Origin of the sequence: Georgenia sp. SYP-B2076, assembly GCF_003991205.1 — a bacterium.
Lineage (GTDB): Bacteria > Actinomycetota > Actinomycetes > Actinomycetales > Actinomycetaceae > Georgenia.
In genome coordinates this window covers 167,270-222,270 of record NZ_RXOZ01000032.1, presented here as the reverse complement: position 1 = coordinate 222,270, position 55,001 = coordinate 167,270, and the positions used below count along the sequence as shown (strand labels likewise).

Sequence of the window (55,001 nt, the reverse complement as noted above, 5' to 3'; positions counted from 1 at the left end):
TGCCCGGCGGCCGCAGCGGCCGAGGCGAGGAAGCGGTCCAGGTCCGCGCCGTCGAGGGCGAAGACGAGGCCCGGGCTCGTGCACAGCTGGCCGACCCCGGTGGTCACGGAGGCGACGTAGGCGGTGCCGATCTCCTCGGCCCGCCCGGCAAGCGCGCCGGGGAGCAGGAAGACGGGGTTGACGCTGGACATCTCGGCGTAGACCGGGATCGGGACGGGACGCCGCTGGGCCGCCTCGACGAGCGCCAGGCCGCCGGCGCGGGAGCCGGTGAAGCCGACGGCGCGGATGCGCGGGTCCGTGACCAGGGCGGTGCCGAGGCCGCGGCCCGAGCCGAGGAGGAGGGAGAAGGTGCCCTCCGGCAGCCCCGAGGCGGCGACGGCGGCGCGCACGGCCCGCCCGACGAGCTCGGAGACGCCGGGGTGGGCGCTGTGGCCCTTGACGATCACGGGGCACCCGGCGGCCAGCGCCGAGGCGGTGTCACCGCCGGCGACGGAGAACGCGAGGGGAAAGTTGCTCGCGGAGAACACGGCCACCGGCCCCAGCGGCACCTTGCGCTGGCGCAGGTCCGGGCGGGGCAGCGGGGTGCGCGACGGCAGGGCCGGGTCGATCCGGGCACCGAGCCAGCTGCCCTCGCGCACGACGGCGGCGAACAGGCGCAGCTGGTTGGTGGTCCGCGCCAGCTCGCCCTGCGCGCGCGGCGCGGGGATGCCGGTCTCGGCGGTGACCCGGTCCACGATCGCGGAGCCGACGGCGTCGAGCTCGGTGGCGATGCGCTCGAGGAACGCCGCGCGGGTCTCCAGGTCAGTGGCGCGGTAGGCGGGGTAGGCCGCCCAGGCCAGCGCGGCGGCGGCCTCGACGTCCTCGACCCCGCCCAGGCCGTGGGCGGGGTCGAGCGCCTCGCCGGTGCGGGGGTCGACGCCCCGGACCTCGCCGTGGGTGCCGCGGACGTCGCGGGCGCCGATGAGGAGGTCGCCGGTGAGCCCGGTCGTGGTCTGCTGGGTGCTCATGCACTCACCCCTTCGCTCAGGACCTGCGGGGACATGGCCTTCTCGATGAGGGCGGACAGTTCCGCCAGCTCGGCGGGCTCGAGGTCTGTCAGCGGCAGGCGCACCGGCCCGGCGGGCCGGCCCACCGCGGTGAGGCCCGCCTTGACGATGGAGACGGCGTACCCGGCCCGGTGGTTGCGGATGTCGAGGTAGGGCAGGACGAAGTCCCGCAGGCCCGCGTAGACGGTGTCCACGTCGCGGGCGAGCACGGCGCGGTAGAAGCGCTGGGCCCAGACCGGCGCGAAGTTGAAGATCGCCGAGGAGTAGGTGGTCACCCCCATCTCCAGGTAGGGCAACGCGTAGGTCTCGGCGGTGGGCAGGCCGCCGACGTACAGCAGCCGGTCGCCGAGGTTCGCGTAAAGGCGGGTCATGAGGTCGACGTCACCGATGCCGTCCTTGAACCCCACGAAGTTCGGGACGGTCGCGGCGAGCTCCTCGACGGCCGCGGCGCTGAACTGCGCGTTGGCGCGGTGGTAGACGACGACGCCGAGGTCCGTCTCGGCGCACACCGCCCGCACGTGCTCCACCAGGCCGGCCTGGTCGAGCTCCGTGAGGTAGGGCGGGCACAGGAAGATGCCGTCGGCGCCTGCCGCGTCACCGTCGCGGACCATGGCCCGCGCCTGTGCCGTGCCGTAGCCGGCCGGGGCGATGATCGGCACGCCGGCGGGCGCGGCCTCGACCGCGGCGCGCACGACCTCGCCGACCTCGGCCGGGGTGAGGCAGAAGAACTCGCCCGTGCCGCCGGCGGCGAACAGGGCGGAGGGTCCGTGCCCCGCCAGCCAGGAGACGTGCTCCTGGTAGGCCGGCCGGTCGAAGGCGTGGTCGGGGGTGGTGTGGGTGACGGGGAAGGACAGCAGGCCCGATCCCATCGTCAGCTTCAGCTCGTCGGGCGTGTAAGAAGTCATGGTGTGTGGCTCCAGCGTCGGCGGTGGTGACTTAGGACGTTAGGCCCGAGTGTCATACCTGTCCAACACCCGTCTGGCATGGGACGATGCACAACAGGTATCAATGAGGGTGAGGGGTCGGAGATGTACACGCTGGAGCAGGTTCGCGGCTTCGTCGCGGTGGCCGAGGAGGAGCACTTCGGCCGGGCGGCGGACCGGCTGCAGATGACGCAGCCGCCGCTCAGCCGCCAGGTGCAGAAGCTCGAGCGCGAGATCGGGGTGCCCCTCTTCGAGCGGACCCACCGCGGCGTGCGCCTGACCCCCGGCGGCCGGGTCTTCCTCGACGAGGCCCGCCGGCTGCTCGGCCTGGCGGAGGCGGCGCCGCTGCTGGCCCGCAGCGCGTCGACCGGCACGGCGGGGGCGGTGCGGATCGGGTTCACCGCCGTCGCGGCCCTGACGGTGCTGGGGTACTGGGCGCGGGCCGCGGGCAAGCACCTGCCCGACGTGGACCTGATCCTCACCGAGATGGTCACCCGCGAGCAGGTCGACGCCCTGCTCGCCGGTGACATCGACGTCGGCCTGGGCCGGGGCATCCCGCGGGTGGACGTGCTCGCCGCCCGGCGGGTGCACGCCGAGTCCCTGATCCTCGCCGTTCCCAGCGACCACCCGCTCACCGCCCTGGGCCGGATCCCGCTGCTGGCGGACATCGGGACGCACGACGTGGTCACGTACGCCCCGTCCGAGGCGCGCTACCTGCACGAGCTCGTGGTGGCGGCCTTCGCCGGGGCGGGCATCACCCCCCGCTACGTCCAGCACGTCACCCAGGTCAACAGCGTGCTCTCGCTGGTCGACGCCGGCGTGGGCGTGGCCCTGGTGCCCGCCTCCGCCGCCGCCCTACGCCTGCCCGGGCTCACATTCCTGCCCGTGGCCGGGATGCCGCCGAACACCGTCCAGGCGCACTGCGTGTGGCGGCGCGACAACGACAACCCCGCGCTGGCGTCGCTGCTCCAGCTGGTCTGAGTGCCGGCGGCGGGCGGCCCGAGCCGCCCAGAGCCGCGCCGCGACGCCGCGCGCGGTGCTGCCCCCCGCATACCGCCGCGCGGTGCCGCGCCGCGCCGTGCCGTGCCGTGCCGCCCGGGAGGAAGTACCCCCTGAATCGGAGCACCTGGGCACGGAGTCCTTGACAAGGCACGTACGGGTACCCCTAACTTCTGTCTACGGACGCAGACCGCGTTCATCCTCGTAGACACCCATCCTCCTGCGGGACGGCGGGCCGAGAACGACCTTGGCCCCGGCTAGTCCCGTGGAGCTCACCCCCACCGTCGACCGAGAGGCCGGCGCCGATCCCCACCGTCGACCGAGAGGCCGGCGCCGATCCCCACCGTCGACCGAGAGGCCGGCGCCGATCCCCACCAGCGCAGTCAGCCGCCACGCCGACCCCGGCGTCGCCCGAGCCTCAACGGAGAGACCATGACCAGACCAGCGCAGCCCCTCCTCGCCCGGCCTCGCGCCCGGCGCGCCGCCGTCGCGACGCTCGGCACCGCCCTCGCCCTGAGCGCCTGCTCGGTGGCCAACTCCGGTGACGCGGCGACCGGCGGCGCCGGGACCGGCGGCGACTCCGCCAGCACCGTCCGCATCGTCCTGCCGCAGGAGCCGCCGTCGCTGGAGGCCTGCGACTCCTCGCTCACCTCCGTGGGCGTGGTGCTCCGCTCCAACGTCACGCAGCCCCTCGCGGAGCGCAACGCCACCACCGGGGAGCTCGAGCCGCTGCTCGCGACGGAGTGGGCGTCGACGTCGGACACGGAGTGGACCTTCACCCTGCGCGACGACGTCACGTTCTCCGACGGCACCGCGTTCGACGCCGAGGCCGCGAAGCACTCCATCGACCGCATCTTCAGCCCCGACCTGACCTGCGACGTCAACGGCGGCATGTTCGCCGGTACCACGCTGACCACCGAGGCCGTGGACGCGACCACCCTCAAGGTGACGACGGACGTGCCGGACCCGATCCTGCCGCTGCGGCTCTCGTTCGTGGAGATCGTGCCCGCCTCAGCCTCCACGACCGAGGAGGTCCGGGAGTCCGTCGGCACCGGGCCGTACAAGATCGCAGACTGGCAGACCGGCATCAGCGTCACGCTGGAGCGCAACGAGGACTACTGGGGCGAGGCGCCCGCGTACGACTCCGCCGAGTACGTCTGGCGCGACGAGGGCACGGTGCGCGCGGCGATGGTCACGGCCGGCGAGGCCGACCTGGCTACCGGGCTCGGGCCGGACGACGGCGCGGGGGACACCGCCGTGTCCTACCCGAACAACGAGACCACCGCGGTGCGCCTGGACGCCAGCCAGCCGCCCCTCGACGACATCCGGGTGCGACAGGCCGTCAACTACGCCATCGACAGGGACGGCATCGTCGGCTCCCTGTTCAGCGGTCTCGGCGAGCCGGCCGGTCAGCTGATCCCGGAGGGGATCATCGGCTTCGACCCCGCCGTCACGGCGTGGGAGTACGACCCGGAGAAGGCCAAGTCCCTCATCGCCGAGGCCAGGGCCGCCGGTGCGCCCGTCGACAACGAGATCACCCTGATCGGCCGCAACGGCCAGTTCCCGAAGATCGCGGAGACCGTCGAGGTGCTCCAGAGCCAGCTCGCCGAGGTCGGCCTCAACGTCTCCATCCAGATGGTGGACACCGCCGAGGCCCTGCAGTACCAGGTCAAGCCGTTCCCCGAGGACCGCGGCCCCGTCGCCCTGGTGATCCAGCACGGCAACCAGGCCGGTGACGCCAGCTTCACCATGGCGCAGTACATGCGCACGGACTCGCAGGAGTCGACGACCGGCACGCCCGAGCTCGACGCGCTGATCAACGCGGGCAACCAGGCCGAGGGTGACGCCCGGCAGGTCGCGTTCGCCGAGGCGCTGGCGTACGAGCGGGAGAACATCACCCAGTTCGCCGACCTCGCCCACATGACCGGCATCCTCGCCCGCGGGCCGAAGCTGGACTACGAGCCCAACTCCTCGACCGGCGACGAGATGCGTCTGGCCGAGATGCGCCCGGCGAGCTGAGGAGACACCCATGCTGACGTTCCTGCGGCGCCGGGCCGTCTCGAGCGCGATCCCCCTGATCGTCGTGGTGCTGGGAGTCTTCCTCCTCGCACGCCTCTCGGGCGACCCCGCCAAGCTCTACCTGCCGCTCAGCGCCACCGCTGAGATGCGGGAGGAGTTCACGGTCCGCAACGGCTTCGACCGCCCGCTGCTGGTCCAGTTCTGGGACTACGTCACCAACGTGGCCCAGCTGGACTTCGGGCAGTCGTTGCGGACCGGGCAGGACGCCATGGGCATGGCTCTCCAGGCCTTCCCGGCCACGCTCCAGCTCGCCGCGACGACGATGATCCTGGCGGTCGTGGGCGCCGTCGTCGTCGGCAGCTGGGCGGCCTACCGGCCCAACTCCCTCGCGGACCGGGTCGCCAGCTTCACGTCGATGGCGGCGGCCAGCGTCCCCGACTTCTGGGTCGCCATCATGGGCGTGCTCGTCTTCGCCGTCACGCTCGGGTGGCTGCCGACGTCGGGTGTCCAGGGGTCCGCGGCCTGGGTCCTCCCGATCGCCACCCTCCTCATCCGCCCCTTCGGGGTGCTCGTTCAGGTGGTGCGCGGGGCGATGGTCTCGGCGCTGTCGGCGCCCTACGTCAAGGTCGCGCGCAGCAAGGGTGCGGGGGAGCTGCGGGTCGTCCTCGGCCACGCCCTGCGCAACGCCGCGGCGCCGGCCCTGACCGTGGCCGGCGACCTGACGGTCGGCCTCGTCAACGGCGCCGTCGTCGTCGAGACCATCTTCGGGTGGCCCGGGATCGGCAAGCTGATGATCGACTCCATCCTGCAGCGGGACTTCGCCGTGCTGCAGGCGGCGGTGCTGGTGACGGCCCTGACGATCTTCCTCCTCAACATCCTCATCGACATCGGCTACGCCTTGCTGGACGCGCGCGTCCGGGAAGGGGTGCTGACATGACGAAGGAAGGCCTCATGTCCACCAGGACGGACGACGCCCACGCCGAGCCGGTCGACGACGCGGCGGGCGGTGGCGGCGCCGTCGCCACCGCCGTGGCTCCCGAGAGCCGGCCGCCGGCCGGCCGGCCCGCGTGGTGGCGGCTGCTCCTGCGCGACCGGCTGGCCACCGCGGCCGCGCTCGTCCTGGCCGTCATCCTGCTCACCGCGGCCGTCGGCCCCTTCCTCATCGGCGACCTCGCCACCCGGCAGGACCTGACGCACATCAACCGGGCCCCGTTCACCCTCGACTCGGGCTGGGCCTACGTGCTCGGCAGCGACTCCCTCGGCCGCAGCCTCCTGGGCCGGCTGATCGAGGCCGCCGGGACGACGCTCTCGGTGGCGCTGCCGGCGGTGTGCGTCTCCCTGGTGGTCGGCGGGACCTGGGGGATGTGGGCCGGCTACCACCGCGGCTGGCGCGAGAACGTCTCCATGCGCATCGCCGACGTGATCCTCAGCTTTCCCTCGCTGCTGCTCGCCGTCGTCGTCCTCTTCATCTTCGAGCCCTCCGCCGCCAACATCGTCGCGGTGCTGGCGCTGACGCGGATCCCGATCTACCTGCGCACCGCCCGCGCCGAGGCCTCGGAGCTGCAGAGCCGGCTCTTCGTCGACGCCGCCCGCACGTTCGGCACGCGCAGCGGCGCCACGATCCGCCGGCACGTGTTCCCGATCGTGCTGCCGACCCTGCTGACGGTGGCGACGCTTGACTTCGCGTTCGTCATGCTCACCGAGTCCTCGCTCAGCTTCCTCGGCATCGGGATCCAGCCGCCGGAGATGAGCTGGGGCCTCATGGTCGCCCAGGGACGCCAGTACCTGCAGAGCGCCTGGTGGATCTCGTTCTTCCCGGGCCTCGCGATCGTCGTGACCACCGCCTCGGCCACGATCCTCTCGTCGTGGCTCCGTCTCGCCACCGACCCCGGGCAGCGCTGGCGCCTGACGCTGCCCCGCACGCGCCGCGGCCCCCGCGCCGCCGCACTGGAGGTCCAGCCATGAGCAGCACCGGCACCGCCGAGCCCACCACGGCCGCCACCCGGCCCGCGCGCAAGGGCCTCGAGGTCGAGGGCCTCACGGTCGAGCTCCGCACCCCCCGGGGCGAGATGCGCGTCGTCGACGACGTGAGCTTCTCGGTCCGACCGGGCGAGACCCTCGCCCTGCTCGGCGAGTCCGGGTGCGGGAAGTCCATGACCGCGCTCGCGGTCTCGGGCCTGCTCGACCCGGTCGCCCAGGTCGCCGGCGGCCAGGCCCGCCTGGACGGCACCGACGTGCTCGCGCTCAGCCGCAGGGCCCGGCGCAGGCTGGCCGGCCCGGGGATGGCCATCGTCTTCCAGGACGCGCTCACGGCCCTCAACCCGGTCCAGACGGTCGGCGCCCAGCTCTCCGAGCCCTTCCGGATCCACGAGCGCCTGAGCAGGAGGCAGGCGCGTGAACGCGCGGTCGAGCTGATGGAACGCGTGGGCATCCCCGAGCCGCGCACCCGCCTGCGGGCCTACCCCCACCAGTTCTCCGGCGGGATGCGCCAGCGCCTGCTCATCGCGATGGCCGTGGCCCTGAACCCGACCGTGCTCATCGCCGACGAGCCCACCACCGCCCTCGACGTCACCGTGCAGGCCCAGATCATGGCCCTGCTGCGGGACCTGCGCGCCGAGCGTCAGATGGCCCTCATCCTCATCACCCACGACCTCGCCGTCGTGGCCGAGGAGGCCGACCACGTGGCCGTCATGTACGCCGGCAAGGTGGTGGAGACGGGGCCGGTGGCCGAGGTCTTCGCGCACCCGCGCCACCCCTACACCCGCGGCCTGCTGGACTCCGTCCCCGTGCACGTCGAGCGGGGCGCGCAGCTGCGCTCCATCCCCGGCAGCCCGCCGGAGCTGCACGCGATCCCGGCCGGGTGCGCGTTCCAGGCGCGGTGCCCGATGGTCCGGGAGCTGTGCCTCACCACCCGCCCGGCGCTGCGGCCCGCGGCGGCCGGGCACGAGGCCGCCTGCCACTTCTCCGAGGAGCTCGCCCATGTCTGAGCAGGTCCGCCGGCCCGCCGGGACGGGAACCGCAGTCGCCGACCCCGTCCTGGACGTCACCGACGTCGCCAAGGTGTTCCGCGTCGCGAAGGGCCCGTCCGGCAACGACCGCCTGCGGGCGCTCGACGGCGTCAGCCTCACCCTCGGGAGGGGGGAGACCCTCGGCCTCGTCGGGGAGTCGGGGTGCGGGAAGTCGACCCTCGCCCGGGTGCTCATGATGCTGGAGAAGCCCGACGGCGGCACCGTCCGCTTCGACGGCACGGACCCGTTCGGCCTGCGGGGCGCCGCGCTGCTGGCGTTCCGCCGCCGCGTGCAGATGGTCTTCCAGGACCCGTTCGCGTCCCTGAACTCCCGGATGACCGCGGCGGAGATCATCGCCGAGCCCTGGCTGACCCACCGGGACATGTACCCCTCCCGCCGGGACCGGGCCGCCCGCGTGCGTGAGCTGCTCCACCTGGTGGGGCTGCGGCCCTCCGACGGCGAGAAGTACCCGCAGGAGTTCTCCGGCGGCCAGCGCCAGCGCCTCGGCATTGCCCGCGCGCTGGCCCTCGACCCGGACGTCATCGTCCTGGACGAGCCGGTCTCCGCGCTCGACCTCTCCGTCCAGGCGCAGGTGCTCAACCTCCTCAACGACCTCCAGGAACGCCTGGGGGTGAGCTACGTCTTCATCTCCCACGACCTGTCCGTCGTCCGGCACGTCGCGGACCGCGTGGCCGTGATGTACCTGGGCAAGATCGTCGAGACCGGGTCCACCGAGCAGGTCTTCGCGCACCCGCGCCACCCGTACACGGCCGCGCTGATGTCCTCCGCGCCGTCGCTGGACCCCGCCGCGGCCCGGACCAAGATCCTGCTCCAGGGCGAGATCCCCTCGCCGCTCGACCCGCCGTCGGGCTGCCGCTTCCGGACCCGGTGCTGGCAGGCCACGGACCACTGCGCCACCGCCGTGCCGCCGCTGGCGCCCGCACCCCTCGAACCCGACCACCTGGCCGCGTGCCACTACCCGCTGGAGGCCCTCTCGTGAGCACCGATGCAGCAACGAACACCGGGACGACGGCAGAGGGCGCCCGGGGTGGCGCCGCTGCGGAGGCCACGGAGAACGGCGCCGACGCGGCGGCCCGGCTCGGCCTGAGCCGGGCCGCGTACGCGGCGCTCCACCACGTCAGCACCGCGACCCTGACGACCCAGCTGATGGGGCACGGGCTGCGCAACACCTTCCTGGCGGGGCTGACGTTCGCGAACCCCGCCCGGCAGCGGCTCGTGGGACAGGCCTTCACCATGCGGTGCATCCCGGCGCGCGAGGACCTCGACGTCCTGGCCGTCTTCCAGGACTACGACCACCCCCAGCGCAAGGCGGTGGAGTCGGTGGGCCCGGGCGACGTGCTCGTCATCGACGCCCGCGGCCAGCGGCGGGCCGCCTCGCTCGGCCACATCCTCGCGACCCGGCTGCGGGTGCGCGGCGCCGCCGGCATCGTCACCGACGGCACCGTCCGCGACATGGCCGGGATGGAGGAGCTCGACCTGCCGGTCTTCTCGGCGGGTGCCGCCCCGACGACCAACCTCGCGGTGCACCACGTGGTCGACATGCAGCTGCCCGTGGCCTGCGCGGAGGTCGCCGTCTACCCCGGGGACATCCTCGTGGGCGACCGGGACGGCGTGGTGTGCGTCCCGCGCCACCTCGCGGAGACCGTCGCCCTGGCGGCGCTCGAGCAGGAGCGACTCGAGGACTTCGTCCTCGCCCGCGTGGAGGGCGGCAGCCCGCTGCGCGGGACGTACCCGCCCGACGAGGACACCATGCGGGACTACCGCGCACAGACCGACGCGGCGCGCGCCGGAGCGTGACCGACGGGGGACTGCTGGTCATCGCGCTGGCGGTGGTGTTCGCCTCCTGCCTGCAGTCCTCCATCGGCTTCGGCCTGGGCCTGCTGGCGGCGCCGGTGATCGCCCTCGTCGACCCCACGCTCCTGCCCGGCACGCTGGTGCTCCTGGCCACCGGCGTGTGCATCCTCGGCGCGGTGCGTGAGCGCGCCGACATCGACTTCCGCGGCACCGGCTGGGCGCTGCTCGGCCGCCTGCCCGGCACGGCCCTCGGGGCCGTGCTGGTCGTGGTGCTCCCCGCCCGCGGGCTCGCGCTCATGCTCGCCGTCACCGTCCTCGGCGGGGTGCTGCTGAGCGTGCGGGGCTGGCGGCCCACGCCCACCCGCGGCGCCCTCGTGGTCGCCGGGGCGGCCTCCGGCCTGATGGGGACCGCGACGTCGATCGGGGGGCCGCCGATGGCGCTCGTCTGGCAGGACTCCTCGGGCGCCCGGCTGCGCGGGACCATGAGCGCCTTCTTCCTGGCGGGCTCGGTCGCCTCGCTGGTCGCCCTGGTCACGGTCGGGGCGATCGACGCGCGGACGCTGCGGATGGCAGGGGTGCTCGTGCCCGCGATGCTGGGCGGTTACCTGCTCTCCCGGTTCGTCAACCGGCGCCTCGACGCCAGGCGCGTGCGGGGTGTGGCGCTCGTGGTCTCGACGCTCGGGGCGCTGCTCGTCGTCGTCGACCAGGTTCTGTAAGCCGGTCCTGCAGGCGCTCCGGTGCAGGCGCTCCGGTGAGTGCAGGCGCTCCGGTGAGCGGGTCCGGCGAGCGGTCCCGGGAGCGTCCGGACGGGGTCAGACCAGCCCGGCCGCCAGGCTCGCCAGCGGGGCGACCGACCGCTCGATGTGGTCCCGCGCGCGCATGAGCGCGCTGATGATCTCGGTCTCCCGCTCGGGGGTGAGCCGGGCGAGCGGCACGGACGTGCTCAGGGCGTCGACCGCGGGGGCGGAGTACCGCAGCGCCACGGCGAAGCACCGCAGCCCGAGGCTGTTCTCCTGCTCGTCGACGGCGTAGCCCCGCTCGCGCGCCAGCGCCAGGTCGGCCTCGAGCTGCTGCCGGTCGGTGATGGTGTGTGTCGTCAGGGCCGTGAGCTCGGCTGGGATGTGTTCCGACCGGTCGGCTCCCTCGCGCTCGGCCAGGATGGCCTTGCCCAGCGAGGTGGCGTAGGCCGGCAGGCGTCGTCCGACCCGGCTGTAGGGCCGCAGGTACTGACTGGACTCCCGGGTGGCCAGGTAGACGATGTCGAACCCGTCGAGCCGCCCGATGTGGAAGGTCTCGTCGATGCTCTCCCCGAGCTCGTCGATGTAGGGCTGGATGAGGCGCAGGTAGGGGTCGGCGTCCAGGTAGCTCGTGCCGACGAGGAGGGCGTGGATGCCGATGCGGTACAGGGTGCCGGACGCGTCGGTGGCGACCCACCCGCATCTCACGAGCGTCCGCAGCAGCGCGTAGAGGCTGCTTCGGGGGACACCGAGGGCGTCGGCGAGCTCGCGCAGCCGCGCGGGGCGGTTCTGACGCGACGCGAGAAGCTCGAGCAGCTCGACGGTGCGGGCGGCGGACTTCACCTCGCGGACGCCGGACTCCGCGACGCGGCCGAGCTCGGCGTCGTCGAGCGGCTCGACCGGAGATGCAGCCATAGAACCAGCCCCTTTGCTCGTTTCGTCGTGTGGTGAATCCTACCTTCACCGGGCCGAAACAAATCATCATGCTGAGGAACTGTCGCGGGAGCTACAGCTCCTTGGCGTAGCACAGGCTGAGTGTGCTGCCCACGTGCGGGCCGTACGACTCGATCGGCATGTAGCCGAGCTTCTCGTAGAGCGCGACCGACTCCGGCTGGCGGACACCCGTCTCGAGCAGCAGCGTCGCGATCTTCCGCTCGTGGGCGAGGGCCTCGAGACGGGCGAGCAGCGCGGAGGCGACCCCGCGCCCGCGAAACGCCGGGTCGACGAACACCCGCTTGATCTCGGCGGCGCCGGGATCGACCGGCACCAGGGCGACGCAGCCCGCCGCGTGCCCGTCGACGTCGGCGAGGAGGAACTCCGCCCGCGGGTCGAGCGCGTGCTCCGTCGGCTCCTCGGGGTAGCGCACGTTCAGCTCGTCGACGGCGGCGGCGAGGAGGCGGGCGAGCGCGGGGTCGTCGGCCGGGCGAGGGGCGATCTGCATCCGCACATCGTAGGGACGCGTCGCGGTGAGGGGAGCGGTGGGGCCGCCCGAGCCGGTGTGTGCCGATCCACGTGCATCTGCGGCGCGGATGCCGTACGCTCATACCTACAGTTACAGTGCACTCAGAGTTTGTTTGCCCCCGACCTTCGGGCCGGGTTGCTTTTCCTTCATGGAGCAGACGACGAACACCGTGACAAGCGGCGCCGAATCCCCGGCACCGTTTGAGCTTCAGAAGGAGAACACCATGGCAACCGGAACCGTGAAGTGGTTCAACGCCGAAAAGGGCTTTGGCTTCATTGCCCCCGACGACAACACCGCTGACGTCTTCGTGCACTACTCGGCGATCTCCTCGTCCGGGTACCGCTCGCTCGACGAGAACCAGAAGGTCGAGTTCGACGTCACGCAGGGCCCCAAGGGCCCGCAGGCCGAGAACGTCCGCCCGCTCTGATTTGAGCGTGGACTGATCTCCACTTGACGAAGGCCCCGGCACATCGTGCCGGGGCCTTCGTGCACCCCGGGGGGCGACTGCCGGAGCGGGGCCGTTGCCTGCGTGGGGGCCGTTGCCTGCGTGGGGGCGGCTGCCTGCCCCTTCAGGCCGTGGTGGTCTCGCCCTCGGTGCGCAGCCGCGGCTCGGAGCCGAGCTCCGGCCTGATGCCCGTCTTGCCGGCATAAAAGGCCCGGATCCGGTCCATGTCCGCCGCGATGTCGCCGGTGAGCATCATCGTGGGGCCCAGCCCCGTCGTCATCGTGGAGCGGTCCACGTAGCCGAGCGTGACCGGCAGGCCCGCCGCGCGGGCGATGCGATAGAACCCGGACTTCCAGTGCGCGGCACTGCTGCGGGTGCCCTCCGGGGTGATGACGAGGTAGAAGCGCTCGCCGGAACGCACCCGGGCCACCACCTCCTCGACGAGGCCGGCGGGGTCCCGCCGGTCGACGGGGATGCCGCCGAGCGCGCGCATCACCGGCCCGAAGGGGCCGGCGAAGAGCTCGTGCTTCCCGAGGAACTTGATGCGGAGCCCCGCGCGCCAGCTGATCGCGAGCATCAGCACGAAGTCCCAGTTCGACGTGTGCGGCGCCCCGAGGAGGATGCCGGCGCCGTCCCGCGGCACCGTCTCGGACCGGTAGGTCCACCGGCTCACCGCCCAGTAGGCGCTCGCCAGTGCGTGCCGGATCGTCCTCACGAGCGAGACACTACGGCAGCGCGGCGCCCGCCCGTGGGACGAACCGCCCGGTGCCCGGTGCCCGGTGCCCGGTGCCCGCCGATGTGCGGGGGCCCGAGGGCCTCACCGCGCAGCGAGGTCGTCAGGCGAAGGTCTGTGACGCCCCGTCCGGTGCCACAGTCCGTCGTGGTGGATCCCCCGCTCAGGGAGAGAGGTTCCGCCTGACCGACCGGAACTGGTGGACTGCTGCGCGCTCGTGCCGGGAGGGAAGCCTGGCGAGCGCGGTCTGTGGGCGCCGGCGCTAGACGAGACTGACCGGCTCGCCCGCCGGGCCGTCGCCGCTCGGGGCGTCGACGCGGGGGCCGCCGAGGGCGTGGCCCTCCCAGGTCACGGCGTACCACCCCGCGGTGGGGCTGCCCTCGAGGACGACGGCCCCGGTGTTGGTCACCGGGTTCGCGGCGACGTGCTCGGTGGTGATGTTCTCCGTTCGGGCCGCGGTCCAGGACCGGATGGCCGCCCCATGGCTGACCAGGGCCGCCGTGCCCACGCCCGAGCCGGCCACCTCGGCGACCACCTCGTCGAAGCGCGCGTAGAACTCCGCCCCGCTCTCCCCGCCGGGCATCCGCAGGTCCGGATCGCCGTCGGCCCACGTCAGGAAGGTGCCGATGTAGGTGTCCAGCGAGGGGGTGTCCCCGAGCATCTCCAGCGTGCCGGCACCGATCTCCCGGAGGCCTGCCCGCACCTGGACACGCAGGCCCAGGGCCGCGGCGAGCGGCGCGGCGGTCTGCTGGGTGCGCACGAGCGTCGAGGCGTAGATGGCCTCGATCCCTTCGTCGCCCAGCGCGCCGGGCAGGGCCGCGGCCTGCCTGCGGCCGAGGTCGGTCAGGTCGGCCCCGGGCTCAGCCGTGTCAAGGAGGCCGCCGAGGTTCGATGTGGTCTGGCCGTGCCGCACGAGAATCAGTCGCATGGGCACATCCTCTCCCACCGGTGCGGGCGGGGGGTGCCCGGTCCAGCGCGCCAGGCACATCCCACCGGGCTGCGCGGCTGCAGGTACGTTCGTGCCATGAGCGACACGGGCTACGGCGACTTCGAGTTCGAGCGCAAGTTCTTCGTGCGCGAGCTGCCGGCCGCCGCGCTGAGCGAACCGGACCCCGTGCTGATCGTCCAGAGCTACTTCCTCGCGGCCGAGGGGTACGCGCTCCGCATCCGGTTGCAGGCGCCCGCGACCGCCCTGCCGGGCGCGGCGGCGCCCCCGCCCGCCGGGGGAGGCGCACCCGTGGCCGCGGGCCTCGACGAGGTCGCGCTCCTGGGCGCGCTCGCCGACCGGTTCGACTCGTGCTTCCTGACCGCCAAGGGACCGTACATCGGCGGCACCCGGTACGAGGCGGAGCGGGAGCTCGACGTCTCCGTCGGCCTGGCGATGGTGCGCCTGGGCGGGGTGAAGGTCGTGAAGTACCGCTACTCCGTCTGGCTCGGCTCGGACGGGTGGGTGCTGGACGCTTTCCTCGGACGCAACGCGCCGCTGATCGTGGCCGAGTGCGAGCGGGGCGGGCCCGTCACCGACCTGGCGATCCCGGACTTCTGCGTCACCGAGGTCACCGCCGACCCGCGCTTCGCGAACGACACGCTCGCCAACCACCCCTACGCGCTCTGGCGCGCCGACTTCGAGGCGGAGCTCGCCGCAAGCGGGCCCCGCTTCCTCGAGGAGTTCGGCAGCAACGAGCTGGGGACGTCGTCCGACCAGTGACGGCCCGGGTCCGCGGGCCCCTCGATCCCTGACGGGCGTGCGGCCGACGGCGGGCGCGGCGCCGGCCGTCGAGCTCGTGCGCCGTCCGCCAGCTCGCGTGCCGGTGGCCGGAGCGTCGTCGGCCGGCGACGCTCCGTCAGCGAGCGGGTGCGCTGCCGCCCGCGACGTCGAAGCTCCACAGCTCCGCGCTGACGCCCACGGGCCGCTGCCGGGGCGCGTCGCCCGTGCCGTGCGCACCGCCGGATTCGCCCGCGCCGTGCGCACCGGCCCCGCCCGCGTCGCCGCCACCGTGCCCGGCGGCGAAGCTCGCCGAGCCGACCCAGGCGTCGTAGGAGGCCTCGTCGCGCCACCGCGTGACGACGAGCCAGGTGGTGCGACCGTCGGTGGGCTGAAGGAGCTCGAAGCCCTCGAACCCGTCGACGCCGTCCACGACGCCCGCGCGGGCGGCGAAGCGCTTCGCCAGCTCGTCGCCGCTGTCCGCCGGGACGGTGATGGCGTTGATCTTCACGATGCTCATGGCTCCATGATGACCCACGCGACGCCCCGCCCCGGCGAACACCGGCCTCGGCCGTGTGCGTGCGCACCCCGCCGATGGGGCGGCACCGACGGTGGCTGCGGCGCTAACCGTCGGTGCGGCGACGTCGCGCCAGGAACGGCGTGGTGCGCTGGCGCCGGGCCGCCTGACGGCGGGACGAGGCCTCGGCCTCGCGGATGAGGTCCAGCGCACGGTACTCGTGCAGCTCGAGCCACATGTCCATCAGGTTCTCCTTCTCGGGTACTGGTTCTTGGTGGTCGGGAGGCGGTAGGGGGTGGGCGTCTTCTCCGTCGCCGCGCCCCGTCTCGGGCTTGCGAAGGGCGTGTCCTTGTGCGGAGCCATTTCGGTCCTTTCCTCGGTTGGTGAGCCCGGCGCCGGACGGTCGCGGGCAAGCTCGGGCCGCCGCCCGGCGACGGCGCCGTGGGCAGCCGGGCGCGTGGGCGGGCGTGCCCCGGCGGGCCGGGGCGCGGCAGTGAGAGGACGGGAGTCCTCGGGCAATCTGGCTGCGTGGCCGCGGGGCGGGCGTCGGCGACGACGGTCCCGGCCCGATGCGTCAGATGCGCGCGGTGCAGGCCAGACCGGCGGGTGCGAGCACCGGGACGGCGTTGCCGATGGCCGCGCCGCCGGTGTTGCGGCGGTTGTCGGTGAGGCGATCGGTGAGCATGACCTGATTCCAGCACCGGTCACGTCCGAGGCGCAACGGAATATTGGCGGCCCGCTCACGGCCGTCGAGCGGCGGTCACGTCGGCGGCCTGCTCATCTCGGCCGTGACCCGTCGCTGCGAGCCCGCCGCCGTGGCCCTGTCGCGTGGTTGACTGCCCACATGCCCGTACCTCCCGCGTACGACGACGTCCGCTCGGCCGCGGAACGACTCCGCGGCCACGCCCACCGCACCCCTGTCCTGACCTCCCGCCGCGTCGACGCCGAGCTGGGTGCCACGGTGTTCTTCAAGGCCGAGAACTTCCAGCGGGTGGGCGCCTTCAAGTTCCGCGGCGCCTACAACGCGCTGTCCCGCTTCACGTCCGAGCAGGCGCGAGCCGGCGTCGTCGCCTACTCCTCCGGCAACCACGCCCAGGCGGTGGCCCTGGCCGCCCGGCTCCTCGGCATCCCGGCCACCATCGTGATGCCCCTGGACGCCCCGGCCAGCAAGGTCGAGGCCACGAAGGGTTACGGCGCGCGGGTCGTCGCCTACGACCGCTACACGCAGGACCGGGAGGAGATCGGCCGGTCCCTGGCCGCCGAGCACGGACTGACCCTCGTCCCGCCGTACGACCACCCCGACGTCATCGCCGGCCAGGGCACGGCCGCGATGGAGCTCATCGAAGAGGTCGGTGCGCTCGACGCGCTCGTCGTGCCGCTCGGCGGCGGTGGCCTGCTCGCCGGCAGCGCCCTCGCGGCCCGCGCGCTGGCCCCCGGGTGCCGCGTCTACGGCGTCGAGCCCGAGGCCGGCAACGACGGCCAGCGATCCCTCCGCTCCGGGGAGATCGTGCACATCGCCACCCCGCGCACCATCGCCGACGGCGCCCAGACGACGCACCTGGGCGAGCTGACCTTCGCCATCATCCGCCGTGAGGTCACCGACGTGCTTACGGCCACCGACGCCGAGCTGGTCGCCGCCATGCGCACCTTCGCCGCGACCATGAAGGTCGTGGTCGAGCCTACGGGCGCCCTCGGCCTGGCCGGCCTGCGCACGCTCGCGCACCAGCTGCAGGGGCGCCGGGTCGGGGTCGTCGTGACGGGCGGCAACATCGACGTCGACCGGTACGCGGCGCTGCTCGGCACGCCGGCGACCGGCACGCCGGCGACCCGCTGAGGACGTCACCGGCCTTCCGTCGTCGGCGGTGGCCTTCGGCGCGCGAGGAACCTGGGGCTCTGGTACGCCTGAGGCATGTCGATGGCGCAGCCGTTCCAGCCCAACCTTCACCCGGACGACGAGCAGGGCATCCCCGCCGCGGACCCCGGCCAGGGCGCCCCGGAGACCGCCCCGGGCTTCGGGATCGGCGGCGAGGATCCCGACGCCCTGGCCGCCAAGCAGGAGGACGACGAGGACGCCGGGGATGACGCCGGGTCCTGAGTAGGGTCGGGCGGATGAGCGCAGGATCTCACGCCGAGACCCCCCGGCTCCTGGCCGTCACCGGCGCGACAGGTCAGGTAGGTGGACGGGTGGCGCGGCGCCTCGCCGACGCGGGCGCGGCCCAGCGCCTCGTCGTGCGCGATCCGTCCCGCGCGCCGAACCTGACCGGTGCGGAGATCGCCGTCGCCGCCTACGACGACGCCGCCGCGGTCCGTGCGGCGCTCGCGGGCGTCGGCACGGTCTTCATGGTCTCCGGGAAGGAGTCGCCCGACCGGCTGGGCGAGCACAAGACCTTCATCGACGCCGCCGTCGCGGCCGGCGTGGAACGGATCGTCTACCTCTCCTACTTCCACGCCGCGCCCGACGCCACGTTCACCCACGCCCGCCTCCACTGGGCCACCGAGGAGCGCCTGCGCGCCTCCGGCATCGCCTTCGCGGCCCTGCGGGACAACATGTATCTCGACTTCATGCCCGCGCTCGTGGGCGACGACGGGGCGATCCGCGGGCCCGCCGGGGCGGGCCGGGTGGCCGGCGTGGCGCAGGACGACATCGCCGACGCCGTCACGGCCGTCCTCCTCGACCCGGCTCCTCATGACGGCCACGTGTACGAGCTCACCGGTCCCGAGGAGCTCACGATCACCGAGATCGCGACCATCCTGACCGAGCACCTCGGCCGCGAGGTCCGCTACGTCGAGGAGACGGTGGACGAGGCCTACGCCTCACGCGCGCACTACGGCGCTCCCGACTGGGAGGTCGACGCGTGGGTGAGCACCTACACCGCCATCGCCGCGGGCGAGCTGGCCGGCGTCACCGACGCCATCCCGCGGCTCACGGGCCACGACGCCACCCCGCTGACGGAGGTCCTCCGCCGAGGCTGAGGCCGCGACCGCCCGCCCGCTGGGCGGTCATGCCCAGGTGGGCTCGATGGCGATCTCCCAGGGGTGCCGCTCGAAGGTCCGCCACCAGCCCTCGGCGCCCGGCGGCAGCCGGTCCGCCGGCGCCTGCTCGACGAGCGCGCGGAGCCGGAGCTTGAGCGTGACGAGCTCACCGAGGTCCGGCGTCGTGCCATCCGGCGCGGGGGCCAGGAGCTCGGCCTCGGTGTGCCAGATGGTGCGCCGCATCTCGATGAGCTCGCGGGTCAGGCGAGCCTCGTCCTCGCCGGCGCCCTCGACCACCTCGGCCGCCCGGAGGTAGCCGTAGTCCATCGCGATCGAGACCAGGCCGGGGTCGATGGTGAGGGCGTCGTGGATGTCGAGCTCCGGGGTGATCACGACGGCGCCCGCGGCCCGCGCGTACGCGACCTCGTCGCGCAGCCCCTCGTCCGACATGATGCCGGCGGTGCTGCGCAGGACGATCGAGAGCATGTCCTTGTCGGCGTAGCTGCCCTGGTGCGGTACGCCCCGCGGCGAGGCGACCACCGCGTAGCAGCGGTCGACGCCGAGATCCTCGATGGCGACCTCCGCGGGCAGGGCCTCGCGGACCCCGCCGTCGACGTAGTGCTCCTCCCCGAGCCGGACGGGGGAGAAGACCGCGGGGATCGCGCACGAGGCCCTGATCGAGTCGACCAGGTCGACCGTCACGGGACCGGGCAGGGGCACGTTGTGCCGGTCCACCAGCAGGCCGGTCTCGGTGACGTAGCGCAGCTCCCCGGACTCCAAAGCGACGACGGCGATCCGCAGTGTGACGCCGGAGGTCGCCACCCGTTCTGGGACGAACACCGCGGGGTCGAGCAGCTCCTCGACGATCGGGCCGAGCCGGTACATCGAGCGTTCACGCTGCGCCCCCTGCACGACGAGCTCGAGGTCCGGGCGCGCACGGCCGGCCTCTCGCAGGGCGGTGAGGAGCTCGACGACGTTGACCGGGTTCCACGCGCTTCCCGCCGTGGGCCGATCGGCCTTCACCGCGTCGCGGACGGCGGCGCCGCGCGGCGGCCCGCCGGCCGCCGGCACACCCGCCGCCGGCCCGGCGCCGCCGGCACCACGCACCGAACGCCCGTCGCCCGCCCTCCTGGCCGCCAACGCGGCCGTCGCGGTCTCCGCGGCCGTCTCCGCGCCGCCCTGCCCGGGGACGCCGCCCTGCCCGGGGACGCCGTCCGGGTGGGTGCCCGTCGCGGCGAGGGCGGCCGCGCCGTCGAGCTCCGCCGGCGCCACGGCCCGGTGCGTGGTGCGGTTGGCGACGCGGGCGAAGGTGCGTCCGAGGGTGCCTTGGCGCCGCTGGCGCAGGGAGAACGCCTCGACCCACTCCGGGCCGCGCTCGCGCAGCGTCGCGTACCACTCACGCGCGGTGAACATGTCCGAGTCCTGGCGCATGGCGAGCCAGATGCGGGTGAGGTCCTCCAGCCCCGCGCGCTGGCCCTCGTGGTCCCCCGACTGTGCGAGGACGGCCGCGAGGACGGAACCCGCGGACGTGCCCGTGATGACCTGGGGCGTGATGCCGGCACGGTCGTAGAGGTACCGCAGCGCCCCGAGCTGGAAGTCGGAGCGCGAACCGCCCCCGCTGAGGACGAGGCCGACGACCTCCTCGCGGTCGGGCGGTCGCTGCCAGCGGTTCCTCATGACCTCAGGCTAGGGGATGCCCGTGGCGGTCCGGGCTGCCCGGCCCGGCGGTCACGGCGCCCTGCTCTTCGCCTGTTCGCCGACGTCGGCGGAGCGGCTGCCGGCCTCCGTCGTCCTCTCCCGCGGATGGGACGGCCCGCCCCCGTGAGAGAGGTTGCGGGCGGTGTTGATCAGCGGGACGTGGCTGAAGGCCTGCGGGAAGTTGCCCACGAGCCGTCTGGCTCGCGGGTCGTACTCCTCGGCCAGGAGTCCGACGTCGTTGCGCAGGCCGAGCAGTCGCTCGAAGAGCCGGGCGGCCTCGTCGTGGCGGCCCATGAGGGAGTAGTTGTCCGCGAGCCAGAACGTGCAGGCGAGGAACGCGCCCTCGCCGGGGGGCAGCCCGTCGGGGCCGGCGGGGGGCTGGGTGTACCGCTGCACGAAGCCGTCGACGAGGAGCTCGCGCTCGATGGCGGCGACCGTGCCGATCATCCGTTCGTCGTCGGCGGGGAGGAAGCCCACGACCGGGATCATGAGGAGGGCGGCGTCGAGCTCCCGCGAGCCGTAGTACTGCGTGAACGTGCGTCGGCGCTCGTCGTAGCCGTGGAGCAGGACGTCGGCCCGGATGTCGTCACGGAGCTGCCGCCAGTCCTCGAGCGGCCCGTCCAGCCCGAACCTCTCCACGCTGCGCACGGCCCGGTCCGCGGCGACCCACGCCATGAGCTTGGAGTGGGTGAAGTGCCTGGGGCCGCCCCGCACCTCCCAGATCCCGTCGTCGGGATCGCGCCAGCGCTCGGTGACGACGGCCATGAGCGCCTTCTGCAGCGCCCAGGTGCTCTCCCCTGTGCCAAATCCCGTCGACCGCGCCTGGTACAGGGCGTCCATGACCTCGCCGTAGACGTCGAGCTGGAACTGGTCGACCGCCTGGTTGCCGATCCGTACCGGGTTGCCGTCGTAACCGGGCAGCCAGTCCGCCGTGTACTCCGACAGGCGGCGCTCGCCGGCCACGCCGTACATGATCTGGACGTCGGCGGGGTCCCCGGCGATCGCCCGCAGCAGCCAGCGCCGCCAGTCGCGGGCCTCGACCTCGAGACCCGCGTACATGAGCGACTGCAGGGTCATCGTCGCGTCCCGGAGCCAGCAGTAGCGGTAGTCCCAGTTGCGCACGCCGCCGAGCTGCTCGGGCAGCGAGGTGGTCGGCGCGGCGACGATCCCGCCCGTCGGCGCATACGTCAGTGCCTTGAGGGTGATGAGCGAACGGATGACGGCCTCGCGCCACTGCCCGTCGTAGGTGCAAGGCCGGAGCCAGTCGGCCCAGTACTGGCGGGTCTCCCGCAGCGCCCGATCGGCGCGCACTGGCTCGGGGGCGGGGAGGTGCGACTCCCGCCACGTGAGGACGAAGGGCACCCGGTCGCCGGCGTCGACCATGAACTCGGCGACGGTCGTGAAGTCCTCCCCGCGGGTCTGCACCGGGGTGCGCAGCCAGCACGAGTCGGGTCCGGCGACGGCCACCAGCGCACCCTCCGTCCGACGCACCCACGGCACGACACGCCCGTAGTCGAAGCGCATGCGCAGCTCCATCCGCATCGGCACCCGCCCGGCCACGCCCTCGACGATCCGGACCACGTCGGGGGCCTCGCCGCGCGGGGGCATGAAGTCGATGAGGCGGACGGTCCCCTCCGCCGTGTCCATCTCCGTCTCGAGGATCAGGGTCTCGCCCTGGTACCGGCGCCTGGTGGCCCGGACCTCCCCGACGGGGGAGACGAGCCAGCGGCCGTGCTCCTCGGTGCCGAGCAGCGCCGCGAAGACGGCGCCGCTGTCGAACCGGGGCAGGCACAGCCAGTCGATCGATCCGTCGCGGCCCACGAGCGCCGCGCTCTGCGTGTCGCCGAGCAGCGCATAGTCCTCGATCCGCAGAGCCACGACCACGCTCCTCCTCGAGTGCCGGTGGGGTAGACGCTACGCGTCCTCACGGCGCGCGGCCCGCCGCGAGCGGTGGTTGTGTGAACCCGACGCGAGAGGGACGAGATGGCCGACATGCAGCCCGACGGGCGCGCGGGCAGGGAGTACGACGGTCTTGCGCGGGTCCGCGAGCGGACGCCCGGCTGGGTCGAGGGCCGCCGCCCCTCGCGCCGGTTCATGCTCGGCAAGGCCGTGCGCGACTTCTTCGAGGACGAGTGCTGGGACCGGGCCGCGAGCATGACCTTCTTCGGGGTGCTCTCCATCCCGCCGCTGGCGGTGGCTCTCGTCTCGGTGCTTGCCGTCATGGGGGAGGGCAAGCAGAGCACACAGGCGATGCTCGAGATCCTGCGCCTCTTGGCCCCGGACGACCAGGCGCTCGAGACGGTGAGCCAGCCCGCGCTGGCCGTCCTGAACCAGCCGGCCGCGGCCGTCACCCTCCTCGTCGGGCTGGTCACCGCCCTGTGGACGGCGTCGGGCTACGTCGGGGCCTTCGGCCGGGCCATGAACCGGGTCTACGGGGTCCAGGAGGGGCGACCGCTGTGGCGGCTGACGCTGTGGCACCTGCTCACGACCGTCCTGCTGGTCTCGTACGCCGCTCTGGTCACGTTGATGCTTGTGGTCTCCGGGCCTGTGGCGGAGGCCGTCGGGCAGGTCCTGGGTGTCGGCCGGGGCGCCCTGCTGGTGTGGGAGGTCGCGCGGTGGCCAGTGCTGCTGGCCGCCGCCATCCTCGTCGTGGCGGTCCTGTACTACGCCACACCCAACGTGCGGCACCCCCGCATGCGGTGGATCTCCCCGGGGTCGGTCCTCGCCCTCGCGCTCGCCGCGGTGGCCTCGTATGCGTTCAGCTTCTACGTCTACGTCTTCGGACGGTTCGAGGTCACCTACGGCCGGGCGCTCGCGGGCATCGTCGTCTTCTTCATCTGGTTGTGGATCATCAACATGTCGCTCCTCCTGGGCGCCGAGCTCGACGCCGAGATCGAGCGCGCCCGGCAGCTGCAGGCCGGCATCCGGGCCGACCGGGCCGTCCAGGTCCCCGTGCGGGACAGCCGAGCGAGCGAGCGTGCCGGCCGCCGGCGCCGGCAGGACGAGGCTCGCTCGCGCAGCCTGCGCGAGTCGCACGGGTGGGTGGACGACGACGACCTTCCCCACGAGGAGTGAGGCGGAGTCGGCGGGGCGGAGTCGGCGGGGCCGGGCGACGTGCCTTCGTTCGGGCGGGTTCCCCGGGCCCCGCAGCGGGCCCGGGACGTGCCCGGCGTGGAGCGGCGCTCAGCAGGCGGTGGTGGTAGCCGTCCGCCGACGCAGCGCCAGGCCGAGGGCGATCATGCCGATGCCGAGGACGAAGTGCAGCCAGTTGTCCGCGGTGTTGACCGGCACGAAGTTGGCGGCCGAGTTCTGGTCGATGACCAGGCCGTAGAGCCACAGCACTAGATAGATGACGCCGCCGCCGACGAGATACGTGCGAGCTGCGGAAGCCGTTCGGGACATCGCCAAGCCGGCGATGCCGAAAAGCAGGTGCACGATGTTGTGCAGCACGGAGACCTGGAAGATCCCCAGCAGGTGGGCGTCGGACATGTGGCTCGCGGCCTGCAGGTTGCCCGTCGTGATCCCCGGGATGAATCCCAGGATGCCGACGAGCAGGAAGACGATGCCGACGACGCGGGCGGCGGTTTGAATCGGTGAGCGGGTGCCTGTGGCGTGCTGACGGGAGAGAGCAGGATCATTGGTCCTCAGAACCTCCGAGAGGCACAGCGCGAGGGCGGTCACGACGACCGTCCCGCTGCCACACGGCAGGCGCCGCGCGGCGAGGTGGAGAGCCGACAGGGTGGGCGGTGCCGTCACGGCTCCGTGACAGACTCGACCGTTTCACCGACCTTCCGGTCCTTGAGCTCCTGAGCAAGGTTCTGCTCGGAGATGATGCCGACGAGCTTGTGTCCGTCGATGACGGGGAGCCGGCGCACCTGGTACTTCGCCATGGTGCTCATCGCCTCCTCCGCCGAGTCGTCGGCGCCGATGGTCACGGGCTTGCCCTCGGCGAGCGAACCGGCGGTCATGGCGACGACGTCACCACCCTCGGCGATGCATCGCACGACGATGTCCCGGTCGGTGACCATCCCCTTGAGCATGCCGTCGGCACCACAGATCGGCAGCGCACCGACGTCGAGGTCACGCATCCTCCGCGCGGCAACGAGCAGGGTTTCGGTCTCCTGAATACATTCCGGATCCGGGGTCGTGATGTCCCGGGCCTTCTTGCCGATCATGGTGGACCCCCCTTGATCGCTGTGACTTCATCATCACCTGATACTGCTCCGAGGCTGTTCTCAGGCTAGGCAGTGGATCCTCGACCTGCATCCGGAAAAGGGCACACCCGCCATGGGCACGAGGACCAGCAGCCCTGGCAGGGTTCGTCGCTCTCGGATTCTCCCGGGTGGTCCCTCGCAGACCCGATGTCCAACTGAGTCTCTGAGTTGGGAACCAGTTCAAGCGGTCAGGCGGCGAGGGCGGCATCGCCGATGGTGGTGCCGTCCGGGCGGAGGAAGGTCCAGTGGCCGTTGCGGCGTTCGATGGTGATGGCGTGGGCGTGGACCCAGTCGTGGTGGTACCAGCAGAGCAGGACGCCGAGGTTGATGTTGGTGGAGCCGAACTGGGCCCACCAGGCGATGGAGTGGTGGATCTCGCCCTCGCCGGGTGGGGCGTGGCAGTGGGGGTATTGGCAGCGTTTGTCGCGGGCGATGATGGCGCGGGTCTGGGCGGCGGTGAACAGGCGTTGTTCGCGGCCGGCGTCGAGGATCTCGGAGTCGGGGCCGAAGACGACGCGGTGCATCTGGCTGTCGCAGGCGAGCCGGGCTAGGAGGGCGGGGGACAGGATCGTGCCGTCCTCGAGGGTCGCGGTCGGCGTGTCCGCCATGGCGGCAGCGTCGGGGCCGGCCTCGATGAGGGTGCCGGGCTGGCAGGTGCACGTGTCGCCGTCCGCGCACCCGGCCGCGGCGGGCAGACCGGTGAGACCGCCTGAAGCCGCGACGGCGGCGTCGGGGTGGCCTTCACCGCCTGCTCTCGCGGGTCGGCCAGTGGGGGCGGGGGTGAGGCCGAAGGCGGCGCCGGGGCCGGTGGTGGGGCAGCCGGGGCGGTGCGCCCGGATGGCGGCTGCGGCGACGAGGCGCTGCAGCGTGTCGAACGGGACGGTGACGGCCAGGTGGGGGCGGATGCGGGCGCCGGGGCGCAGGGTCCCTGAGTCCAGTGCGAGGTGCGCGAGGCCGATCAGGGCGTTCGCGCGGCGCTGGGCGGGGGTGCGGGTGTCGGTCTTGGCCGGGGTGCCGGTGCGGGCGGTCAGGGCTGTTTGGAGGAGCTGGCCGTTGGTGGGGGAGAGCCAGCCGCGGGCGTGGTACCCGTCGGTGGTCTTGGCCAGGGTGAACTCCTCGCGCAGGGTCTGTTCCTGGTAGGCGCGGTCGGTGGCGTCGGGGTCGGCGCGGGTACCCCAGTCCTGCAGTGCGAGGGTGAAGTCGGCGGCGTCGAGGGTCTTGGCGTGGCCGAGGAGGAAGTCCTCGCCGACGTCGGGATCGGTGAGCCGGTCGCGGCGGCCCTCGGTGTCGGTGGTGTGCTTGACCAGGGCCGCGGCGTGGTCGGTGCTGATCTCACCCTTGGCCAGGGCCTTGGCGGTGGCGGGCAGGTGGTCGCGCAGCGCGCGGGCCTGCCGGACCTCGCGCGCGGCGGCGGCGGGGTGCTTGCCGGTGCGGGCGCGGTACCAGGCGGGCATGGACCGGGCCCCGTCCAGCGCCCACATGCCGTCGGCCTCGATGGTGGCCAGTGCGCGGGCGGCGAGGGACTCGGTCTTGCGGCGGGCCTGCTCGATGCCGTCCAGCGCGGCCAGGACGCCGGAGCCGGGTACCTCGTGAAGGTCGATGGTGTGCAGCAGGGCCAGGGTCTCCTGGAGGGTGGCCAGGCCCGCGGCCAGCGCGGCGCCCGGGCTGGCGGCCGGGAAGGTGGCCTGCTCGGTGGATGACATCCCCAGCCACCTCCCCACGTCGGACGAGCACCTGCAACAAACCTATCGAACACACGTGCGATGGACAAGGTTTGTGGCACTGTGGATTGAATTTGTGGAAACGGTGGCAACAACGCCCCCTGTGGTTACTCATGCCTGTGGAAACAATGCCCCGCGAATGGGGGCGGAATCATAGGAGAGCGGCGCAATATGTGGAGCAGAGCTGGCATGTCAGCGCGTAGCCCTACGCCGAGGCTGCGCCAGCGCGTAGCCCTGCGCCGACGCGCCAGGCCCTACGGGCGACGGTAGATCCGTGCCATGCGCTTACCCTGCACCCCCTAGGTTGTGCACGCCGCGCCCAGGCGGACATGGTGCTGGGGATTTTTCAGCGCCGAGTCAACGTGGCGCCGGCATGAGCCTTCCCGCGAGAACGCGGACCGCACCGTCCTTCAACAAGAATCACCACATCGTCAATCTGCCGCCAAGGCGGATGAATCACCCGTGCAGAACTGAGCGGCCCGCACAACCGCCGGCACGCGACGTTCAGCGAACCGCCATATCCAGTGCGCTCTCATCCACCGCCAGCACGGACCAGCTGCGCCCGTCGTCGGAGCTCAGCTCGTATGAGGGCACGAGCAGCGTGGCCCCGGATGCGGGGGTGTACTGGGCGACGCCCAGCCGGGCGGTGGTGATGGCAACGTCCCCGACGGGCCAGGGCACCGGCGACCCTGGCTCGGCAGGAACCGGTGGAGCGGTGGGCGCCGACGAGGAGGCGGGGGCGTCGGCGGTCGTCCCGCCTGGAGCTGCGAGTGCGGCCGCACCGTCCCGGGCGGCCGCCGGGTCCAGGATCGAGAATCCGCCGAGCATCCCGAAGCGGGGGTCCATCAACCTCGCCACCGCCTCGACGGGGCTCACCACCGGGTAGGTGCCGAGCTCCGTCACGGGGGCGAGGGGCCCGCTCAACGACTGCACTCCGGCACCGCTCAGGGTGACGTACCAGGCCAGGCCGGTCCGCTGGCCGGCGATCACCTGATAGGCGGTCACGGACGTGAGCGTGCTGTCCCCCGAGTCGGCGGACTCGTACTCGAACGCCGCAGGGTCCAGGCCGATGGCGCCCAGGAGTGTCCGCGCCTTGTCCGTCGCGGCAGCGCGGTCGGGAGCGGGCACCCCCGGGTCGCACTGGTCGGGAGCGGGCGCGGGCGCGCCGGCGCCGCCCGACGCGCTGCCGTCAGGCGGGCACGCCAGCGGGTCGTAGTAGTTCACGGTGGTCTGGCCGTCGGCGAAGACCATCAGGGACGGGCCGGTCCCGTCCTGCGGGCCGACCAGGTACATGCCGTCCTGCAGTCGCGGTTCGCCGGTCACCCCGAGGGTCGCGGCGAGGTCTGCGGTCCGCTCGGCGGTGAACGTCGTGCGCGCGTCGAACGTCCAGGCGGTCGCGGTGCCCGTGGCGTGTGACAGGCCGGCGGCGTGGAAGGTGCTCCGCGGCGGCGGCCACGGGGAGGGAAACGTCTCGGGGGCCACGCCGGTCGTCCCCGCGGTGTGGTCCGCCGGGCCTCCGGCTGCCTCACCGCCGGGCGGGGCGAGCGTGATCGCCGGTGCCGCCGTCTCCGTGGCCGGGCTGGTGGTGCGGCCGAGGCCGAAGCCGGCGGACGCGACGACGAGGGCGCCCGCGGCGACCGCGGCGACGGTCCATCGGCTCCGGCCGGTACGGGCCGCCCGGGCACCGTTACTCGCCGCATAGGCACCGTTGCCGGCGGCATGGTCACCGTTACTCGCCGCACGGGCGCCGTTACCGACCGCACGGACATCGGTGCGGGCCGCGCGGGCATCGGCGCGGACCGCACCGGCATCGGCCACGGCGGTGACGGGACCGTCGTCGGCCGGGGCGTCACCGCGCTCACCCCCGCCGATCGCCCCACCCGCGTCGGCCGCCACGGCGGCGGCCGACCGTTCCGCCTCCTGAGCCGCGACACGCGCGGCGACGAGGCCGCGCAGGCGCGCGAGGTCCGTCCGGGCGCCCGCCGCGGGGTCCGCCGCACGTAGCCGGTCCAGAGCGGCGTCCTCGGGCGAGCCCTCGACGCGACCGTCGGGCTGGCCCTCGACGCGATCGTCCTCGTCACGCATGGCAGTTCTCCTTCTTGCCCGCCGGGTGGGTACCGGCGCCTGCACCTCTCATGTGTGGCAGCGGCGGAGCTTCTTGCGCGCCGCGACCGGGCTCGCTCGGCGCCTACCGCGCCTACCGCGCCGCGACCGGGCTCGCTCGGCGCCTACCGCGCCGACCACGCCGCGCCGAGGCGCGCGCGGGCACGGGAGAGGGCGGCGTCCGCGCCGCCGCGCGAGATCCCCAGGACGACGGCGAGCTCCTCACCACCGAGCCCCTCCCACGCGTGGAGCAGCAGGATCTGACGGTCGCGCGGGCTGAGCGCGCGCAGCGCGGCGCGTGCGTCGTCGTCCCCGACCACCAGGTCGGCGGGGTCGGTGTCGTCGGCGCCCAGGGGGAGGTGCTCCACGGGCACGGCCGCCTTCTTGCGCCGGTGGTTGGCGAGCACGTATCCGGCGGTGCGGTACAGCCACGGCAGCTCCGAGCCGGCGGGGACGTCCGCCCGTCGCCGCCATGCGACGGCCATGACATCAGCGGTGAGGTCCTCGGCGTCGTGCGGCGCGCGCCGCACGAAATAGCGGTACACGTGCGTGGCATGGGTCCGGAAAAGGTCGTCGAACCATGAGTCGTCGCGCACCGCCACCGTCGCTCTCTCGCTCGTGGTCCTCACGTCCTGCCTATGTCGTCACGCGCGCTCATCTTGCCGGTCGGCGACGGGACGACCGCCCGGACGGTGGTCCGGGAGAGGCATGCGTCACGGTCCGCCGTGGGCGCTTCGCAGCGCGATCGCCCGCGCCAGGTGCCAAGATGCCAGGAGGACCGGCGCGTGAGGCGCCAGAGATCGACTGAATTCGTACGAGCACTGAAGAGGCCGCGGAACGGGGCAACGGCGCAGGGCATCTCTGCTTTGCTACCGGCTACGAGTCGTGCCTGATGAGAAGGAGCGCAGATGTCTGTTCAGCAAGAGGGTGGAGTTCGGGACCGGAGCAGCCGTCTCCCGCTGCGCCTGCGAGAGCAGATCATCGGCACGTGGGAGCTCGTCTCGTACACGGCCACCGGCAAGGACGGCAAGGTCACGTACCCGATGGGCAAGGACGTCACGGGGGTCATGCTGTACACGCCGGACGGCTACATGTCCGCCCAGCTCATGGCGGGCGACCGCGCCCCGTATGCCTCGGCCGGTGCGTACCAGGGCACGGCCGAGGAGGAGACGGCCGCGGTCGAGGGCTATGTCGCCTACTCCGGGCCGTTCCAGGTGGACGAGGACACGCACGTCCTCAAGCACCGCATGTCCGTCTCCCTCTACCCCAACCGGGTCGCGGAGCTGGAGGACCGCCACGTCGAGCTCGACGGTGACCAGCTGACGCTGTCCTCGCTGCCGGAAATCTCCAAGGCGAAGGCCAAGCAGCCCCGCCTGGTGTGGAAGCGGGCCCAGCCGAGCCTCGGGGTCAAGCCCGCCGTGAACTGACCGGGCGCCCGCGCCGCTGGCCGCCCATTGCCGAAGGTCTGCTGCCCGGCGGTCTCTCGCCAGCCTCCGGGCGCGGCGGCCGCGTCCGTCACGGGTCTTGGTCGCCGCGGCCGGCGGTCACCCGAACCGCGTCGGCGACCACGTCGGCGAGGCTGCCGGTGCGCCGCAGCACGGCGCGCTGGCGACGCGCGCCGTTGCCGCGGGCGAGGACGCGGGTGAGCCGCTCGTCGACGAGGCCCTCGTCACCGTAGGCCCGCAGCGCCGGGCGGACGTGGGTCACGAGGGCTGCCAGCACGGAGCTGGACGGGACGGGACGCGCGGTCAGGGGGTCGAGCAGCACGCCGTCGATCCCCTCGCACGCCGCCTGCCAGGACGCTAGCCGCAGGACGGCGGCCCGTACCGGCGGCGCGGGCTCGCCGGACGCCCACTCCGCTGCTGCCGTCTCCACCAGCGCGCGGCACAGGGCCGCGACGAGGACCGCGTCGGCGGCGCGCAGGCACACGTCCGCCGTCCGGATCTCCACCGTCGGGTAGCGGTAGGACGCGCGGGCATCGAAGTACACCATCCCGGCGTCGTGCAGGACGCGGGAGGCCAGCATGTCCGCCACGAGAGCGTCGTACGCGGCCGCCGACCCGAAGATCTCCGTCGGCCCCGCCGAGGGCCATCGCAGCATGACCGGGGAGCGGTAGCTCGCGTACCCCGTGTCGACGCCCTGCCAGAACGGCGAGTTGGCGCTCAGGGCAAGCAGCGACGGCAGCCAGACCCGGACCCGGTCGAGCACGCCCACGGCCTCGTCGCGGCTGTCCACGGCGACGTGCACGTGGCAGCCGGAGAGGAGGTGCTCGCGGGCCGTGAGCCCGTACCGTCGGGCCATCGCCTCGTACCGGGGCCGGGTCACGACGCGGGTGCGAACCGGCAACGGGGAGGTCGCCAGGGCGGCCACGCCGGCTCCGGCGGCCGCCGCGGCCACCTCGGCGCGGCGGCGCAGCTCGCACAGCTCGTCCTCCAGCTCCGCGAGGCTCGTGTGCGGCCGGGTGCCGGACTCGACCTGTTCCTGGCCCATCTCGTGGACGAGGCGGCCTCCCGGGGTGTCGACAGGACCGGACCCGGTGGCGTCGCGGTAGGGGCTCACCGTCGGGAGCGGCGCGCGTGCCTTCGCCTCGGCCAGCACCTGCGCGGCGACGGCCAGCGCCTGCCCGCTCTCGGGGTCGACGAGCAGGAACTCCTCCTCCACACCGACGGTGCGCACACCGCCAGTGTGGGGCAGCCGCGCCGGCGCGGCATGACGGAAACGACCACCCGGCGTCGGGTCGCCCCGTCGCCGCGCGAGCGGGACGATCGGAGCATGGACGGCGCAAGCCTCGATGGCGAGGTGCTGGCGGCGGTCGCGGGACGGCTGACCGCGGTGGATGGCGTGGTCGGCGTGACGCGCGCCGGAGGAAGGCCGCGCGACGACCACCACCCGGACTCCGACGTCGAGCTGGGCCTGTACTACCGGGCGCCGCTCGACGTCGGCGCACTCGGCGTCGTCGCCCGTGACGTGTACGGTCCGGGCGCCGAGGTGAGCGCCCCCGGGGAGTGGGGGCCGTGGGTCGACGGCGGGGCGTGGTTGCGGGTGAAGGGCGTCGCCCTCGACTGGACCTACCGGGACCTGGACCGTGTCCGGTCGGCATGGGAGGGCGCGCAGCGCGGGGTGTTCGCCTTCCATGCCGAGGTCGGACACCCGTTCGGGGTGCCGGACTTCGCGTATGCCGGGGAGCTGGCGCTCGCCGTCGTCCTGGCCGACCCCACCGGTGAGCTGGCAGCCCTCAAGGACGAGTTCCAGGAGTACCCGCCCGCGCTGCGCCGCGCCCTCGCGGACTGCCTCGGGGAGGCCGTGCTGCTCGTCGAGGTCGCCCTCAAGGCCGTGCCGCGCCGGGACACCACCTACGTCGCGGGCTGCCTCTTCCGGGCCTTCACACTGTGCGCCCACGCGATCCACGGCCACGCCGGGCACTGGCTGGTCGACGAGAAGGGGGCGATCACCGCTGCCGACCGCCTGCCCGGCGCGCCGGAGGGCTTCTCCGCACGCGCGCACGGCATCCTCTCGGCGCTCGGCATGGCGGCCGAGCCGCTCGAGGTCGCGGTCGACAGCGGCCTTGTCCTCGTGCGGGACGTCATCAAGCGCCTTCGTTGATCCCGCCGCGAGCCGCCGCCGCCCGCCGCATCGGCGGGCGTGCGCACCGTGGCCGGACCAGACCGCCCGGGCCACCGGCGGCGCGGCGACGGCGCGAGACCTACGCTGGGCCCATCAACGAGGGAGGCCACATGTCTTCGCAGCCAACCGGGCAGCCGCCGCACTCCGGGCAGCAGCCGGGCACCGGGCAGCCGCCCGTGCCGCGGCAGCCGCCGTCTGACCCTGCGGGCAGCGGCCACGACCCGCACTTCGATCCGGTCCTCCTCGAGGAGGACGAGACCGTCCCGCCGCGCCCCGAGGAGGAGGCGGCGGACCTCCTGCGGGCCGAACCGGACCCGCAGGACTGACGGCGCGCGGGCTCAGCCCGCGTTCCCGACCTTCTCGCCCTCGCGGAAGGCGGTGCGGCGCGCGGCCTCGTGCAGGCGTTCGAGCCGTGCGGAGAAGTCCCGCGTGCGGTCGCTGAGCTCCTCGAACCGTTCCCGCGGCAGGCGGAGGTCGTCGGCGAGGTCGGCCAGGGTCTGCCACAGGCCGAGCTGGCCGGCCACCGCGCTGCGCATGAGCTCCAGCTCGAGCACGAGGCTGAGCGGGGACCGCTGCGTCAGGCGGCCGTTGAGCTTCAGGCGGCCGACGCGCTCTGCCACCCAGGCCGCGGCCTGGCGGTACGGGCGTCGAGGCAGCTCGAGGGCGTCGATGACGGCGCGCAGGGCGGTGCGCGCCTCCCCGATCTCGCTCGCGAGCCGGGCGAGCTCCGGGCCGAGCTCGGTGTCGGCGTAGGCCCCCGACATCCTCTCGATCAGGTTGTGCCCGCCGGTGGCGCCGGTGAGGTGGTCGGAGAGGTAGAGGCCGAGCAGGCCCGCGTCGATGTGGCCTGGAACATGGGCGTCCATGACGTCTCCTGGGGTTTGGCTCCCGCGGTGGCGGCCCGCCGCCTCCTCGGGAGCGTCGCGGAACTGGGTCTCGTGCGGGCGCATCGGCGAGCTGGCGGTGCCGCGGCGCTCCACCATCCCGAGGAGCATCTCGCGCAGGGTCTGCTCGGCACTGTGGCGCGGCGTCCAGCCGAGCACGGTGCGGACCCGGGTGGTGTCCATGACGGGCACGCCGACGGCCATGTCGAGCCACCCGGCGTCCGACGCCAGCAGGCGCGCCTCCCAGGCCAGGGCCACGACCGGCCGGATCAGGCCCGGCGGGACCTGGATGAGGCGGCCGTGGTCGATGATCCGGGCGAGGTCCTTGGGCCAGAGGATCTCGTCGGCGGCCACGTTGAACGCCCCGCCCGCCCGTTGGAGGACGACCTGCAGGTAGGCCTGCGCGACGTCGTCCGCGTGGACCACCTGGAGCCTGATCCCGGAGGGCAGCGGCAGCATGGGCAACGTGCCGGGCCGCAGGAGCCCGAGCGGCACGAACGGCCCGAGGAAGTACCGCACGATCTCGGCCCCGGCGTCGGCCTGGAAGATCAGCGCCGTGCGCATCCGCGTGACGACGACGCCGGGGTTCGCCACCTCGAAGGCGTCGAGCACGCGCTCCTGGGCCGCCTTGTCCACGCTGTAGTGCGAGGTCCGGATGCCGCCGGTCGCCCAGTTCTCGTCCCGGGGGATGTCGTCGTCCACGGGCGAGTAGGACGCCCACGAGGAGGCGACCACGAGATGCTTGACGCCGGCGCGGGCGCTCGCCAGGGCCACCCGCCGGGTGCCGTCGACGTTCGTGCGGCGCAGCTTCTCGCGCTGCCGGTTGGGCTGGATGAGCCACGCGAGGTGGATGACGGCGTCGACCCCCGTCAGGGCCCGCGCCAGGCGCGCGACGATCGCCTCCTCCGCGGCGTCGTCGGCCGCGGGTGCGCCGACGTCGGCGCTGGCCCACTCCGCCGCGTCGTACGGGCTCGCGCCGCGGTCCGGCACCCGGCGGGAGAGGCCCAGCACCGAGGTCACCGAGGGCTCGGCCACCAGGGCGCGCACGACGGCCGTGCCCACGTTCCCGGAGCCTCCGACGACGGCGACCCTCACGGCCGACCCTCCGTCGAGGGCGACCCGGCCGCGCCGTCCGGGTTGGCCGGGAGCGTCGGGTCGAGCACGACCTTGATGTAGCCGTCCTCCTTCTTCTGGAACTTCGCGTACGCCGACGGCGCGTCCTCCAGCGGCAGGCGGTGGGTGCGCAGGTCGAGCACCCCGAGGGGGTCGGACGGGTCGCTGACCAGGGGCATGAGGTCGTCGAGCCAGCGCCGGACGTTGGCCTGGCCCATCCGCACGGTCAGCTGCTTGTCGAACATCTCCATCATCGGCATGGGGTCCACCGCGCCGCCGTAGACGCCGGAGAGGGAGACGGTGCCTCCGCGGCGGACCGTGCTGAGCGCCTGGTGCAGCGCGGCGAGGCGGTCGATCCCGAGCTTCTTGATCAGCGGCCGCGCGATGAGGTCCGGCAGGTAGCCGGCGCCGGCCTGCGCCCCCTTGGCGACGGGCGAGCCGTGGGCCTCCATGCCCACGGCGTCGATCACGGAGTCCGGACCGCGGCCGGCGGTCAGGCCGCGCACGGTCTCGGGCAGGTCGGTGACCTCGCGCAGGTCGATGGTGTCCACCCCGTGGCGGCGGGCCATGGCCAGACGCTCGGGGACGAGGTCGACGCCGATCACGTGCGCCGCGCCGCGGTGGCGCGCGATGCGGGCGCACATCTGCCCTACCGGTCCCAGGCCGAGGACGACGACGGACCCCGCCATGGGGACGTCTGCGTACTCGACCGCCTGCCAGGCGGTGGGCAGGACGTCGGAGAGGTAGAGGTAGCGCTCGTCGGGCTCGTCGTCGGCGGGCACCGGGATGGGCCCGTAGTGGGCCTGGGGGACCCGCAGGTACTCGGCCTGCCCGCCGGGGACCTGGCCGTAGAGCTTCGTGTACCCGAGCAGCGCCGCGCCCTTGTCCTGGTCACGGACCTGCGTGGTCTCGCACTGGCTCTGGAGGCCGCGCGTGCACATCCAGCAGGACCCGCAGGCGATGTTGAACGGGACCACCACCCGGTCGCCGGGCCTGATGTGCGTGACCTGGCGGCCCACCTCCTCGACGATGCCCATCGGCTCGTGCCCGAGGATGTCGCCGGCGTCGATGAACGCCCCGAGCACGCCGTACAGGTGCAGGTCGGAGCCGCAGATGGCGGTCGAGGTGACCCGGATGATCGCGTCGGTCGGTTCCTTCAGGACGGGGTCGCGGACGGTCTCGACGCGGACGTCCTCCTTGCCCTGCCAGGTCAGTGCGCGCACGTGCTGCCTCCTCGTGGGGCGGCGCGCCGCGGAGCTGCCGCCGCCGGTTCGTCGGTGCCTCGCTGCACCGGGTGGCCGGTGCTCGTGGAGCTGGCTCAGGCGTGGCCGGTGTCGACAGCCTCGTCGTCCTCGCCCTCGGCCTGGTCCGGCTGCTCGGCGCCCTCCCGGGAGCTGAGGCTCCCGGGGTCGGCGTCGGGGTCCTTGGCCGGGTCGTAGGGCTCCTCGGAGGGATTGGTCGGGGTGGAGGTGTTCTCGCTCATACGTCCACGGTGGCACCGCCCCGCCGCGGTCGCATCCGGGGACCTCTCCGCGTTCCGGAGTACTTTCCTCGGCCCTGGCCCGAGGGAAGTACTCCGGAGCGGAAGTGGGTGACAGATCGGCCGGCGCCGGGACAATGAGGCATGGCCGGACGCCGGCGGGTCGCGCGCGCGCGCCGCCTCACGGCGGCCGCGCTCGCCGTGCTGCTCCTCGGCGCGTGCGGGACCCGGTCGCCCGAGGAGCGCCCGCAGCCCACCAGCGCGCCGGCGACGACGGAGCCGGGCCCCACGGCCGTGCCGAGCCCGGCGCCGGCCCGCGTCGTCGCGAGCGGTCTCGACGTGCCGTGGGGCCTGGCGTTCCTGCCGGACGGCTCCGCGCTGGTGACCCTGCGCAACCGCGGTGAGGTGCTCCAGATCCGCGAGGGGCAGCCGCCCCGGAGCCTCGGCAGGGTCGCGGGCGTGGCCGCGCAGGGCGAGGGTGGGCTGCTCGGTGTCGCCGTGTCCCCGGGCTTCGCGCGGGACGGCGCGGTCTTCGTCTACCTCACCGCCGCGGACGACAACCGGGTGGTGCGCCTGCACCTGGCCGGTGGCGTACCGACCCCCGAGGCCGTCATCGTGGAGGGCATCCCCCGGGCGGGCAACCACAACGGCGGGCGGCTCGCCTTCGGGCCGGACGGGTACCTCTACATCGCCACGGGCGACGCCGGGGAGCCGTCCCGCGCCCAGGACACCGGCTCGCTCGGCGGGAAGATCCTGCGGGTCGACGCGGACGGCCGCCCCGCCCCGGGCAACCCGTTCGGCAACCGGGTGTGGTCGCTCGGGCACCGCAACGTGCAGGGCATGGCGTGGGACGCCGACGGGCGGATGTTCGCGAGCGAGTTCGGCCAGGACACGTGGGACGAGCTCAACCTCATCGAGCCCGGCGCCAACTACGGCTGGCCGGAGGTCGAGGGGAATGGCGGGCCGGCGCGCTTCACGGACCCGCTGGTGCAGTGGCCCACGGACGACGCGTCACCGAGCGGGATCGCGGTGGCGGATGGCGCGGTCTATCTGGCGGCGTTGCGCGGGGAGTCCCTGTGGCGGGTGCCGCTCGTGCCGGGCGGCGACGTCGTCGGCAAGCCCGAACGGCTGCTGGAGGGGACGTACGGGCGGCTGCGCACCGTGGTCACCGACGACGCCGGGGACCTGTGGGTGGTCACGAGCAACACCTTCCGCGGCGACCCGCGCCCCGGCGACGACCGGGTCGTGGTGCTCGACCCGGCCGCGCTGGGCTGAGGCTCACCGCTTCTCGTCGACCTCGTCGACCTCGTCGGCGTCGGCGGTGTCGCCGCGGGACAGCCGCAGCGCGCGGCCCTTCTCGATGTCCTCGCGCTCCTTCGCCGCCTTCTTGTCGCTGGCGCGGGTGTCGCGGGGCGGCAGCTGGACGCTCTCCTCGGCCGGGATGCCCGCCTGGAGCTCGCGGCCGCGCTCGAGCTCGGCGTCGAACTCGGCGCCGAAGAGCAGGGCCAGGTTCATGATGTACAGCCACAGCAGGAACACGATGACGCCGGCGAGCGTGCCGTACGTGGCGTCGTAGCTGCCGAAGTTGCCGACGTAGAACGCGAAGGCCAACGAGGCCAGCGCCCCGATGACGATGGCGATGATCGCGCCGATGCTGATCCAGTGGAACTTCGGCTGCTTGATGTTCGGGGTGACGTAGTACAACAGCGCGATGATGACGATCACGACGGCGAGCAGGACTGGCCACTTCGCGATGTTCCAGGCGGTCACGGCGGCCGGGCCCAGGCCGATCGCGTCGCCGATCGCGCGGGCGATCGGCCCGGAGACCACGAGCAGGACCCCGGCCAGCGCGACGAGGACGAGCATGACCGCCGTCAGCACGTACATCGTGGGCCGCAGCTTCCAGAACGGCCGGCCCTCCGGGATCTCGTACATCCGGTTCATGGCCCGCGAGAACGCGTTGACGTAGTTCGAGGCCGTCCACAGCGCCACGAGGAGGCCGAGGATGAGGCCGAACCCCGGCGCCGGCGCCGACGTGAGGCGGTCGATGATGGGCCCGAGGGTCTTCATGGCCTCCGCGGGGACGAACTTCTCCACCATGCCGACGATCGAGTTGGTGGTGCCCCCCTGCCCGACCAGGCTGAGCACGGACACCAGCGCGATGAGCGCCGGGAAGATCGAGAGCACGGCGTAGTACGTCAGCGCGGCGGCGATGTCCGTGCACTGGTCGTCGAGGAACTCCCGCAGCGTCTTGCGCAGCACGTAGCCCCACGACGGCTTCTTGATCTCGGTGGGGGAGTCCGGCTTCACGTCGTCGTCGGGCTGGGCCGTGCGGTTCTGGGACGCCATGGCGGTCCTCCGGGGGAGTCGGGGGCCGAAGCCGGTTTCTCGTGCAAGGTTGCGCCCGCCGCGCCCACCCCGCAACCGGGCGGAACGGGCGGCGCCTGGGCCCCGCCGTCGCCCGGATGCGACCCGCCGACGCCCGTGCCACCGTGGGGCCCGCGGAGAAGGGCAGCACCCGTCGCCGACCCAACGGGGGAACGATGCTCGCGCACAACGTGGCCGAGGGCGTCCACCGCCTGGAGCACGCCTACGTCAACTGCTACCTCGTCGAGGACGACGACGGCCTCACGGTCGTCGACGCCGGGCTGCCGGCCTTCTGGCCGCTGCTGGGCCGCGCGATCGGGGAGCTCGGCTTCGCTCCCCGGGACGTCCGGGCCCTCGTGCTCACCCATGCCCACTTCGACCACGTCGGGGTGGCGCGGCGGCTGCAGCGGAGGCTGGGGATGCCGGTGTGGGCGCACGAGGACGAGCAGTTCCTCGCGGCCCACCCCTACCGGTACGCCCACGAGAACATGCGCGGCCTCTACCCGGTGCGCTACCCCCGAGCCGTCCCGATCCTGACGGCGATGGCCCGGGCGGGGGCGCTGTGGGTGCGCGGCGTCGAGGGCACGAGGCCCTTGGTGCCGGGGGCGGAGCTGGACGTGCCCGGCCACCCGCGCGTGGTGTTCAGCCCGGGGCACACCTTCGGGCACTGCGCGCTGCACCTGCCGGGCCGCGACACGCTGCTCAGCGGCGACGCCCTCGTCACGCTCGACCCGTACACGGCCCGCACGGGCCCGCGCATCATCGCGGGGGCGGCGACGGCGGACTCCGCCATGGCGCTACGGTCCCTCGAGGCGCTGGCGGCCACCGGTGCGCGCACCGTCCTGACCGGCCACGGCGAACCGTGGCCGGGCGGCATCGCCGCCGCCGTCGAGCATGCCGTCGCGGCGGGGCCCGCATGAGCGGCGGCCCGAGCGGCGGCGCGAGCGCGGGCGGCGGCGCCGAGGCCGAGGCCGAGGACCGCGGGGCCGGGGCCCCCGGGGTCACCGTCGTCGTCGCCAGCCGCGACCGGCGCGAGGAGCTGCTCGCGAGCCTCGCCCGGCACCGCGCCCCGGTGGTCTACGTCGACAACGCCTCCACGGACGGCAGCGTCGCGGCGGTCCGCGAGCGGCACCCGCACGTCACCGTGGTGCCGCTGCGCCGCAACGCGGGCGCGTTCGCCCGCACCATCGGGGTCCGGCGGGCCCGCACCCCCTTCGTCGCGTTCGCCGACGACGACTCGTGGTGGGCGCCGGGCGCGCTCGTCGACGCCGCGCGGGTGCTGGCGGAGCACCCCTCGCTCGCCCTGCTCAACGGGCGGATCCTCGTGGGCCCCCAGGAGCGGCTGGACCCCGTGTGCGCGGAGATGGCCGATTCGCCGCTGCCGCCCGCGCCGGGCGTGCCCGGCGCGGCGCTCCTGGGTTTCGTGGCGTGCGCGGCCATGGTCCGCGCCGAGGCGTTCCTGGCCACCGGCGGCTTCGACCCCGTCGTGCGGTTCCCCGGCGAGGAGGAGCGCGTAGCCCTCGACCTCGCCGAGGCGGGCTGGGCGATGACGTACCTCGACGACGTCGTCGTGCACCACCATCCCTCCCCGCGCCGCCACGCCCCCGACGAGCGCGTGCGCGCGATCACCCGGTCGAGCCTCCTCACGGCCGCCATGCGGCTGCCGTGGGACAGGGTGGCCGCCCGCGCCCGGCGCGCCGTCGCCGCCGGGGCCGCCACCCGGGCCGGCGCGCTCGACGCGGCCCGCGACCTTCCCCTCGCCCTGCGGGCCCGGCGGCCGACGTCGCCGCGGGTGCTGGAGCTGCTGGACCTGCTCGAGCGCCCGGGCGGCGGCCACGCCCGGCCCGCGCCGGTGCGAGAACCCACCCCGGCCGCCGAACGAGGAGAGCACCCATGAGGACGCTTCACGACGCGGGACGTGCGGGACGGGCGGTGGTCACCGGCGGCGCGGGGTTCCTCGGCAGCCACCTGTGCGAGACGCTCCTGGCCCGCGGCTGGCAGGTGGTGTGCCTGGACAACTTCCTCACCGGCACCCCGGCGAACCTCGCGCACCTCATGGGGCGGCCCGGCTTCGAGCTGGTGCACTGCGACGTCACCGAGAACACCCATGTGCGGGGCGCGGTCGACCTCATCCTGCACTTCGCCTCGCCCGCGTCCCCCGTGGACTACCTGCAGCTGCCCATCGAGACGCTGCGGGTGGGGTCCGTGGGGACCGAGCGCGCCCTCGCCCTGGCCAGGGACAAGGAGGCGCGGCTCGTCCTCGCGTCCACGTCCGAGGTGTACGGCGACCCGCAGGTGCACCCCCAGCCCGAGGACTACTGGGGCCACGTCAACCCCATCGGGCCGCGCGGCGTCTACGACGAGGCCAAGCGGTACGCCGAGGCGCTGACCACCGCCTACCGTTCCACGTACGACGTCGACACGGGCATCGTGCGGATCTTCAACACCTACGGGCCGCGGATGCGCCCCTACGACGGCCGCGCGATCCCCACGTTCATCCGCCAGGCCCTCGCGGGCGAGCCGCTGACCGTCGCCGGCGACGGCAGCCAGACCCGGTCCGTGTGCTACGTCGCCGACCTCGTCGAGGGCGTCCTCGCGATGGCGGCCGCCGACCATCCCGGCCCGGTGAACATCGGCAACCCCAGCGAGCGGACCGTGCGCCGGATCGCCGAGGACGTCCTGGCGGCCACCGGGTCGGCCTCGCCGATCGAGCTCGTCGAGCGCCCGGTCGACGACCCGGAGGTCCGCCGGCCCGACACGACGCTCGCCGCGGCCGTCCTGGGCTGGGAGCCCCGCGTCCCGTGGGAGGAGGGCCTGGGGCGGACCGTGGAGTGGTTCGACGCCGCGCTGAGTGCCTCCGCGTGACCGATGGGGCATGCCCACGGAATCGGACTGGTCGCGGCGGCGTTGTTCCGCGCCACCGACGCCCTGAGCTGGACCGCCGTCTCCCCCGCCCCGGTCATCGCGCCGGGCGAGCGCTTCACCGCCGCCAGCTGAGGGGCTGCCCCTGCCGGCCCGCCAGGAGCGCGTCGGCGGCGGCGGCGGCCTCCTCCCGGGTGACCGCGGCAAGCGCCGGGTCCACCTCGGCGGCGTGGGGATCGCCGGGGGACGTGCCGTGCCAGATGACGGTGTGGCGGTCCGGGTCGATGGCGGGGCCCCACCACGCCGGCGGGGTCGGCCCGAACAGGAGCACCGACGGCGTGGCGAACGCCGTGGCGAGGTGCGCCACCCCGGTGTCGCCGCACACGAGCAGGCGGGCGCGCCCGATCAGGGTGGCCAGCGCCGGGAGGTCCAGCGTTCCGGCGACCGAGCGCACCGACCGCGCGCCGCCGGCGGTCCGGGCCACCTCGTCGCACAGCGCCCGCTCCGCCGACGAGCCCGTCACGAGGACGGGGTGGCCCGCCCGCGCCAGGCGCCGGGCGAGCCACGCCCACCGCTGCACCGGCCAGCGCCGCGACCCCGACGCCGCGCCCGGGTGGAGCACGACGTCGGCGCCGCGCGCGCCCGGGGACGGCAGGCGCAGGTCTTCGACGTCGCACGGGCCGCCCGCGGAGCGCACCAGCCGGCACCAGCGCCCGACCTCGTGCTCGTCCGCGCGCCAGTCCGGCCCGCCCGGGTGACCCGCCGCCGCGCACGCGAACCCGACGAGCTCCGCGGGGCGGGTCGCGGCCAGCAGCCGGTGGCTCTCGGGCCCGCCGCCGTGGAGGTTCACCGCGACGTGGCGCCCGCCCCGCCCTTCGCGCCCGGGCCACGTGAACGGCGCGAGGCCGGCGGTGGGCAGCACCTCGTCGACGACGCCGAGCCCGCGCAACCACCCCCCGACGGTGGGCGGCGCGGCCAGGACGACGCGTCGCCCCGGCCAGGCGCGCCGCACGCCGCGCAGCGCCGCGATGCCGGTGACGGCGTCGCCGAGGCCGAGGGCGCGCAGGACGAGCACGTCGCCGTGCCCGGGGTCCGAACCGTCGGTCACGGCCAGGAGCTCTCCCCGGACGCCATGACGAGCATCTCGCGGATCTCGCTGCCGACCGGTTGGCGCAGCGCCGTGAGGACGGTGGCCGCGGTGTGCGCGGGGTCGTTGAGGTCGGCGTCCGGACCGGGCTTGTACTGCTCGGTGCGTCCGTCGAAGAACGGGGTGCGCATCCCGCCGGGCACGAGGAGCGTGACGCCGACCTTGCCGGCGAGCTCGGCGGCCAGCGCCTGCGTGAAGCCACGGATGGCGAACTTCGAGGCGCTGTAGGCTGTCGCGTCGCTCACGCCGCGCAGCCCGAGCGTGGAGGAGACCGTCACGACCGTCCCCCGCGCGCGCTCCAGGTAGGGCAGGCAGGCGCGCACGACGGCGACCGTGCCGAAGAGGTTGACGCGCACGACCCGCTCCCACGCCTCGGCGTCGATCTCCGCCAGCGGCCCACACGCGTCGATGCCGGCGGCGGTGACCACGGCCGACGGCGGCCCCACGGTCTCGGCGAGCCGCTCGACGGCGGCGGCGGCCGCGGCGGAGTCGGCGAGGTCCACCTGGACGTAGGGCACGCCCTCGCCGGGGGCGGCGCGGTCGAGGACGGCGGGGGTGCCGCCGGCCCCCGCGACGGCGGCGACGACGGCGGCGCCCAGGCCGCTGGACCCGCCGGTGACGAAGACGGTCCCGACGTCGCGCGGCGTACTGGTGGTCTGCTGGTTCATGCAGGTCTCCCTCAGGGTCGGGGCGCCCGGGCGAGCGCCGAGCGCTGGATGATCGTGCTGGTGGAGCGCCCGCCCAGGTAGGGCAGCAGGATGACGCGGCCGCCGTGGGCGCGGACCGTCTCGGCCTCGGGCAGGGGCGCGCCGCCGTAGTCCCCACCCTTGGCCCAGACGTCGGGGCGCAGGTGCGCCAGGGCGCGGACCGGGTCGTCCTCGTCGAAGACGACGACGGCGTCGACGCAGTCGAAGGCCTCCAGCACGCGGGCCCGGTCGGCGGCGCGCACCACCGGACGCCCGGGCCCCTTGAGCCGCGTGACGGAGGCGTCGGAGTTCATCAGGACGACGAGGTGGTGGCCGAGCCGCCGGGCCGCCTGCAACGTGGCGACGTGCCCGGCGTGCACGATGTCGAAGCACCCGCCGGTCGCGACCAGCGTGCCGCCGTCGGAGCGCAGCCGCGCGGCCAGGCGTTCGATCGCCGCGCCCTCGGTGGCGCCGGCCACCCCGTCGCCGGCACCGCCCGCACCGGCGGAGGCGCCGGTGCGCCGCGCGCCCCCGGCCGACGTCGCGGGTTCCGCGCCCGGCGCGCCGAAGGCGTGCCGGCCGGCTCCGCCGTCGCGGGCGCGGAAGGCCTCCGCGCCCCCCGCGGCGACCCAGGCCGACGCGTCGGCGACCGCCCGCTCGACGGCCTCCGAGAGCAGCGCGCCGGCGCCGAGCGCCACGGTCACGGAGGCGGCGAACCGGTCGCCCGCCCCGCAGGGGTCACCGCCGCGAGTCGCCGCGGCGGGCGTGAACACCGGCTCCGTCCCGGCCGTGGCGAGGAACGCGCCCGTGGCCCCGGCGGTCACGCACACCGCGCGGGCACCCCACGTGCGGGCCAGCCGGGCGGCCAGGACGTCGGGCGGCGCTTCGGCGGCGCCGACCTCCGCCGGGCCGCCGTCCGACGCGCCGCGGCGCGCCTCGGCCAGGTTGGGGGTGACCAGCGCGGCCCCGGGTACGGGCACGCCGCCGCGCGGGTGCGGGTCCCAGACGAGCAGGCGCTCGCGGGCGGCGTCGGCGAGCAGGGACCGCAGCACGGGGTGGTGGGTGACGCCCGCCCCGTAGTCGGAGACGAGGATCGCGTCGGCCGAGCCGAGCGCGGCGGCCACGGCCGCGGCGTCCACCTCGCCGGGGGTGCCCGGCCCGCCGTCGTCGACGCGCACCAGCGACTGCCCGCCGCTGCGCACCCGGGTCTTGCGCCGGGTCGGCCCCTCGTGCGGCAGCCGCACCAGGGTCACCGACGGCGCGAGCTGGTCCGCGAGCTGGTGGCTGGCGGCGTCGTCGGCGAGGGGGGCCACGAGGGTGACGCGGGCGCCCTGGGCGGCGAGGAGCGCCGCGAGCCCCGCGCCGCCGGGGCTGGCGCGCGTGCCGGTGACGTCCACGACCGGGACGGGCGCGTCCGGGCTGAGGCGCTCGACCCGGCCCTCGACGTCGCTGTCGAGGACGACGTCCCCGACGACGACGACGTGCGGGCGCCGGTCCGCCCCGCTCACGCGCTCGCCTGCCGCAGGGCGAGGGGCCGCGACTCGCGGACCGCGAGCTGCTCGTCCACCGCCGCGCACAGCGCGTGGATGGCCACGAGGTGCACGGCCTGGATGGCCGCGGTCGAGGGCGCGGGGACGCACAGGGCCTCGTGGCAGCGCGCCGCCAGCGGGTTGGGCGCCGGGCCGGTCATGCCCCACACCTCCAGCCCGAGGGCCCGCCCGCGCTCGGCGGCGCGCAGCACGTTGGGACTGCGCCCGGACGTCGAGAGGAGCACGAGGACGTCCCCCTCGCGCCCGTGCCCCTCCACCTGGCGGGCGAACATCTCCTCGATGCCGTAGTCGTTGACGATCGCGGTCAGGCTGGAGCTCTCCGCGCACAGCGAGATGGCGGAGAACGGGCGCCGCTCCGCGAGGAAGCGGCCCACGAGCTCCGAGGTCAGGTGCTGCGCCTCGGCGGCGCTGCCGCCGTTGCCCGCGGCGAGCAGCCGGGCGCCGCCGACGAGCCGCTCCGCCAGGCGGCACCCCCACGCCTCCACCGTGCCCGCGTCCTCGCGCAGGGCCGCGAGCCCCTCGAGCAGCTCGCGCTCGTGCTCGTCGATCCAGCCGAGCGCGCTCACGCCGTCGCCTCCCCGGCCCCGCATGCCGCCACCAGCGGGGCGTAGGCCCGCTCGGTGGCGCGCGCGACGCGGTCCCAGCCATACCGGGCGACGGCCCGGCGGCGGGCCCGGGCGCCGAAGCGGGACCGCAGCGCCGGGTCCGCGAGCAGCGTCTGCAGCGCCTGCGCCACCGCCGCCGCGTCGCGCGGGGGCACGAGCAGGCCGGTGGCCCCGTGCTCGACCGTGTCCAGCATGCCGCCGACGGCGCTCGCCACGACCGGCCGGCCGCACGCCGCGGCCTCGAGGGGGACGATGCCGAACGGCTCGTACCAGGGGGTGGCGACGACGACGTCCGCGGCCCTGATCACGTCGGGCATCCGCGCGTGCGGCACGCTGCCGAGGAAGCGCACCCGCCGCCCGACGCCGAGCCGGTCCGCCAGCTCGCGCAGCCGCCGGGCCTCGGGGTCGTCGCCGAGGCGGTGCGCGGGCGGCCCGCCGGCGATCACGAGCTCCGTGCCGGGGAGCGCGGCCAGCGCCTCGATCACCGTGTCCACGCCCTTGCGCTCGACGAGGCGGCCCACGCAGAGGAGCTGGTGTGCGTGCCCCGCGTCCGGCTCCCCGGCGCCCTCCGGCGACGGGGAGAAGCGCTGGACGTCGACCCCGCAGGGCACGACCGTCACGTGGGTGTCGGGCACCCCCAGGCGGCGCAGCTCGGCGACCTCGTCCGAGCACGTCGCGATCACCAGGTCCGCGCGCCGCGCGATGCGGGTCTCGGCGTCGACGCGGCCCACCGGGCTCGTGTCGCGGGCGCCCTGGTGGCGGCGCTTGACGGAGCCGAGCGCGTGGAAGGTGTGCACGACCGGCACCCGCACCATGCGGGCCGCCTCCAGGGCCGCCAGCCCGGACATCCAGAAGTGGGAGTGCACCACGTCCGGGAGGGTGCCCTGGCCCCACGCGCGCGCGAGCCACCGACCGAACTCCGGCATGTAGGGGACGAGCTCGTCCTTGGGCAGGTGGTCCGCCGGACCCGCGGGCACGTGCACGACGTGGACCCCGGGCAGCATCTCGACCTGGTCCGGCAGCGACGGGTCGTCCCGCCGGGTGTACACCGCCACCTGGTGGCCGGCCTTGGCGAGCTCGGAGGCGAGCGCGGCGACGTGGACGTTCTGCCCGCCCGCGTCGACACCGCCGAGGGCCGCCAGCGGGCTGGCGTGCTCCGAGACCATCGCGATCCTCATGGGCCTACCTCCTTCAGCAACCTCTGCCAGTCGGACAGGAACCGGTCCAGGCCGAAGCGACCCAGCGCGTGCCGGCGGGCCTCGCGGCCCCGTTCGCGCGCCTCGTCGGGGTCGCGCAGCCACCGGCGCGCGGCGGTGGTGAGGACGTCCGGGTCGGCGCTGACGACGCCCGCGCCGGCGGGCACGGACTCCGGCGCCGCGGTGGTGGCCAGGGCGAGCACGGGCATGCCCAGGCTCATCGCCTCCACGAGGGACAGCCCCAGGGAGGTCCACCGGTAGGGGTGCAGGTACGCGCGGTGGTGCGCGAGCAGCTCGTGCATGGCGGCCTGCGGGACGTCGTCGTGCAGGTGCCCGGCCAGCGCGGGGGCCCGCTCGGCCAGCGCCGTCATGCCCATGCCGTAGACCGTCACGGGCACCTGCTCCGCCATCGCCAGCAGCACGTCGGTGCCCGCGACCCGCCACCGGCGCACCGGCTCGTTGACGACCACGCCGAGCCGCTCGTCCTCCCCGGTGTAGCGGTAGCCGGGGTCGGGCACCCCGTGCTCGATGACGGTCGTGGGGGCGTCGCCGCAGTCCCACATGAGGGCGTTGAACGCGGTGACGTGCACGACGGGCAGGTCCCCGCGCTCCGCGAGCGGGTGCCGCGTGGCGGCCGCCGGCCCGGGCGGGGCGTTGTGCTCGACGTAGACCGCGGGCACGTCGACGCCCGCGCGCAGCCCGGTCCACCGCTCGAGCAGGTCGATCTCGTGGGGGCGCTGCAGCACGACGACGTCACAGCCCTCCGCGCGAAGCCCTGCCGGGGTGACCTCCCGGGCGCTCGCCGGCCAGGCCCAGGTCCGGGCGCGGCCGCGCCCGTCGGGGCCCCGGTCGGTGAGCACCGGGATCAGGTAGTCGTCCGCCCCGGCCACGAACGACGTGAGCCACGAGCCGTGCACGTGCCAGATGAGCACCCTCATGCCGGCACCACCGTCCTGGCCCTCGCCAGCGCGTGCACCGCCTCGACCACGCGGGCCGGTGCGACCCCCGTCAGGCAGGGATGGCCGGGGAGCGGGCACGCGCGCGCCCGGCTGCCGGCGCAGGCCGCGTGCTGGTCGCCGAGGACCTGGGCGTCCACGCCGTAGGGCGCCCAGCGCTCGGCGGGCACGACGGGGGAGAACAGGGACACCACCGGGGCGGCGACGGCGGCGGCCAGATGCGCCGGGCCGGTGTTGCCGACGACGACGGCGGCCGCCCCGGCGAGCACCGCCGCGAGCTCCGCGAAGCTCGTGCGCCCCGCAAGGTCCACCACCTCGGCCGCCCCGGCCCCCTCGGGTGCCGGCGCATCGGCCGCCCCCTCCGCGGCCGCCGCGACCACCCCTCGCCCTGCCGTCGCGGCGACCCGGGCGGCGACGTCGCGCTCCGCCGCCCCGCCGGTGACGACGACCGGCCAGCCCGCCGCCACGAGCGCCGCGGCGATGGCCCCGGCGTGGGCCGGGGCGATGGCCCGCGCCGGCACGGACGCCCCGGGGTGCAGGACCACGTACGGCCGGTCCGGCAGGAGGTGGCCGGCCGCGGGCAGCGGGCCGCGCACGGCGAGGCGGCCGTCGTCCCCGGCGGGCAGGGCGCCACCGGCCGCCCGCGCCAGGGCCAGCGCCGCCTCGACCTCGTGCAGGCCGTCCGGCCGGTGGTGGCGCACGTCCAGCAGCGAGCCCGGGTAGTCGACGCTGGTGGCCGCGACTGCGCCGACCCCGGCCAGGCGGGCCAGCAGCGCCATGGGCAGCGGGCTCTGGTGGAAGGACGTGAAGATCACCGCGCGGTCGTACCGGCGCCCGGCGAGCCCGGCGACGAGCGCAGCCACCGCGCCCGCGTCCACCGGCGGGGGCGCGAAACCGGTCCAGGGGGCGTCGAAGACGAGCACGTCGTCGACCCCGGGCAGCAGCCCGCCGGCCGCACGGCCGGCGGGGGAGACGAGGAGGTCCAGCCGGTCCGCGGTGGCGGCCAGCGCCCGCAGCGCGGGGCCGGTCAGCAGCACGTCCCCGTCGCTGTCCAGCCGCACGGCGAGCACCCGGGTCACGCCGCCACCTCCTCGCCGAGCCGGCGGCGCTCGCGGCCGCCGACCGGGCCGGCGGTCGCGCCCGTGGTCGGGCCGGTGGCGGCGCCCCGGCGGTCGGGCGCCGCGCTCGCGCCGGCGGACGCGCGGGGCCGGGCCATCCCCAGGACCAGGTCCGTGGCGGCGGCCAGGTCGGCCGCGACACGCGGCGCGGCCGCGACCTCCTCGCGGCGGGTCACGGGGGTGGGCGTGAGGACCGCCCGGGCCCCCGCGGCGATCGCGGCCCCCACGTCCGCGCCGATGTCCCCGACCACGGCGCACTCGTAGGGGGCGACGCCGAGCGCGGCGGCCGCGCGCAGGACCATGAGGCCGCCGGGCTTGCGGCAGGCGCACCCGTCTGCGGGGGCGTGCGGGCACACCTGGACCGTGTCGAAGGGGCCGAGGAGGGCCTCGACGCGCGCGTTCACCGCGCCGACCTGCTCGGCCGTGACGAGCCCGCGCCCGATCCCGGACTGGTTCGTGAGCATCCCGACGCGCAGCCCGGCGCGGCGCAGGCGCGCCAGCGCGCCGGCCGCGCCGTCCACCGGGCGCACGAGCGCGGGGTCGCCGTTGTAGGGCACGTCGTGGACGAGGGTGCCGTCCCGGTCGAGGAGGACCGCGCGCACCGGGGGCGGCCACGCGGGCGCCCGGCGGTGGGCGAGCGTCCCGCGCAGGCGGTGCCACACGGCGGCCGGCGGGATGACCACGCTGGTCACCGCCATGCGCCGCCACTCGCGGAGCCAGCCCTCCTCGGTCGGCAGCGGGCCGGGCTTGATGCGGCGGACGGTGAAGTCCGCCGTCAGGGCCCCCCAGGCGGCGGCCGCGCCGCCCGCCACCCGGGCCCGGCCGGTCAGCGCCGCCGCGCCCGCGCCCGCCGCGGCGGCCACGGTGGCCACGTGCCAGGGGAACCGGCCGCGCCCGGTGGCGGCGAGGGTCCGCCACGAGGGGCCGTGCAGGGCGCGCAGGAGCGCGTCGTCGGCCGTCCCGGCCTGGACGCGGATGCTGACGCGGTCGTCGGCGGGGCGCACGGGGTGCAGCACCTCCCGCTCGCCGCGGGCGAGCTCCCAGCCGGCGCGGCGCACGCGCAGCGCGAGGTCCGCGTCCTCGCGGTAGGCGCGCGGGAACCGCTCGTCGAAGCCGTCCACCGCCGTCAGCGCCGCCCGGCGGTAGGCCATGTCGGCGGTGATCCAGGCGGCGCCCTCGAGCCCGGCGGTGCTGCGCTCCCAGTCGGTCGGGCGCCGGTGCGCGGGCAGCGGCACCTGCACGCGGCCCTGGACGCCCCCGACCCCCGGGCCGGCCCCCGCCAGGTCCAGGGCGAGCCGGCTCGACCACCCGTCCGGCACCAGGACGTCGTCGTCGAGGAAGGCGACCCACTCGGTGCCCGTGGACCGCCAGCCGGCGTTGCGGGCGGCCGCCGGCCCCCGCCCGCCCGAGCGCAGCACGCGCGCCGGCCAGGGCAGTCCCGGCAGGGCCAGCGGTGCGGGGACGTCGGCACGCATGGGGCGGTCGTCCACCACGACGACCTCCGCCGGCGGGGCGTGCGCGGGATCGCGGCACTGCGCCGCGAGCCCCGCGAGGAGGACGCGCAGCGAGGGCCGCCCGATGGTGGGTACGACGACCGTGTACCCGGGCCGCGCCGGCGGCGGGGCGCTCACGGCCGGTCCCCGGCCGCGGCGACGGCGCCGACGGCGTCCGCCCGCCCGAACATCTGCGCCCGCCGCACCAGGTGCGGGCCGACGACGAGGGCGTCCACCGGCGCCGAGCCGAAGAGCTCGAGCGCGTCGCGGGGGTCGTCGACCATGGGCCGCCCGGCGGTGTTGAGGCTGGTGTTGATGACGACGGGCAGCCCGGTGCGTTCCTCGAACGCCCGCAGCATCCGGCCCAGCCGCGGCTGGGCGGCGGGGTCGACGGTCTGGATGCGGGCGGTGCCGTCCACGTGCACCGCGGCGGCGATGCGGGTGCGCCAGTTCGGGCGGACCGTGTGGACGAAGAGCATGTACGGGCTCGGCAGGGGCCCGTCGGTGAAGATCTCCGCGGCGCGGTCGGCGAGCACCATGGGCGCGACCGGGCGGAACTGCTCGCGGCCCTTGACGTCGTTGAGCCGTTCGAGGTTCTCCGCGTAGCCGGGGTGTGCGAGCAGGGACCGCTGCCCCAGGGCCCGGGGGCCGAACTCGCTGCGCCCGTCGAACCAGCCGATCACGCCGTTGGCCGCGAGGATGTCGGCCACCTCCCCGGCGAGGTCCTCCGGCGTCGTGAAGGGCACGGCGGCGCCGCGCAGCCAGGAGGCCAGCGCGTCATCGGACCAGGACCGGCCCAGCGCCGCGCCGGGCATCGGGACGGGCTCGTCCCCGCCGTTCGCCGCGGCCTGCAGGGCCGCGCCGAGCGCGGTGCCGGCGTCGCCCGCGGCGGGCTGGACCCACACCTCCTCGAACGGCGTCTCCCGCCAGATCCGCGAGTTGGCCACGCAGTTCAGCGCCGTCCCACCGGCCATGGTCAGCACCCGGTCCCCGGTCCGGTCGTGGACCCAGCGGGCGAGGTCGACGAGCACCTCCTCGAGCCGGGCCTGCACCGAGCACGCGAGGTCCGCGTGGTCACCGCCCCACGTGCCGTCGTCCACGCGCGGCGGGGCCCACCGCGACCAGTCGGGGACGGGCGCGACGAAGCCGCCGTCGTCGGTGACGCCGACGAGCTCGCGCAGCTCCTCCAGGTGGCGGGGCGTGCCGTAGGAGGCCAGCGCCATGACCTTGTACTCGTCGCTCGAGCGGAGGAAGCCGAGGTGCTCGGTGAGGGACTCGTAGAGCAGGCCGAGGGAGTGGGGCAGGTCCTGGCTCGCGAGGACCTCGAGCTCGCCCCCGCGGTACCGGCCGGCGAGGTGGGAGGCGTGCTCGCCGCGCCCGTCGAGCACCAGGACGCTGCTGCGAGGGTGGGGCGAGGCGAGTGCCGCTGACGCGGCGTGGGCCACGTGGTGGGGCACGAAGCGGACCGTCGCCGGGTCCAGCCCCGGCAGGGCGGCGGCGAGGAACTGGGGGGCGCGCGCGGCGTATGTCAGGCGCAGGGGGTCCCACGGGTCGTCGAGGCCCATCTCCTCCGCGGGCCGGGCCAGCGCGGGGTCGAAGGAGTAGGCGACGACGTCGAGGTCCTGGGGCCGCAGGCCGGCGCGGGCGAGGCACCACCGCATGGCCAGCTCGGGCAGCTCCCAGGCGGAGAACGGCACGGGCCGCTTGCCGTGCTTGCGCCTGCTGAAGCGCTCCTCCTCGGCGGCGGCGACCACCGCACCGTCGACGACGAGCGCGGCCGAGGGATCGTGGAAAAGGGCATTGACACCGAGAACTCGCATGAGGCGTGAACCTCCGGAAAATCGGACCAAGTCGCCACTGACCAACTGCGATGACACTGTCTAGCAGAGAAGCGCTTCTCGCACCTCGAGTCGCGGGCGACCTTTCCAGTTGCCGGTGCCGGGGCGGCACACCACTGTTGGCCGGTGACCACGGACACCACCACCGCACCCGCCTCCCGCCTCAGGCGGGCCGTCACGGGCAAGCTGCTCTTCCTGTTCATCCTCGGCGACGTGCTCGGGGCCGGGATCTACGCCCTCGTCGGCGAGCTCGCGGACGAGTCGGGGGGCGCCATGTGGGCGCCGCTCCTCGTCGCCCTCGCGATGGCCATGCTCACCGCGGCGAGCTACGCGGAGCTGGTGACCAAGTATCCCAAGGCCGGCGGGGCGGCGGTCTTCGCGCGGCGGGCGTTCGCGAGCCCGATGCTCTCCTTCCTCGTGGGCTTCTCGATGCTGGCCGCGGGAGTGACCAGCGCCGCGGGGCTGGCGATCGCCTTCTCCGGCGACTACCTGGCCACCTTCGTCGAGGTCCCCACCGCCCTCGCGGCCCCCGTGTTCCTCGCGCTGCTCGCCCTGCTCAACGCCCGGGGCATCCGCGAGTCCGTGCGCTCGAACGTCGTCATGACGGTCATCGAGGTCTCGGGCCTCGTGCTCGTCGTCGTGGCCGTCGCGCTCGCGCTCGGCGCCGGCCGGGGCGACGCGGGCCGGGTCCTCGAGCTCCCCGACGGGGTGGGGGCGGGCGCGGCCGTCCTTGGCGGCGCCCTGCTCGCGTTCTACTCCTTCGTCGGTTTCGAGACCTCGGCGAACGTCGCCGAGGAGGTCCGGGACGTCTCCCGGGTCTACCCCCGCGCGCTGTTCGGGGCGCTGGCCGTCGCCGGGGTGGTCTACGTCCTCGTCGGGATGGGGGCGGCGGCGATGATGGCGCCGGGGGACCTCGCCGGGTCGTCCAGCCCGCTGCTCGACGTCGTCGGGGCCACCGGTCTGGGCGTGCCGGCCTGGGCGTTCAGCGCCATCGCGCTCATCGCGGTGGCCAACGGGGCGCTGCTGACGATGATCATGGTCAGCCGGCTCGCCTACGGCATGGCCGACGAGGGGCTGCTGCCCGGTCTGCTGACTGCGGTGCTGCCGGGGCGGCGCACCCCCTGGGTCGCGATCGCCGTCACCACGGCGGTGGCGATGGCCCTCACGCTCGTCGGTGACCTCGCGGTCCTCGCGGAGACCGTGGTGCTGCTGCTCCTGCTCGTCTTCGTCAGCACGAACGCCGCCGTCCTGGTGCTGCGCAAGGACCGCGTGGACCACGCGCACTTCACGACGCCGGCCGCGCTGCCCGTCCTGGCCCTCATCTCGTGCGCTGTGCTCCTGACGCAGCAGAGCCTCCAGGTCTGGGCGTACGGCGCCGGGCTCCTGGCCGTCGGCGTAGTGCTGCACCTCGTCACGCGCCGGCCCGCCCGCGTGGCGGCCGCGGCGCGCTGAGGAGCGCGGCCCGCCCCCGGCACCTACCGTGAGGGCACCCTGCGAGGCGAGGGAGAGACGATGACGACTCCGAACGGCCCCGGCGGCCCATCATGACCACCGTCGCCGACGCTCTCGTCGCCCGCCTGCACGAGTGGGGCGTGCGGCGCGTGTTCGGCTACGCCGGCGACGGCGTCGACCCCATCCTCGGCGCGCTGCGCCGCCAGGACGCCGTGGAGCTGGTGACAGCCCGGCACGAGGAGATGGCCGCGTTCATGGCCACCGGCCACGCGAAGTACACCGGCGAGGTGGGGGTGTGCCTAGCCACGCAGGGGCCCGGGGCGGTGCACCTGCTGGCCGGGCTGTACGACGCCAAGCTCGACCGCAAGCCGGTGGTCGCGATCGTCGGCCAGGTGGTCACCACCGCCCTGGGGGCCGGGTACCAGCAGGAGGTCGACCTGGCGACCCTCTTCAAGGACGTCTGCGGGCAGTACCGCCAGACGGTCACCGCACCCGAGCAGCTCGCCCTCGCCGTCGACAACGCCGTGCGCACCGCGATCGCCACCTCCAGCCCGACGTGCGTGATCCTCCCGCACGACGTCCAGCAGGAGGACATGCCGGCTGGCGCCGCGCCCGCGCACGGCGTCGTGCCCACGGCCGCCGTCGTGGCCCGCCCCCGGGTGCTGCCCGAGGACGACGACCTGGCGCGGGCCGCGGAGGTGCTGAACGCGGGCGGCCGCGTCGCCCTGCTCGTGGGACAGGGCGCCCAGGGCGCCGCCGGCGAGGTGACCCGGGTTGCCGACCGGCTCGGCGCGGGGGTGGTCACGTCGCTGCTCGGCAAGCCCGTGCTGGACGAGTCGGCGCCGTACCACTGCGGGGTGATGGGGCACCTCGGCACGACCGCTTCGGCGGACCTCATGGGCGCGTGCGACACCCTTCTCATCGTCGGCAGCTCCGACCCGTGGACGGAGTACTACCCCGCGCCCGGCCAGGCCCGGGCCGTGCAGATCGACATCGCCGCCCGCAACCTTGGCGCGAAGTACCCCGTCGAGGTCGGCCTCGCGGGCGACGCCGCCGAGACGCTGCGCGCCCTGCTGCCCCTGCTCCACGAGAAGGACCGGGGCTGGCGCGCGCAGGTGGCGGCCATGGTCACCACCTGGCGGGACATCGCGGACCGGCGCTCCCGCGACGACGCCGACCCGCTCAACCCCCAGACGGTCGTCGCCCTGCTCTCCGACCGGCTGCCCGCGAACGCGCAGGTCGCCGTGGACGTCGGGTCGGTCGTGTACTGGTACGCCCGGTTCCTCCGGCTGCCCCCGGGCGTCCCGGCGCACCTGTCGAGCACCCTGGCGTCGATGGGCTCGGCGATGCCGTACGGGCTGGCCGCGAAGCTCGCCCGCCCGGACCGGCCCGTCGTCGCGCTGGCCGGGGACGGCGCCATGCAGATGAACGGGCTCCTCGAGCTCATCACGGTCGCCGACCGGTGGCGGGACTGGCCGGACCCGCGGTTCGTCGTCCTCGTGCTCGCCAACGGCGACCTGGCCGAGGTCTCGTGGGAGCAGCGGGAGATGGAGGGCGAACCGCGATTCCCCGCCTCGCAGGAGGTCCCGGCGTTCCCCTACGCGCGCTACGCCGAGCTCCTCGGGCTGCGCGGCATCCGGGTCGCGGACCCGGGCGCCGTCGGCAAGGCCTGGGACGACGCCCTCGCCGCGGACCGGCCCTGCCTGATCGAGGCCGTCGTCGACAAGGACGTCCCCCTCCTGCCCCCGCGCCAGCCGCAGGAGAAGGTCGACAAGACGCGCCGGGGCCTGGACCAGGAGCCGGGCGGTGGCGGCGGCGCGGCGGCCCAGCTCACGCGCCAGCTCCGCCAGGAGGTGGCGGCCCCGCCCGGCGCCGGCGCGTGACCCCGGGACGGGGAACTTCGTGCCAGATCGTGACCGGTTGTGCAGATCCCTGGAAGGAAGGCGCGCGGTCCCTTATCGTCTCGGTGAGCGCCCGAGCGCGCCCCGGACCCGTGCCGCCCGGCACGGCGCCGACGGCGCGCCATGGTCGCCTGGAGCAGCGCCGACTCGCGGGGCTGTCCGCCTGGAAGGGATATGTGCATGACGACAGGAACCGTGAAGTGGTTCAACGGCGAGAAGGGCTTCGGCTTCATCGCTCCTGACGACGGCAGCGCCGACGTCTTCGTCCATTACTCCGCGATCGCCACGAGCGGCTACCGCTCGCTGGACGAGGACCAGAAGGTCGAGTTCGACGTCACGCAGGGCCCCAAGGGCCCGCAGGCCGAGAACGTCCGTCCCCTCTGAGTTGACCTCAACCCCGACGGCGGCGCCCGGGCTCCCACCGGGGCGCCGCCGTCGGCGCGGGTGCCCGCCGGCGGACGGAGCGTATTCACCGGCGGACGGCGCGTGCCCACGGTCGGACGGCGCGTGACCGCCCCCGGGGCCGGGGCCCGCCGCACGCGTGTGCCCGCGGCGCTGGCGCGCGCCTGCCATCCCGCGCCCACCGTCGCGGTGACCGCGGTCGCCGTCCT

55 protein-coding genes (2 of these 55 running past the window's edge) are annotated in these 55,001 nt (G+C 74.7%); 26 read left to right on the top strand and 29 right to left on the bottom strand.

All coding sequences use genetic code 11. The features are described from left to right. Both EJK16_RS13765 and kdgD read right to left on the bottom strand, forming a co-directional pair. On the bottom strand, window positions 1-1,007 hold the 5' portion of the coding sequence (locus EJK16_RS13765; protein ID WP_127130243.1) for an aldehyde dehydrogenase (NADP(+)). It extends 598 nt beyond the left edge of the window; 1,007 of the gene's 1,605 nt are visible here — the first part of the coding sequence; the start codon lies at window positions 1,005-1,007; its stop codon lies off the left edge, out of view. Further along, on the bottom strand, window positions 1,004-1,951 hold the full coding sequence (gene kdgD, locus EJK16_RS13760; protein WP_127130241.1) for a 5-dehydro-4-deoxyglucarate dehydratase: 948 nt from the start codon (window positions 1,949-1,951) through the stop codon (window positions 1,004-1,006). Before kdgD ends, EJK16_RS13765 begins: the two co-directional genes overlap by 4 nt. Before the next feature lie 123 nt (window positions 1,952-2,074). On the opposite strand from kdgD, the gene EJK16_RS13755 reads away from it, so the two are divergent. From EJK16_RS13755 to EJK16_RS13720, 8 genes are all read left to right on the top strand, one after another. Next, window positions 2,075-2,950, top strand: a complete 876-nt coding sequence (locus EJK16_RS13755) for a LysR family transcriptional regulator (protein ID WP_127130239.1) — start codon at window positions 2,075-2,077, stop codon at window positions 2,948-2,950. Between the two features lie 450 nt (window positions 2,951-3,400). Beyond that, on the top strand, window positions 3,401-4,987 hold the full coding sequence (locus EJK16_RS13750; protein ID WP_127130237.1) for an ABC transporter substrate-binding protein: 1,587 nt from the start codon (window positions 3,401-3,403) through the stop codon (window positions 4,985-4,987). A 10-nt stretch (window positions 4,988-4,997) separates the two neighbouring features. Next, entirely contained in the window at window positions 4,998-5,924 is a 927-nt protein-coding gene (locus tag EJK16_RS13745; protein ID WP_127130235.1) for an ABC transporter permease, read from the top strand. Between the two features lie 14 nt (window positions 5,925-5,938). Continuing rightward, window positions 5,939-6,952 carry an ABC transporter permease gene (locus EJK16_RS13740; RefSeq protein WP_127130233.1) on the top strand — a complete coding sequence of 338 codons (1,014 nt, stop codon included), beginning with the start codon at window positions 5,939-5,941 and terminating at the stop codon, window positions 6,950-6,952. Continuing rightward, window positions 6,949-7,974 carry an ABC transporter ATP-binding protein gene (locus EJK16_RS13735; RefSeq protein WP_127130231.1) on the top strand — a complete coding sequence of 342 codons (1,026 nt, stop codon included), beginning with the start codon at window positions 6,949-6,951 and terminating at the stop codon, window positions 7,972-7,974. The genes EJK16_RS13740 and EJK16_RS13735 overlap by 4 nt, the downstream gene beginning before the upstream one ends. Continuing rightward, on the top strand, window positions 7,967-8,995 hold the full coding sequence (locus EJK16_RS13730; protein ID WP_127130229.1) for an ABC transporter ATP-binding protein: 1,029 nt from the start codon (window positions 7,967-7,969) through the stop codon (window positions 8,993-8,995). The genes EJK16_RS13735 and EJK16_RS13730 overlap by 8 nt, the downstream gene beginning before the upstream one ends. After that, entirely contained in the window at window positions 8,992-9,813 is an 822-nt protein-coding gene (locus EJK16_RS13725) for a ribonuclease activity regulator RraA (RefSeq protein ID WP_240646062.1), read from the top strand. Before EJK16_RS13730 ends, EJK16_RS13725 begins: the two co-directional genes overlap by 4 nt. After that, window positions 9,810-10,526 carry a sulfite exporter TauE/SafE family protein gene (locus EJK16_RS13720; RefSeq protein WP_127130227.1) on the top strand — a complete coding sequence of 239 codons (717 nt, stop codon included), beginning with the start codon at window positions 9,810-9,812 and terminating at the stop codon, window positions 10,524-10,526. The genes EJK16_RS13725 and EJK16_RS13720 overlap by 4 nt, the downstream gene beginning before the upstream one ends. A 96-nt stretch (window positions 10,527-10,622) precedes the next feature. On the opposite strand, the gene EJK16_RS13715 is transcribed toward EJK16_RS13720, so the two are convergent. Together EJK16_RS13715 and EJK16_RS13710 are read right to left on the bottom strand one after the other, a co-directional pair. After that, window positions 10,623-11,462, bottom strand: coding sequence for an IclR family transcriptional regulator (locus EJK16_RS13715; protein ID WP_127130225.1), 840 nt, complete (start codon window positions 11,460-11,462; stop codon window positions 10,623-10,625). 91 nt (window positions 11,463-11,553) lie between these two features. Next, the gene (locus EJK16_RS13710) at window positions 11,554-11,988 is read right to left on the bottom strand and encodes a GNAT family N-acetyltransferase (protein ID WP_127130223.1); all 435 of its coding nucleotides are present in this window, start codon (window positions 11,986-11,988) and stop codon (window positions 11,554-11,556) included. Between the two features lie 244 nt (window positions 11,989-12,232). On the opposite strand from EJK16_RS13710, the gene EJK16_RS13705 reads away from it, so the two are divergent. After that, window positions 12,233-12,436, top strand: coding sequence for a cold-shock protein (locus tag EJK16_RS13705; RefSeq protein WP_127130221.1), 204 nt, complete (start codon window positions 12,233-12,235; stop codon window positions 12,434-12,436). Between the two features lie 142 nt (window positions 12,437-12,578). Here EJK16_RS13705 and EJK16_RS13700 read toward each other — a convergent pair whose 3' ends face one another. Both EJK16_RS13700 and EJK16_RS13695 read right to left on the bottom strand, forming a co-directional pair. Then, window positions 12,579-13,169, bottom strand: coding sequence for a lysophospholipid acyltransferase family protein (locus EJK16_RS13700; RefSeq protein WP_205739765.1), 591 nt, complete (start codon window positions 13,167-13,169; stop codon window positions 12,579-12,581). 280 nt (window positions 13,170-13,449) lie between these two features. After that, entirely contained in the window at window positions 13,450-14,115 is a 666-nt protein-coding gene (locus EJK16_RS13695) for a histidine phosphatase family protein (RefSeq protein ID WP_127130219.1), read from the bottom strand. Window positions 14,116-14,211: 96 nt separating this feature from the next. Between EJK16_RS13695 and EJK16_RS13690 the strand changes: the two genes are divergently transcribed. Continuing rightward, on the top strand, window positions 14,212-14,895 hold the full coding sequence (locus EJK16_RS13690; RefSeq protein WP_127130217.1) for a hypothetical protein: 684 nt from the start codon (window positions 14,212-14,214) through the stop codon (window positions 14,893-14,895). 136 nt (window positions 14,896-15,031) lie between these two features. On the opposite strand, the gene EJK16_RS13685 is transcribed toward EJK16_RS13690, so the two are convergent. Together EJK16_RS13685 and EJK16_RS19650 are read right to left on the bottom strand one after the other, a co-directional pair. Then, window positions 15,032-15,412: an antibiotic biosynthesis monooxygenase gene (locus tag EJK16_RS13685; RefSeq protein WP_127130215.1), complete on the bottom strand. Its 381-nt coding sequence runs from the start codon at window positions 15,410-15,412 to the stop codon at window positions 15,032-15,034. A gap of 103 nt (window positions 15,413-15,515) precedes the next feature. Continuing rightward, window positions 15,516-15,653 (bottom strand): hypothetical protein, encoded by a 138-nt coding sequence (locus tag EJK16_RS19650; RefSeq protein ID WP_164737349.1) that lies wholly within the window; start codon window positions 15,651-15,653, stop codon window positions 15,516-15,518. A gap of 600 nt (window positions 15,654-16,253) precedes the next feature. Here EJK16_RS19650 and EJK16_RS13680 point away from each other — a divergent pair. From EJK16_RS13680 to EJK16_RS13670, 3 genes are all read left to right on the top strand, one after another. Continuing rightward, window positions 16,254-17,243, top strand: a complete 990-nt coding sequence (locus tag EJK16_RS13680) for a threo-3-hydroxy-L-aspartate ammonia-lyase (protein ID WP_127130213.1) — start codon at window positions 16,254-16,256, stop codon at window positions 17,241-17,243. A 75-nt stretch (window positions 17,244-17,318) separates the two neighbouring features. Further along, the gene (locus EJK16_RS13675) at window positions 17,319-17,504 is read left to right on the top strand and encodes a hypothetical protein (protein ID WP_127130211.1); all 186 of its coding nucleotides are present in this window, start codon (window positions 17,319-17,321) and stop codon (window positions 17,502-17,504) included. 14 nt (window positions 17,505-17,518) lie between these two features. Continuing rightward, window positions 17,519-18,382 (top strand): SDR family oxidoreductase, encoded by an 864-nt coding sequence (locus EJK16_RS13670; RefSeq protein WP_127130209.1) that lies wholly within the window; start codon window positions 17,519-17,521, stop codon window positions 18,380-18,382. A 27-nt stretch (window positions 18,383-18,409) separates the two neighbouring features. Here EJK16_RS13670 and EJK16_RS13665 read toward each other — a convergent pair whose 3' ends face one another. Further along, window positions 18,410-20,059, bottom strand: a complete 1,650-nt coding sequence (locus tag EJK16_RS13665; RefSeq protein ID WP_127130207.1) for a patatin-like phospholipase family protein — start codon at window positions 20,057-20,059, stop codon at window positions 18,410-18,412. Between the two features lie 51 nt (window positions 20,060-20,110). Then, window positions 20,111-21,958: a glycoside hydrolase family 15 protein gene (locus tag EJK16_RS13660; RefSeq protein ID WP_127130205.1), complete on the bottom strand. Its 1,848-nt coding sequence runs from the start codon at window positions 21,956-21,958 to the stop codon at window positions 20,111-20,113. Window positions 21,959-22,063: 105 nt separating this feature from the next. Here EJK16_RS13660 and EJK16_RS13655 point away from each other — a divergent pair, with 105 nt between their 5' ends. Beyond that, window positions 22,064-23,155, top strand: a complete 1,092-nt coding sequence (locus EJK16_RS13655; protein WP_127130203.1) for a YihY/virulence factor BrkB family protein — start codon at window positions 22,064-22,066, stop codon at window positions 23,153-23,155. A gap of 108 nt (window positions 23,156-23,263) precedes the next feature. Here EJK16_RS13655 and EJK16_RS13650 read toward each other — a convergent pair whose 3' ends face one another. From EJK16_RS13650 to EJK16_RS13630, 5 genes are all read right to left on the bottom strand, one after another. Further along, window positions 23,264-23,671, bottom strand: coding sequence for a DUF4383 domain-containing protein (locus tag EJK16_RS13650; RefSeq protein ID WP_240646073.1), 408 nt, complete (start codon window positions 23,669-23,671; stop codon window positions 23,264-23,266). Window positions 23,672-23,832: 161 nt separating this feature from the next. Further along, window positions 23,833-24,255: a CBS domain-containing protein gene (locus EJK16_RS13645; protein ID WP_127130201.1), complete on the bottom strand. Its 423-nt coding sequence runs from the start codon at window positions 24,253-24,255 to the stop codon at window positions 23,833-23,835. A 227-nt stretch (window positions 24,256-24,482) separates the two neighbouring features. Next, window positions 24,483-25,997: an HNH endonuclease signature motif containing protein gene (locus EJK16_RS13640; RefSeq protein ID WP_127130199.1), complete on the bottom strand. Its 1,515-nt coding sequence runs from the start codon at window positions 25,995-25,997 to the stop codon at window positions 24,483-24,485. A gap of 522 nt (window positions 25,998-26,519) precedes the next feature. Beyond that, complete coding sequence (locus tag EJK16_RS13635; protein WP_127130197.1) at window positions 26,520-28,100, bottom strand: hypothetical protein; 1,581 nt, start codon at window positions 28,098-28,100, stop codon at window positions 26,520-26,522. 143 nt (window positions 28,101-28,243) lie between these two features. Then, complete coding sequence (locus EJK16_RS13630) at window positions 28,244-28,747, bottom strand: RNA polymerase sigma factor (protein ID WP_205739764.1); 504 nt, start codon at window positions 28,745-28,747, stop codon at window positions 28,244-28,246. Between the two features lie 279 nt (window positions 28,748-29,026). On the opposite strand from EJK16_RS13630, the gene EJK16_RS13625 reads away from it, so the two are divergent. Further along, window positions 29,027-29,545 (top strand): lipocalin-like domain-containing protein, encoded by a 519-nt coding sequence (locus EJK16_RS13625; RefSeq protein ID WP_127130195.1) that lies wholly within the window; start codon window positions 29,027-29,029, stop codon window positions 29,543-29,545. An 88-nt stretch (window positions 29,546-29,633) separates the two neighbouring features. Here EJK16_RS13625 and EJK16_RS13620 read toward each other — a convergent pair whose 3' ends face one another. Continuing rightward, complete coding sequence (locus EJK16_RS13620; protein ID WP_127130193.1) at window positions 29,634-30,794, bottom strand: glutamate--cysteine ligase; 1,161 nt, start codon at window positions 30,792-30,794, stop codon at window positions 29,634-29,636. 96 nt (window positions 30,795-30,890) lie between these two features. Here EJK16_RS13620 and EJK16_RS20300 point away from each other — a divergent pair, with 96 nt between their 5' ends. Together EJK16_RS20300 and EJK16_RS13610 are read left to right on the top strand one after the other, a co-directional pair. Continuing rightward, window positions 30,891-31,721: a DNA polymerase subunit beta gene (locus EJK16_RS20300; RefSeq protein WP_127130191.1), complete on the top strand. Its 831-nt coding sequence runs from the start codon at window positions 30,891-30,893 to the stop codon at window positions 31,719-31,721. Window positions 31,722-31,852: 131 nt separating this feature from the next. Next, window positions 31,853-32,068: a hypothetical protein gene (locus EJK16_RS13610; protein ID WP_127130189.1), complete on the top strand. Its 216-nt coding sequence runs from the start codon at window positions 31,853-31,855 to the stop codon at window positions 32,066-32,068. A 12-nt stretch (window positions 32,069-32,080) separates the two neighbouring features. Here EJK16_RS13610 and EJK16_RS13605 read toward each other — a convergent pair whose 3' ends face one another. The 3 genes from EJK16_RS13605 to EJK16_RS19645 form a co-directional block, all read right to left on the bottom strand. After that, window positions 32,081-33,721: an NAD-dependent epimerase/dehydratase family protein gene (locus EJK16_RS13605; protein ID WP_127130187.1), complete on the bottom strand. Its 1,641-nt coding sequence runs from the start codon at window positions 33,719-33,721 to the stop codon at window positions 32,081-32,083. Next, the gene (locus EJK16_RS13600; RefSeq protein ID WP_127130185.1) at window positions 33,718-34,962 is read right to left on the bottom strand and encodes a zinc-dependent alcohol dehydrogenase; all 1,245 of its coding nucleotides are present in this window, start codon (window positions 34,960-34,962) and stop codon (window positions 33,718-33,720) included. The genes EJK16_RS13605 and EJK16_RS13600 overlap by 4 nt, the downstream gene beginning before the upstream one ends. Window positions 34,963-35,057: 95 nt before the next feature. Continuing rightward, window positions 35,058-35,222, bottom strand: coding sequence for a hypothetical protein (locus tag EJK16_RS19645; RefSeq protein ID WP_164737348.1), 165 nt, complete (start codon window positions 35,220-35,222; stop codon window positions 35,058-35,060). 141 nt (window positions 35,223-35,363) lie between these two features. Here EJK16_RS19645 and EJK16_RS13595 point away from each other — a divergent pair, with 141 nt between their 5' ends. Beyond that, a complete protein-coding gene (locus tag EJK16_RS13595) occupies window positions 35,364-36,494 on the top strand; it encodes a sorbosone dehydrogenase family protein (RefSeq protein ID WP_127130183.1) in 1,131 nt (376 codons plus the stop codon). A gap of 3 nt (window positions 36,495-36,497) precedes the next feature. Here the strand turns inward: EJK16_RS13595 and EJK16_RS13590 are convergent, their stop codons facing one another. Beyond that, a complete protein-coding gene (locus tag EJK16_RS13590) occupies window positions 36,498-37,568 on the bottom strand; it encodes a YihY/virulence factor BrkB family protein (RefSeq protein ID WP_127130181.1) in 1,071 nt (356 codons plus the stop codon). 194 nt (window positions 37,569-37,762) lie between these two features. Here EJK16_RS13590 and EJK16_RS13585 point away from each other — a divergent pair, with 194 nt between their 5' ends. Genes EJK16_RS13585 through EJK16_RS20465 form a run of 4 tightly spaced genes read left to right on the top strand, consistent with a single transcriptional unit; the run spans window position 37,763 to window position 40,583 of the window. Further along, entirely contained in the window at window positions 37,763-38,506 is a 744-nt protein-coding gene (locus EJK16_RS13585; protein WP_127130179.1) for an MBL fold metallo-hydrolase, read from the top strand. After that, entirely contained in the window at window positions 38,503-39,483 is a 981-nt protein-coding gene (locus tag EJK16_RS13580; RefSeq protein WP_127130177.1) for a glycosyltransferase family 2 protein, read from the top strand. The genes EJK16_RS13585 and EJK16_RS13580 overlap by 4 nt, the downstream gene beginning before the upstream one ends. Next, the gene (locus tag EJK16_RS13575; protein ID WP_127130175.1) at window positions 39,480-40,451 is read left to right on the top strand and encodes a UDP-glucuronic acid decarboxylase family protein; all 972 of its coding nucleotides are present in this window, start codon (window positions 39,480-39,482) and stop codon (window positions 40,449-40,451) included. The genes EJK16_RS13580 and EJK16_RS13575 overlap by 4 nt, the downstream gene beginning before the upstream one ends. Before the next feature lie 3 nt (window positions 40,452-40,454). Then, window positions 40,455-40,583, top strand: a complete 129-nt coding sequence (locus tag EJK16_RS20465) for a hypothetical protein (protein ID WP_255411506.1) — start codon at window positions 40,455-40,457, stop codon at window positions 40,581-40,583. On the opposite strand, the gene EJK16_RS13570 is transcribed toward EJK16_RS20465, so the two are convergent. Genes EJK16_RS13570 through EJK16_RS13530 form a run of 9 tightly spaced genes read right to left on the bottom strand, consistent with a single transcriptional unit; the run spans window position 40,567 to window position 51,019 of the window. Continuing rightward, entirely contained in the window at window positions 40,567-41,556 is a 990-nt protein-coding gene (locus EJK16_RS13570; RefSeq protein ID WP_127130173.1) for a glycosyltransferase family 9 protein, read from the bottom strand. The genes EJK16_RS20465 and EJK16_RS13570 overlap by 17 nt on opposite strands. Continuing rightward, on the bottom strand, window positions 41,553-42,263 hold the full coding sequence (locus EJK16_RS13565) for an SDR family oxidoreductase (RefSeq protein WP_127130171.1): 711 nt from the start codon (window positions 42,261-42,263) through the stop codon (window positions 41,553-41,555). Before EJK16_RS13565 ends, EJK16_RS13570 begins: the two co-directional genes overlap by 4 nt. A gap of 11 nt (window positions 42,264-42,274) precedes the next feature. Beyond that, on the bottom strand, window positions 42,275-43,789 hold the full coding sequence (locus EJK16_RS13560; protein ID WP_127130169.1) for a PfkB family carbohydrate kinase: 1,515 nt from the start codon (window positions 43,787-43,789) through the stop codon (window positions 42,275-42,277). Further along, window positions 43,786-44,397 (bottom strand): SIS domain-containing protein, encoded by a 612-nt coding sequence (locus EJK16_RS13555; protein WP_240646061.1) that lies wholly within the window; start codon window positions 44,395-44,397, stop codon window positions 43,786-43,788. The genes EJK16_RS13560 and EJK16_RS13555 overlap by 4 nt, the downstream gene beginning before the upstream one ends. After that, the gene (locus EJK16_RS13550) at window positions 44,394-45,614 is read right to left on the bottom strand and encodes a glycosyltransferase (protein WP_127130165.1); all 1,221 of its coding nucleotides are present in this window, start codon (window positions 45,612-45,614) and stop codon (window positions 44,394-44,396) included. The genes EJK16_RS13555 and EJK16_RS13550 overlap by 4 nt, the downstream gene beginning before the upstream one ends. After that, window positions 45,611-46,570, bottom strand: coding sequence for a glycosyltransferase (locus EJK16_RS13545; protein WP_127130163.1), 960 nt, complete (start codon window positions 46,568-46,570; stop codon window positions 45,611-45,613). Before EJK16_RS13545 ends, EJK16_RS13550 begins: the two co-directional genes overlap by 4 nt. After that, a complete protein-coding gene (locus EJK16_RS13540) occupies window positions 46,567-47,667 on the bottom strand; it encodes a glycosyltransferase family 9 protein (protein ID WP_205739761.1) in 1,101 nt (366 codons plus the stop codon). Before EJK16_RS13540 ends, EJK16_RS13545 begins: the two co-directional genes overlap by 4 nt. After that, window positions 47,664-49,337 (bottom strand): HAD-IIIA family hydrolase, encoded by a 1,674-nt coding sequence (locus EJK16_RS20650; protein WP_127130161.1) that lies wholly within the window; start codon window positions 49,335-49,337, stop codon window positions 47,664-47,666. Before EJK16_RS20650 ends, EJK16_RS13540 begins: the two co-directional genes overlap by 4 nt. After that, entirely contained in the window at window positions 49,334-51,019 is a 1,686-nt protein-coding gene (locus tag EJK16_RS13530) for a carbamoyltransferase C-terminal domain-containing protein (protein WP_127130159.1), read from the bottom strand. Before EJK16_RS13530 ends, EJK16_RS20650 begins: the two co-directional genes overlap by 4 nt. A 144-nt stretch (window positions 51,020-51,163) precedes the next feature. Between EJK16_RS13530 and EJK16_RS13525 the strand changes: the two genes are divergently transcribed. The 4 genes from EJK16_RS13525 to EJK16_RS13510 all read left to right on the top strand — a co-directional run. Further along, window positions 51,164-52,489: an APC family permease gene (locus EJK16_RS13525; protein WP_127130157.1), complete on the top strand. Its 1,326-nt coding sequence runs from the start codon at window positions 51,164-51,166 to the stop codon at window positions 52,487-52,489. A gap of 92 nt (window positions 52,490-52,581) precedes the next feature. Then, window positions 52,582-54,372, top strand: a complete 1,791-nt coding sequence (locus tag EJK16_RS13520; RefSeq protein ID WP_127130155.1) for a thiamine pyrophosphate-requiring protein — start codon at window positions 52,582-52,584, stop codon at window positions 54,370-54,372. A gap of 198 nt (window positions 54,373-54,570) precedes the next feature. Then, window positions 54,571-54,774 carry a cold-shock protein gene (locus tag EJK16_RS13515; protein WP_127130153.1) on the top strand — a complete coding sequence of 68 codons (204 nt, stop codon included), beginning with the start codon at window positions 54,571-54,573 and terminating at the stop codon, window positions 54,772-54,774. A 123-nt stretch (window positions 54,775-54,897) separates the two neighbouring features. Then, window positions 54,898-55,001: the 5' portion of a UbiA family prenyltransferase gene (locus EJK16_RS13510; RefSeq protein ID WP_240646060.1), read on the top strand. Its footprint extends 730 nt past the window's final position; only the first 104 of its 834 coding nucleotides appear in the window; its start codon is at window positions 54,898-54,900; its stop codon lies beyond the right edge, outside the window.

Bases quoted from the DNA above. Each gene is read 5' to 3' on its own strand.
- EJK16_RS13730 (WP_127130229.1), top strand. From the start codon at position 7,967: ATGTCTGAGCAGGTCCGCCGGCCCGCCGGGACGGGAACCGCAGTCGCC.
- EJK16_RS19645 (WP_164737348.1), bottom strand. From the start codon at position 35,222: ATGAGCGAGAACACCTCCACCCCGACCAATCCCTCCGAGGAGCCCTAC.
- EJK16_RS13745 (WP_127130235.1), top strand. From the start codon at position 4,998: ATGCTGACGTTCCTGCGGCGCCGGGCCGTCTCGAGCGCGATCCCCCTG.
- EJK16_RS13530 (WP_127130159.1), bottom strand. From the start codon at position 51,019: ATGCGAGTTCTCGGTGTCAATGCCCTTTTCCACGATCCCTCGGCCGCG.
- EJK16_RS20465 (WP_255411506.1), top strand. From the start codon at position 40,455: ATGGGGCATGCCCACGGAATCGGACTGGTCGCGGCGGCGTTGTTCCGC.
- EJK16_RS13550 (WP_127130165.1), bottom strand. From the start codon at position 45,614: ATGAGGATCGCGATGGTCTCGGAGCACGCCAGCCCGCTGGCGGCCCTC.
- EJK16_RS13645 (WP_127130201.1), bottom strand. From the start codon at position 24,255: ATGATCGGCAAGAAGGCCCGGGACATCACGACCCCGGATCCGGAATGT.
- EJK16_RS13715 (WP_127130225.1), bottom strand. From the start codon at position 11,462: ATGGCTGCATCTCCGGTCGAGCCGCTCGACGACGCCGAGCTCGGCCGC.
- EJK16_RS13740 (WP_127130233.1), top strand. From the start codon at position 5,939: ATGTCCACCAGGACGGACGACGCCCACGCCGAGCCGGTCGACGACGCG.
- EJK16_RS13610 (WP_127130189.1), top strand. From the start codon at position 31,853: ATGTCTTCGCAGCCAACCGGGCAGCCGCCGCACTCCGGGCAGCAGCCG.
- kdgD (WP_127130241.1), bottom strand. From the start codon at position 1,951: ATGACTTCTTACACGCCCGACGAGCTGAAGCTGACGATGGGATCGGGC.
- EJK16_RS13565 (WP_127130171.1), bottom strand. From the start codon at position 42,263: ATGAACCAGCAGACCACCAGTACGCCGCGCGACGTCGGGACCGTCTTC.
- EJK16_RS13625 (WP_127130195.1), top strand. From the start codon at position 29,027: ATGTCTGTTCAGCAAGAGGGTGGAGTTCGGGACCGGAGCAGCCGTCTC.
- EJK16_RS13585 (WP_127130179.1), top strand. From the start codon at position 37,763: ATGCTCGCGCACAACGTGGCCGAGGGCGTCCACCGCCTGGAGCACGCC.
- EJK16_RS13680 (WP_127130213.1), top strand. From the start codon at position 16,254: ATGCCCGTACCTCCCGCGTACGACGACGTCCGCTCGGCCGCGGAACGA.
- EJK16_RS13595 (WP_127130183.1), top strand. From the start codon at position 35,364: ATGGCCGGACGCCGGCGGGTCGCGCGCGCGCGCCGCCTCACGGCGGCC.
- EJK16_RS13675 (WP_127130211.1), top strand. From the start codon at position 17,319: ATGTCGATGGCGCAGCCGTTCCAGCCCAACCTTCACCCGGACGACGAG.
- EJK16_RS13735 (WP_127130231.1), top strand. From the start codon at position 6,949: ATGAGCAGCACCGGCACCGCCGAGCCCACCACGGCCGCCACCCGGCCC.
- EJK16_RS13580 (WP_127130177.1), top strand. From the start codon at position 38,503: ATGAGCGGCGGCCCGAGCGGCGGCGCGAGCGCGGGCGGCGGCGCCGAG.
- EJK16_RS20300 (WP_127130191.1), top strand. From the start codon at position 30,891: ATGGACGGCGCAAGCCTCGATGGCGAGGTGCTGGCGGCGGTCGCGGGA.
- EJK16_RS13575 (WP_127130175.1), top strand. From the start codon at position 39,480: ATGAGGACGCTTCACGACGCGGGACGTGCGGGACGGGCGGTGGTCACC.
- EJK16_RS13665 (WP_127130207.1), bottom strand. From the start codon at position 20,059: ATGAGGAACCGCTGGCAGCGACCGCCCGACCGCGAGGAGGTCGTCGGC.
- EJK16_RS13705 (WP_127130221.1), top strand. From the start codon at position 12,233: ATGGCAACCGGAACCGTGAAGTGGTTCAACGCCGAAAAGGGCTTTGGC.
- EJK16_RS13750 (WP_127130237.1), top strand. From the start codon at position 3,401: ATGACCAGACCAGCGCAGCCCCTCCTCGCCCGGCCTCGCGCCCGGCGC.
- EJK16_RS13590 (WP_127130181.1), bottom strand. From the start codon at position 37,568: ATGGCGTCCCAGAACCGCACGGCCCAGCCCGACGACGACGTGAAGCCG.
- EJK16_RS13755 (WP_127130239.1), top strand. From the start codon at position 2,075: ATGTACACGCTGGAGCAGGTTCGCGGCTTCGTCGCGGTGGCCGAGGAG.
- EJK16_RS13635 (WP_127130197.1), bottom strand. From the start codon at position 28,100: ATGCGTGACGAGGACGATCGCGTCGAGGGCCAGCCCGACGGTCGCGTC.
- EJK16_RS13640 (WP_127130199.1), bottom strand. From the start codon at position 25,997: ATGTCATCCACCGAGCAGGCCACCTTCCCGGCCGCCAGCCCGGGCGCC.
- EJK16_RS13685 (WP_127130215.1), bottom strand. From the start codon at position 15,412: ATGAGCATCGTGAAGATCAACGCCATCACCGTCCCGGCGGACAGCGGC.
- EJK16_RS13690 (WP_127130217.1), top strand. From the start codon at position 14,212: ATGAGCGACACGGGCTACGGCGACTTCGAGTTCGAGCGCAAGTTCTTC.
- EJK16_RS13655 (WP_127130203.1), top strand. From the start codon at position 22,064: ATGGCCGACATGCAGCCCGACGGGCGCGCGGGCAGGGAGTACGACGGT.
- EJK16_RS13545 (WP_127130163.1), bottom strand. From the start codon at position 46,570: ATGAGGGTGCTCATCTGGCACGTGCACGGCTCGTGGCTCACGTCGTTC.
- EJK16_RS13695 (WP_127130219.1), bottom strand. From the start codon at position 14,115: ATGCGACTGATTCTCGTGCGGCACGGCCAGACCACATCGAACCTCGGC.
- EJK16_RS13670 (WP_127130209.1), top strand. From the start codon at position 17,519: ATGAGCGCAGGATCTCACGCCGAGACCCCCCGGCTCCTGGCCGTCACC.
- EJK16_RS13710 (WP_127130223.1), bottom strand. From the start codon at position 11,988: ATGCAGATCGCCCCTCGCCCGGCCGACGACCCCGCGCTCGCCCGCCTC.
- EJK16_RS13520 (WP_127130155.1), top strand. From the start codon at position 52,582: ATGACCACCGTCGCCGACGCTCTCGTCGCCCGCCTGCACGAGTGGGGC.
- EJK16_RS13515 (WP_127130153.1), top strand. From the start codon at position 54,571: ATGACGACAGGAACCGTGAAGTGGTTCAACGGCGAGAAGGGCTTCGGC.
- EJK16_RS19650 (WP_164737349.1), bottom strand. From the start codon at position 15,653: ATGGACATGTGGCTCGAGCTGCACGAGTACCGTGCGCTGGACCTCATC.